General features: G+C 39.8%; 55 protein-coding genes (2 of these 55 cut by a window edge). 43 read left to right on the top strand and 12 right to left on the bottom strand.

The features are described 5' to 3' along the window. Nucleotides 1-213, top strand: partial view of a sensor domain-containing diguanylate cyclase gene (locus G8761_RS08320; RefSeq protein ID WP_166025480.1) — the 3' end only. It extends 1,668 nt beyond the left edge of the window; 213 of the gene's 1,881 nt are visible here — the last part of the coding sequence; its start codon lies beyond the left edge, outside the window; its stop codon occupies nucleotides 211-213. A gap of 378 nt (nucleotides 214-591) precedes the next feature. Then, nucleotides 592-1,776, top strand: coding sequence for a methionine gamma-lyase (gene megL / locus G8761_RS08315; protein ID WP_166025478.1), 1,185 nt, complete (start codon nucleotides 592-594; stop codon nucleotides 1,774-1,776). A 56-nt stretch (nucleotides 1,777-1,832) separates the two neighbouring features. Here the strand turns inward: megL and G8761_RS08310 are convergent, their stop codons facing one another. Continuing rightward, a complete protein-coding gene (locus G8761_RS08310; protein WP_166025476.1) occupies nucleotides 1,833-2,315 on the bottom strand; it encodes a GAF domain-containing protein in 483 nt (160 codons plus the stop codon). A gap of 171 nt (nucleotides 2,316-2,486) precedes the next feature. Here G8761_RS08310 and refZ point away from each other — a divergent pair, with 171 nt between their 5' ends. Continuing rightward, nucleotides 2,487-3,119, top strand: coding sequence for a forespore capture DNA-binding protein RefZ (refZ, locus tag G8761_RS08305; protein WP_166025474.1), 633 nt, complete (start codon nucleotides 2,487-2,489; stop codon nucleotides 3,117-3,119). On the opposite strand, the gene hisJ is transcribed toward refZ, so the two are convergent. Then, nucleotides 3,114-3,917, bottom strand: coding sequence for a histidinol-phosphatase HisJ (gene hisJ, locus G8761_RS08300; RefSeq protein ID WP_166025472.1), 804 nt, complete (start codon nucleotides 3,915-3,917; stop codon nucleotides 3,114-3,116). The two genes, refZ and hisJ, sit on opposite strands and share 6 nt — an antisense overlap. 410 nt (nucleotides 3,918-4,327) lie before the next feature. Here hisJ and ezrA point away from each other — a divergent pair, with 410 nt between their 5' ends. The 7 genes from ezrA (at nucleotide 4,328) to rarD (ending at nucleotide 13,659) form a co-directional block, all read left to right on the top strand. Next, nucleotides 4,328-6,016 (top strand): septation ring formation regulator EzrA, encoded by a 1,689-nt coding sequence (gene ezrA / locus G8761_RS08295; protein WP_166025470.1) that lies wholly within the window; start codon nucleotides 4,328-4,330, stop codon nucleotides 6,014-6,016. 278 nt (nucleotides 6,017-6,294) lie between these two features. After that, entirely contained in the window at nucleotides 6,295-7,440 is a 1,146-nt protein-coding gene (locus tag G8761_RS08290) for a cysteine desulfurase family protein (RefSeq protein WP_166025468.1), read from the top strand. Next, a complete protein-coding gene (gene thiI / locus G8761_RS08285) occupies nucleotides 7,437-8,645 on the top strand; it encodes a tRNA uracil 4-sulfurtransferase ThiI (RefSeq protein ID WP_166025466.1) in 1,209 nt (402 codons plus the stop codon). The genes G8761_RS08290 and thiI overlap by 4 nt, the downstream gene beginning before the upstream one ends. Before the next feature lie 113 nt (nucleotides 8,646-8,758). Then, nucleotides 8,759-8,959: an alpha/beta-type small acid-soluble spore protein gene (locus tag G8761_RS08280; RefSeq protein WP_166025464.1), complete on the top strand. Its 201-nt coding sequence runs from the start codon at nucleotides 8,759-8,761 to the stop codon at nucleotides 8,957-8,959. Between the two features lie 446 nt (nucleotides 8,960-9,405). Continuing rightward, complete coding sequence (gene mbcS / locus G8761_RS08275) at nucleotides 9,406-10,989, top strand: acyl-CoA synthetase MbcS (RefSeq protein ID WP_166025462.1); 1,584 nt, start codon at nucleotides 9,406-9,408, stop codon at nucleotides 10,987-10,989. Between the two features lie 77 nt (nucleotides 10,990-11,066). Next, complete coding sequence (locus G8761_RS08270) at nucleotides 11,067-12,680, top strand: amidohydrolase (RefSeq protein ID WP_166025460.1); 1,614 nt, start codon at nucleotides 11,067-11,069, stop codon at nucleotides 12,678-12,680. 58 nt (nucleotides 12,681-12,738) lie between these two features. Next, entirely contained in the window at nucleotides 12,739-13,659 is a 921-nt protein-coding gene (rarD, locus tag G8761_RS08265; RefSeq protein ID WP_166025458.1) for an EamA family transporter RarD, read from the top strand. A gap of 55 nt (nucleotides 13,660-13,714) precedes the next feature. On the opposite strand, the gene G8761_RS08260 is transcribed toward rarD, so the two are convergent. Continuing rightward, the gene (locus G8761_RS08260; RefSeq protein WP_166025456.1) at nucleotides 13,715-14,527 is read right to left on the bottom strand and encodes an NAD kinase; all 813 of its coding nucleotides are present in this window, start codon (nucleotides 14,525-14,527) and stop codon (nucleotides 13,715-13,717) included. Between the two features lie 344 nt (nucleotides 14,528-14,871). Here G8761_RS08260 and sppA point away from each other — a divergent pair, with 344 nt between their 5' ends. The 9 genes from sppA to G8761_RS08215 all read left to right on the top strand — a co-directional run bounded on the left by sppA (nucleotide 14,872) and on the right by G8761_RS08215 (nucleotide 23,262). Next, a complete protein-coding gene (gene sppA, locus G8761_RS08255) occupies nucleotides 14,872-15,882 on the top strand; it encodes a signal peptide peptidase SppA (protein WP_166025454.1) in 1,011 nt (336 codons plus the stop codon). 12 nt (nucleotides 15,883-15,894) lie between these two features. Further along, nucleotides 15,895-16,416 (top strand): RDD family protein, encoded by a 522-nt coding sequence (locus tag G8761_RS08250; RefSeq protein WP_166025451.1) that lies wholly within the window; start codon nucleotides 15,895-15,897, stop codon nucleotides 16,414-16,416. 292 nt (nucleotides 16,417-16,708) lie between these two features. Then, nucleotides 16,709-17,404 (top strand): DUF2953 domain-containing protein, encoded by a 696-nt coding sequence (locus G8761_RS08245; protein WP_166025449.1) that lies wholly within the window; start codon nucleotides 16,709-16,711, stop codon nucleotides 17,402-17,404. A 17-nt stretch (nucleotides 17,405-17,421) separates the two neighbouring features. Then, the gene (ytfJ, locus tag G8761_RS08240; protein WP_166025447.1) at nucleotides 17,422-17,901 is read left to right on the top strand and encodes a GerW family sporulation protein; all 480 of its coding nucleotides are present in this window, start codon (nucleotides 17,422-17,424) and stop codon (nucleotides 17,899-17,901) included. 162 nt (nucleotides 17,902-18,063) lie between these two features. Further along, a complete protein-coding gene (gene tpx / locus G8761_RS08235) occupies nucleotides 18,064-18,564 on the top strand; it encodes a thiol peroxidase (RefSeq protein WP_166025446.1) in 501 nt (166 codons plus the stop codon). Between the two features lie 483 nt (nucleotides 18,565-19,047). Continuing rightward, nucleotides 19,048-20,034, top strand: a complete 987-nt coding sequence (locus G8761_RS08230; protein WP_166025444.1) for a class I SAM-dependent methyltransferase — start codon at nucleotides 19,048-19,050, stop codon at nucleotides 20,032-20,034. A 466-nt stretch (nucleotides 20,035-20,500) separates the two neighbouring features. Further along, entirely contained in the window at nucleotides 20,501-21,694 is a 1,194-nt protein-coding gene (locus tag G8761_RS08225; protein ID WP_166025442.1) for an acetate kinase, read from the top strand. Between the two features lie 216 nt (nucleotides 21,695-21,910). After that, nucleotides 21,911-22,753 (top strand): EcsC family protein, encoded by an 843-nt coding sequence (locus G8761_RS08220; RefSeq protein WP_166025440.1) that lies wholly within the window; start codon nucleotides 21,911-21,913, stop codon nucleotides 22,751-22,753. After that, nucleotides 22,750-23,262 carry a MogA/MoaB family molybdenum cofactor biosynthesis protein gene (locus G8761_RS08215; protein WP_166025439.1) on the top strand — a complete coding sequence of 171 codons (513 nt, stop codon included), beginning with the start codon at nucleotides 22,750-22,752 and terminating at the stop codon, nucleotides 23,260-23,262. Before G8761_RS08220 ends, G8761_RS08215 begins: the two co-directional genes overlap by 4 nt. A gap of 359 nt (nucleotides 23,263-23,621) precedes the next feature. On the opposite strand, the gene G8761_RS08210 is transcribed toward G8761_RS08215, so the two are convergent. Further along, complete coding sequence (locus G8761_RS08210; RefSeq protein ID WP_166025438.1) at nucleotides 23,622-23,936, bottom strand: hypothetical protein; 315 nt, start codon at nucleotides 23,934-23,936, stop codon at nucleotides 23,622-23,624. 128 nt (nucleotides 23,937-24,064) lie between these two features. Then, entirely contained in the window at nucleotides 24,065-24,514 is a 450-nt protein-coding gene (locus tag G8761_RS08205) for a universal stress protein (RefSeq protein ID WP_166025437.1), read from the bottom strand. Nucleotides 24,515-24,615: 101 nt separating this feature from the next. Between G8761_RS08205 and G8761_RS08200 the strand changes: the two genes are divergently transcribed. Next, nucleotides 24,616-24,783, top strand: coding sequence for a hypothetical protein (locus G8761_RS08200; protein WP_166025436.1), 168 nt, complete (start codon nucleotides 24,616-24,618; stop codon nucleotides 24,781-24,783). A 183-nt stretch (nucleotides 24,784-24,966) separates the two neighbouring features. Next, nucleotides 24,967-25,377 carry a hypothetical protein gene (locus G8761_RS08195; RefSeq protein ID WP_207789161.1) on the top strand — a complete coding sequence of 137 codons (411 nt, stop codon included), beginning with the start codon at nucleotides 24,967-24,969 and terminating at the stop codon, nucleotides 25,375-25,377. 26 nt (nucleotides 25,378-25,403) lie between these two features. Here G8761_RS08195 and G8761_RS27070 read toward each other — a convergent pair whose 3' ends face one another. Continuing rightward, a complete protein-coding gene (locus G8761_RS27070) occupies nucleotides 25,404-25,793 on the bottom strand; it encodes a cytosine permease (protein ID WP_243449936.1) in 390 nt (129 codons plus the stop codon). Nucleotides 25,794-25,910: 117 nt separating this feature from the next. On the opposite strand from G8761_RS27070, the gene G8761_RS27065 reads away from it, so the two are divergent. Continuing rightward, a complete protein-coding gene (locus tag G8761_RS27065) occupies nucleotides 25,911-26,075 on the top strand; it encodes a hypothetical protein (RefSeq protein ID WP_243449935.1) in 165 nt (54 codons plus the stop codon). Here G8761_RS27065 and G8761_RS27060 read toward each other — a convergent pair. Then, complete coding sequence (locus tag G8761_RS27060; protein WP_338000927.1) at nucleotides 26,062-26,613, bottom strand: cytosine permease; 552 nt, start codon at nucleotides 26,611-26,613, stop codon at nucleotides 26,062-26,064. The two genes, G8761_RS27065 and G8761_RS27060, sit on opposite strands and share 14 nt — an antisense overlap. A 342-nt stretch (nucleotides 26,614-26,955) precedes the next feature. On the opposite strand from G8761_RS27060, the gene ald reads away from it, so the two are divergent. Then, entirely contained in the window at nucleotides 26,956-28,077 is a 1,122-nt protein-coding gene (gene ald / locus G8761_RS08185; protein WP_166025435.1) for an alanine dehydrogenase, read from the top strand. Nucleotides 28,078-28,124: 47 nt separating this feature from the next. Here ald and G8761_RS08180 read toward each other — a convergent pair whose 3' ends face one another. After that, complete coding sequence (locus G8761_RS08180) at nucleotides 28,125-29,222, bottom strand: M24 family metallopeptidase (RefSeq protein ID WP_166025434.1); 1,098 nt, start codon at nucleotides 29,220-29,222, stop codon at nucleotides 28,125-28,127. 682 nt (nucleotides 29,223-29,904) lie between these two features. Here G8761_RS08180 and G8761_RS08175 point away from each other — a divergent pair. The 3 genes from G8761_RS08175 (at nucleotide 29,905) to G8761_RS08165 (ending at nucleotide 32,418) form a co-directional block, all read left to right on the top strand. Beyond that, nucleotides 29,905-30,585: a metal-dependent hydrolase gene (locus G8761_RS08175; protein ID WP_166025433.1), complete on the top strand. Its 681-nt coding sequence runs from the start codon at nucleotides 29,905-29,907 to the stop codon at nucleotides 30,583-30,585. A 129-nt stretch (nucleotides 30,586-30,714) separates the two neighbouring features. Next, entirely contained in the window at nucleotides 30,715-30,960 is a 246-nt protein-coding gene (locus tag G8761_RS08170) for a hypothetical protein (RefSeq protein ID WP_166025432.1), read from the top strand. Between the two features lie 138 nt (nucleotides 30,961-31,098). After that, entirely contained in the window at nucleotides 31,099-32,418 is a 1,320-nt protein-coding gene (locus tag G8761_RS08165) for a DRTGG domain-containing protein (protein WP_166025431.1), read from the top strand. Nucleotides 32,419-32,498: 80 nt separating this feature from the next. Here the strand turns inward: G8761_RS08165 and G8761_RS08160 are convergent, their stop codons facing one another. Beyond that, complete coding sequence (locus G8761_RS08160; RefSeq protein WP_166025430.1) at nucleotides 32,499-32,798, bottom strand: YtpI family protein; 300 nt, start codon at nucleotides 32,796-32,798, stop codon at nucleotides 32,499-32,501. 386 nt (nucleotides 32,799-33,184) lie between these two features. Here G8761_RS08160 and G8761_RS08155 point away from each other — a divergent pair, with 386 nt between their 5' ends. After that, nucleotides 33,185-34,126 (top strand): DHH family phosphoesterase, encoded by a 942-nt coding sequence (locus tag G8761_RS08155; protein WP_166025428.1) that lies wholly within the window; start codon nucleotides 33,185-33,187, stop codon nucleotides 34,124-34,126. A 118-nt stretch (nucleotides 34,127-34,244) separates the two neighbouring features. Here the strand turns inward: G8761_RS08155 and ytrI are convergent, their stop codons facing one another. After that, a complete protein-coding gene (gene ytrI / locus G8761_RS08150; RefSeq protein ID WP_166025426.1) occupies nucleotides 34,245-34,754 on the bottom strand; it encodes a sporulation membrane protein YtrI in 510 nt (169 codons plus the stop codon). Then, nucleotides 34,751-35,089: a sporulation membrane protein YtrH gene (ytrH, locus tag G8761_RS08145; RefSeq protein ID WP_166025424.1), complete on the bottom strand. Its 339-nt coding sequence runs from the start codon at nucleotides 35,087-35,089 to the stop codon at nucleotides 34,751-34,753. Before ytrH ends, ytrI begins: the two co-directional genes overlap by 4 nt. 189 nt (nucleotides 35,090-35,278) lie before the next feature. On the opposite strand from ytrH, the gene dnaE reads away from it, so the two are divergent. The 8 genes from dnaE to G8761_RS08105 all read left to right on the top strand — a co-directional run bounded on the left by dnaE (nucleotide 35,279) and on the right by G8761_RS08105 (nucleotide 46,137). Continuing rightward, complete coding sequence (gene dnaE, locus G8761_RS08140; protein WP_166025422.1) at nucleotides 35,279-38,638, top strand: DNA polymerase III subunit alpha; 3,360 nt, start codon at nucleotides 35,279-35,281, stop codon at nucleotides 38,636-38,638. Nucleotides 38,639-38,766: 128 nt separating this feature from the next. Then, nucleotides 38,767-40,005, top strand: coding sequence for an NADP-dependent malic enzyme (gene ystJ, locus G8761_RS08135; protein ID WP_166025420.1), 1,239 nt, complete (start codon nucleotides 38,767-38,769; stop codon nucleotides 40,003-40,005). Then, nucleotides 39,980-40,654, top strand: coding sequence for a FadR/GntR family transcriptional regulator (locus tag G8761_RS08130; RefSeq protein ID WP_166025418.1), 675 nt, complete (start codon nucleotides 39,980-39,982; stop codon nucleotides 40,652-40,654). The genes ystJ and G8761_RS08130 overlap by 26 nt, the downstream gene beginning before the upstream one ends. 158 nt (nucleotides 40,655-40,812) lie before the next feature. Further along, the gene (gene accD, locus G8761_RS08125) at nucleotides 40,813-41,682 is read left to right on the top strand and encodes an acetyl-CoA carboxylase, carboxyltransferase subunit beta (RefSeq protein WP_166025416.1); all 870 of its coding nucleotides are present in this window, start codon (nucleotides 40,813-40,815) and stop codon (nucleotides 41,680-41,682) included. Next, complete coding sequence (gene accA / locus G8761_RS08120; protein ID WP_166025414.1) at nucleotides 41,676-42,653, top strand: acetyl-CoA carboxylase carboxyl transferase subunit alpha; 978 nt, start codon at nucleotides 41,676-41,678, stop codon at nucleotides 42,651-42,653. Before accD ends, accA begins: the two co-directional genes overlap by 7 nt. Nucleotides 42,654-42,931: 278 nt before the next feature. After that, on the top strand, nucleotides 42,932-43,891 hold the full coding sequence (gene pfkA / locus G8761_RS08115) for a 6-phosphofructokinase (RefSeq protein WP_166025412.1): 960 nt from the start codon (nucleotides 42,932-42,934) through the stop codon (nucleotides 43,889-43,891). 29 nt (nucleotides 43,892-43,920) lie between these two features. Further along, nucleotides 43,921-45,684: a pyruvate kinase gene (gene pyk / locus G8761_RS08110; RefSeq protein ID WP_166025409.1), complete on the top strand. Its 1,764-nt coding sequence runs from the start codon at nucleotides 43,921-43,923 to the stop codon at nucleotides 45,682-45,684. Between the two features lie 66 nt (nucleotides 45,685-45,750). Then, nucleotides 45,751-46,137, top strand: a complete 387-nt coding sequence (locus tag G8761_RS08105) for an FxsA family protein (protein WP_166025407.1) — start codon at nucleotides 45,751-45,753, stop codon at nucleotides 46,135-46,137. A gap of 490 nt (nucleotides 46,138-46,627) precedes the next feature. Here G8761_RS08105 and ytvI read toward each other — a convergent pair whose 3' ends face one another. Then, complete coding sequence (gene ytvI, locus G8761_RS08100) at nucleotides 46,628-47,743, bottom strand: sporulation integral membrane protein YtvI (RefSeq protein ID WP_166025405.1); 1,116 nt, start codon at nucleotides 47,741-47,743, stop codon at nucleotides 46,628-46,630. Nucleotides 47,744-47,956: 213 nt separating this feature from the next. On the opposite strand from ytvI, the gene G8761_RS08095 reads away from it, so the two are divergent. The 8 genes from G8761_RS08095 to polA form a co-directional block, all read left to right on the top strand. Beyond that, entirely contained in the window at nucleotides 47,957-48,415 is a 459-nt protein-coding gene (locus tag G8761_RS08095; RefSeq protein ID WP_207789149.1) for a DUF441 domain-containing protein, read from the top strand. A gap of 519 nt (nucleotides 48,416-48,934) precedes the next feature. After that, a complete protein-coding gene (gene citZ / locus G8761_RS08090) occupies nucleotides 48,935-50,056 on the top strand; it encodes a citrate synthase (protein WP_166025404.1) in 1,122 nt (373 codons plus the stop codon). Between the two features lie 210 nt (nucleotides 50,057-50,266). Next, nucleotides 50,267-51,535: an NADP-dependent isocitrate dehydrogenase gene (gene icd, locus G8761_RS08085; protein ID WP_166025402.1), complete on the top strand. Its 1,269-nt coding sequence runs from the start codon at nucleotides 50,267-50,269 to the stop codon at nucleotides 51,533-51,535. 128 nt (nucleotides 51,536-51,663) lie between these two features. Then, complete coding sequence (gene mdh / locus G8761_RS08080) at nucleotides 51,664-52,602, top strand: malate dehydrogenase (protein ID WP_166025400.1); 939 nt, start codon at nucleotides 51,664-51,666, stop codon at nucleotides 52,600-52,602. A gap of 120 nt (nucleotides 52,603-52,722) precedes the next feature. Then, nucleotides 52,723-53,199 (top strand): MaoC/PaaZ C-terminal domain-containing protein, encoded by a 477-nt coding sequence (locus G8761_RS08075; protein ID WP_166025398.1) that lies wholly within the window; start codon nucleotides 52,723-52,725, stop codon nucleotides 53,197-53,199. Between the two features lie 217 nt (nucleotides 53,200-53,416). Next, nucleotides 53,417-54,133, top strand: a complete 717-nt coding sequence (locus G8761_RS08070; RefSeq protein ID WP_166025396.1) for a response regulator transcription factor — start codon at nucleotides 53,417-53,419, stop codon at nucleotides 54,131-54,133. Then, nucleotides 54,130-55,905, top strand: coding sequence for a two-component system histidine kinase PnpS (gene pnpS / locus G8761_RS08065; protein WP_166025394.1), 1,776 nt, complete (start codon nucleotides 54,130-54,132; stop codon nucleotides 55,903-55,905). The genes G8761_RS08070 and pnpS overlap by 4 nt, the downstream gene beginning before the upstream one ends. A 338-nt stretch (nucleotides 55,906-56,243) precedes the next feature. Continuing rightward, on the top strand, nucleotides 56,244-57,671 hold the 5' portion of the coding sequence (gene polA, locus G8761_RS08060; RefSeq protein ID WP_338000926.1) for a DNA polymerase I. The gene runs 1,218 nt beyond the window's last position; only the first 1,428 of its 2,646 coding nucleotides appear in the window; it begins with the start codon at nucleotides 56,244-56,246; its stop codon lies beyond the right edge, outside the window.

Below are 57,671 nucleotides of genomic sequence, written 5' to 3'. Positions count from 1 at the left end.
TCCGGATTTGCTATTGCTGAAAGGCTGGTTGAGAAGGTCGCGGAAAATTCCAGTCCGCATATTACCATATCCTGCGGGGTTTCATATTGGAACCGTGACAGGGTGGACTCCTTTAAGTTTTTGTTTAAGCGCGCTGACGAAGCACTTTATTTTGCAAAAAACTCAGGAAAAAATAAAGTAATATCTCAAGGCAATCCCATAAACATATTTTAGGCATTCTCAATTTGGGAATGCCTTTTGTTTAGCAAAACAGAAAGTATATCTATACATTCTGAACGCACAACGGACATGACAAGGAAAGCCTTGTCAGCTCTGCTGTACACCTAGGAAAAACGCTAGCCTTTACGAGGAAGTTCTAGTCAGGCGAAAGCCACATGACAAGGAAAGCTCTTTCAGCATTGCCACGCACGAAGAAAAAGCATAGCATTTTGAGGAATGCTGTTTTGAGTGTGATAGGTAAATCCGCCAATGGGAATTAGCGATTGCCAAGTTTCTCTTATGTTCTTAATATAAATCTCTTCCCTTTATTCCAGGTTTATCATATTCTGAAAGAAAGGGTATTTGAAAACGCTTACAATAGGAGGACAGTTTATGAGCCAAAAACCGTTCCATTTTGAAACTGAAGTTATTCATTCGGGATATTCATCAGAAAAATATGAGGGCAGCCTGACACCCCCTTTGTTTCAAACAGCCACTTTCACCTTTGATAATGCTCTGCAAGGAGAAAAGAGATTTGCGGGACAAGAGGAAGGATTTATATATTCAAGGCTTGGCAATCCGACTGTAAAAATGCTTGAAGACCGAATGGCGGCACTTGAAAAAGGAGAAGCAGGGCTGGCTTTCTCATCTGGGATGGCGGCAGTTTCAGCTATTTTAGTAGCACTTACCAAGTCCGGTGATCATATTTTATGCTCTCAGGGAGTTTACGGCTGTACCTTTGGATTTCTGGAGTTATTGAAAGAAAAGTATGGAATCAGCCACCAATTTTCACTAATGGATTCAAGAGAAGAAATTGAAAAAAACATTCTGCCAAATACTGCGTGCATTTATATTGAAACCCCTATTAATCCTACTATGAAACTAGTAGACCTGGCACTTGTATCAAAAATTGCACGTGAAGAAGGAATCCCCGTAATTGTTGATAATACTTTTTCTTCTCCATATCTCCAGCAGCCACTTCTACTGGGCTGCGATGTAGTTATCCACAGTGCAACCAAATATATATGCGGACATGGAGATGTCATTGCTGGTATTGCAGTCGGTAAAAAGGATTTTATGAAAAAGGTAGCAATGACCACACAAAAAGACATTGGGGGGATTATGTCTCCTTTTGATGCCTGGCTCCTTCTGCGAGGATTAAAGACACTGGCTGTCAGGATGGACCGCCATTGCGAAAATACGAGTAAATTGTTTGGATTTTTAAAGAATCATCCTAAAGTAGAAACCATCTTTTATCCTGGAGATGAAGGGCATCCTGACTTCCCGATTATGAAAAAGCAAATGAAGCAGGCTGGCGGGCTAATTTCTTTTTCTATAAAAGGGACAAAGGAAACAGCCCAGGAGTTTATGGATAAGTTAAATTTAATTAAGATAGCTGTTAGTCTAGGAGACTCAGAAACCCTCATTCAGCATCCTGCAACCATGACGCATGCTGTAATTCCAGCAGAGGAAAGAGTGAAAATGGGAATTAGCGAAACCCTTCTCCGGCTTTCTGTTGGTCTGGAATCCTGGGAGGATTTGCAGGCGGATCTTGAGCAGGCGCTCAGTGCGATATAGTGATGAAATTACTGTAAAAAAGGGAGTCCCTCCAAATTGGGACTCCCTTTAGTTCCTTATAGGGCTTCGACTATAACGTTTACCATTTCCTCTAGTTTTTCCTGGTCAACTTCATCAAAACGATTTTTCTCAGGAGAATCAATATCCAAAACTCCTAATAGTTTTCCATCTTTTATCAACGGAATGACAATTTCTGATTGTGAAGCTGCATCACATGCAATATGGCCAGGGAATTGATGAACGTCCTCAACCCGAACTGTAACCCTTTCCTGTGCAGCTTTTCCGCAAACTCCTTTTCCCAAAGGGATACGGACGCAGGCAGGAAGACCCTGAAATGGACCAAGCACTAATTCACTTTCGCCATCCATAAGGTAAAAGCCTGCCCAATTGATACGGTCAAGCAATTGATTTAAAAGAGCAGAAGCATTGCTAAGATTTGCAATCAGGTTTTTCTCATCATGGAGAAGAGCCTTTAGCTGGGAAGTTGCTAATTTATAGTTTTCTTCACGGGTTCCCTTATATAATTCGACGTTAAACATTACTTTTCACCTGTCTCTCGGATTTTTTAACTCTTATTTTATCAAAAACAGGAGGAAATGAGGAGAAAATGTCTATAAAAAGATAAAGGAACCCACCTTCCTGACAAAGAATGTATTGTAAATGGGAGAGTATGTATTCCCAAGCCATTGGCATACAGGGGGAATTCGAAAATGGGAAAAAATTCGAAGGAAATGATTATCAATGCTGCCATTTCACTTTTTAATACTAGAGGATACTCAGGCACTTCTATTCGGGATATAGCCGGTATTGCCGATGTTAATCCGGCAAATATTGCGTATTACTTTCAAAATAAGCAAGGGCTGCTTGAGTATTGCTTTACATCATTCTTTGAGCAGTACATCTCTGAAATTGAAAAGGGATTTTCATTTCTCGAAGAGGGGGCAGAAGCCTGCCTAAAAAAGATTGCCTCCAACCTCCTTTTTTTTCAATGCAAAAATATTCATTTGACAAGGCTAATTCTAAGAGAAATGTCACTTGACTCCCAGGTTGTCAGGGAAATTATGTCTACCTATTACCTTAAAGAAAAATATCTAATCCAAACTGTTTTGGAAAAAGGCGAAGAGTGGGGAGAATTCCGCAGGCACTCGCATGATTATATGGTGATACAGCTAAAAGGAATGCTGACAATGCCTTTTTTGAATTCCCATTATATAACTGAAGTTCTTCATGTCTTTCCTCATGAACGTTATTTTGCAAATAAATATCTGAATGAAATTTATGCATGGATTGAAGGCTGTCTTTGTGTCATAGGGAAGGAGAATAAAATCCCGGCCCTTTTATGAAAAGGGGGCAATCATCTCTTCTAGCCCCTGTCCCAAATCCTTACTTTGATGGGCATCTGAGCCGTAAACGAGAGGAATATTTAAACGCAAGGCTTCTCTCACAATCCATTCAGGGGGATAGGGTTCACGGCATAAGGGCTTTGCTGTTCCAGCTCCATTATAATCAAGTTCGCAGTTATGTTTCTTCATGGCCAGCAGAATAGCAAATATTTCATTTCTATATTGCTCGCTCTGAGGGAATTTCTTATGAAACTTCCTGATAAGTGTTATATGGCCTAACCGTTTAGGTTTAAAGGGACCTATATCAGCCATCACAGAGGCTAATACTGTACGGAAATAATTTTTATAAAGCAGATCAATGGAACCGTGTTCACGTATCATACTTTCAAACAAAGCAGGACTGTAATCCAGGCATTGATAATCCTTTCCGTGTTTAAGAAAGTGTACGGAAAGCACTGCATCATCGATTCCGTTGCCTGCATAATTCAAAAGAGATTTTGTTTCTTCCTCAAAACCCTCAATAAAATCTACTTCAAGTCCACAGTTAATCCTTATTTTTCCGGAATATCGTTCCTTTAGCTTCTCAATGTCCTCAAAATATCCCTCTAAATCTTTTATGTCCATAGCACTGTCTTTTTCAGGAACGGTATCAATAAAACCATATGGAAGCGGAGCATGTTCCGTAAAAGAAATCTCCTCAAATCCCATAGATATAGCTTTTTCGATATATTCCTCGAACGAATCTTTTGTCCCGTGCGGGCAATAAGGAGTATGTATATGACCATCTTTCTTTACCATGGAATGACCTCCGCTTTCACATTTTTTAAAGCTGCCAAATCAACAATGAGGTTTAATATAGCCTTTTATAAAAAAAGCTTGCGATACTTAAGCTGCCGCAGCCTTCCTTCCCCCCGTGGAAACACCGTTCTGTCCTTTAACAAAATTAATGTATTAAAAGTATTACTTACCCCTTAGTAAGAAGAAAAAGACCAGACTGTTCCCACTTTGTTTGTCAGGTAATTTTGGTTAAAAATGATTACTCTCATTACTTTCAATAAAATCTTAAAAAAATTGAAAATAATAGTCAAAAAATGTCGTTTACATGTTATCATAAAAGCATTGAATTTAATATCTAACAGTATATTTACTATAATTATGACGACTTGATAATAAAATAAAGAATGTTGCCGGAAAACAGGGGGCTTACCATGGAATATATCATAGGGGTTATTATCCTTTTATTTGCTTTGTTTGTAACTGGATATCTGATAAAGAAAAAGTACTATAAAGAAATGGACAGGCTTGAATCCTGGAAAATAGACCTCAACGACCGCCCGGTCCAGGAAGAGATGTCCAAGGTAAAACTGCTCAATATGACCGGCCAGACTGAGGAACTTTTTGAACGCTGGCGGAATGAGTGGGATGAGATTGTTACAGTTAAGCTTCCCAACCTGGAAGAGCTCTTGTTTGATGCGGAAGAATATATAGACAAATACAAGTTCAAAAGAGCAAAAGAAGTTCAATTCGCCATTGAGGAAAAATTAAAGGGAATTGAAGAACGAATTAGTGCTATTCTGGAAGAATTGAACAGCCTTGTGGGCAGCGAAGAGAAGAATAGAATTGAAATTGAAGAATTAAAGGAATTATATCGGGAATCCAAAAAAACTCTTTTCGCTCACAGACTTAGTTTTGGAAAAGCGGAAAAGACTCTCGAATTGGGACTCAATGAAGTTTCTGAAAGGTTTCAGGAGTTTGAAGAGAAAACGGAGAATGGCAATTACCTTGAAGCTAGAGAAGTTGTTTTGACTATTAAGGATCAGCTGGAAAATATTAAAAAGAAAATGGATTTGATCCCTCAGCATTTAGTTGAATGTCAATCCATTTTACCAGGGCAGCTTGATGAATTAAACGGCGGTTATAGGGAAATGGTTCGCCAGGGTTACTACCTGGCACATCTTCAGTTCGAGTCAGAAATGGATAGGCTGAACAAAGAAATGGATTCCATGCTCGTGCTGCTTGAAGAAGCTGAAACTGATCAGCTTCAAAAAGGAATCGAGGAATTAAAAGAGTCTATCGATCAGCTTTTTGACCTGCTTGAAAATGAAGTTCATGCCAAACATCATATTGTACAGAATGAAAATCAAACTGCTTCTTTGCTTGAATCCATTTTTGAAGAGAGCAAAGGCCTTCAGGATGAGGCTCTTCATATTCAGCAGAGCTATCATCTTCCTGAGAATGAATTGGATATGCAGCGCCAGCTTGAAAAACAGCTGGGATCCCTATATAAAAGATTTGATATTCTAACTGAAAAAATAAAATCCAATGAAACTCCTCAATCTTCGATGAGCGAAGAGCTTAGGGAAATTAAGGATGAACTTGATGCGGTTCGTGAAGAACAGCAAGGGTTCGCTTCTAAACTTCAGGCGTTAAGAAAAGATGAAATTGATGCAAGAGAAAAGGTAAGTGACCTTATTAAACGCCTGAATGAAACAGCCAGACTGGTATCAAGGAGTAATATTCCTGGTTTACCTGAAGAGTATAAGTATTTATTCGAAGATGGACACGAAAGTATTAATAATGTGAAGCAGAAACTTCAAGAGACACCTCTTGATATTCCTTCTGTCCATCAGTACCTTGAAATTGCTGCATTGACAGTAGATAAATTAATTAATACAACAAACGAAATGATTGAAAATGTAGTCTTGGCGGAAAAAATCATTCAATATGGAAATCGCTACCGAAGCAGATACCCATCGATTGCCAAGGGCCTGCGGAATGCAGAAGAAGCATTCCGGAAGTATGATTATCGCGGGGCATTGGAGCAGGCTGCTACAACCATTGAAGAAATAGATCCAGGAGCTCTTAAGAAAATTGAGTCCAATCTTTCAAAAGAATAGTTAAAAGTAAGAAACCGGTTCGCCTTTAGGCGGGGCGGTTTGTTTTTTTAGCTAATCAGAATTTATCTCCATAAATTCTGACTGCATAAGGGCAACTACGACTCTGCTCTCATCTAAAGGCCTGGCAGTTGCCGAGTCTTCTTTAGAGGAAACCAATAGGGTTTAAAAAACTTTTATGGAAACCAATGTGATTATTAAGCTGCGGATGTTTATAATTAAATGGGTTTATGTTAACATTTATCTCGGAAAAAAGGTTTTCGGCATGAAAGGAGAAGACCATGATTTATTTTGATAATAGCGCGACTACGAAGCCTTATAAGGAAGTATTGGAATCATATATAAAAGTTTCAAATGACTTTTTTGGAAACCCTTCATCACTCCACGGTCTCGGGGGGCAGGCGGAAAAACTTTTGTCACAGGCAAGAATGCAAATAGCAAATTTGTTGAATATAAAGCCTGGAGAGTTATTTTTTACTTCTGGAGGAACGGAAAGCAATAATATGGCAGTTAAAGGTGCTGCTTTAATGTATAAAGGAAGAGGAAAACATTTAATAACAACGGAAATTGAACATCCTTCGGTTAATGGAGCTATGGAGCAGCTAAAGGATTTAGGGTTTGAGATTTCTTATTTGCCTGTTGACTCAACAGGCAGGGTCAAAGTTGAAGAATTAAAAAGTGCGATTCGAGATGATACCATTCTTGTTTCAGTTATGCATGTTAATAACGAAGTAGGTACGATACAGCCCATTAAAGAAATTGGCGAAGTGCTAAAGGAATACCCGAAAATTCTTTTTCATGTGGATCATGTTCAGGGAGTCGGTAAGGTACCACTTGATTTTCAAGAATGCGGTATTGACCTATGCTCTATTTCGGCTCATAAATTTCATGGTCTGAAAGGAACAGGGGCTCTATTTATTCGTGAGGGCCTTAAATTAGCTCCTTTACTTTCAGGGGGCAATCAGGAAAACCGGCTGAGGAGCGGTACCGAAAATGTTCCAGGATTGGTTGCAATGGCTAAAGCTTTACGTATGGAGTTCTCGAACAGAACTCACTATGTAGATCAAATGCTTTCATGGAATGCTCATATCAGAAAAACACTTGGAAAAATAGAGGGAGTTGCTATTCATACACCAGTTTCGGATTCAGCACCTCATATTTTAAATTTTTCTATTTCAGGGATTAAAGCTGAAGTGTTTGTCCATTCTCTTGAAGAAAAGGATATTTTTGTTTCTACAACAAGTGCATGTTCTTCAAAAAAGAAAACTCCTAGCAAAACATTGCTTGCAATGGGTGTTCCAAGGCCAATGGCTGAGAGCGCCATCCGAATCAGTCTTTCTTTTGATAATACAGAACAGGAAGCAATCCTTGCAGCAGCAGCCATCGAAGAGACAGCAAGAAAATTAGGAAGGATAATGCAAAAATGAATTATGATCGTATTTTAATCCGTTATGGTGAAATATCCACTAAAGGGAGAAACCGCAGTAAATTTGTTGAGAGACTGCGGAAAAGTATTGCAAGGGCACTTGTAGCTTTTCCTGAAATTAAAATTCAAGCAGACAGGGACAGAATGTATATCCTGTTAAATGGTGCCAGTGGAGAACAAGTTATTTCGATTTTGAAAAATATTTTTGGAATTCAATCCTTCAGTCCTGCCATTAAAGTGGAAAGGGATATTGAAAAAATAAAAGAGGCTGCACTCAGCCTCGTAAAAAGGTTATATAAAGAGGGAAATACATTCAAGGTTACAGGGAAAAGAGCAGATAAAACCTTTGAACTTAATACAGGTGAAATTAATCATGAATTTGGCGGTTACTTACTTAAAAATATTACGGGCCTAAAAGTGGATGTGAAAAATCCCGATATTAACCTTCAGATCGAGGTAAGAAGCGAAGCGGTTTATTTAACCTGCGAGAATTACCCTGGGGCGGGTGGATTGCCAGTTGGCTCTGCCGGAAGAGCAATGCTTATGCTTTCTGGCGGGATTGACAGTCCTGTAGCCGGTTATTTGTCTATGAAAAGAGGGGTGGAAATTGAAGCAGTCCATTTCTTTAGCCCTCCTTTTACTAGTGAAAGATCAAAACAAAAAGTAATCGATCTTGCAAAGGTACTATCAGGTATTAGTGGCCAGTTAATGCTTCATGTTGTTCCCTTTACAGAAATTCAACAGACGATCAGGAAGCAGGTACCGGAAAATTACTCCATGACAACTACCAGACGGATGATGCTGCGAATTACAGATGAAATCATGAAGCGGCGAAAAGGGCTTGCCATTATTACTGGTGAAAGTCTTGGCCAGGTTGCAAGCCAAACGCTTGAGAGCATGTATGCCATAAATGAAGTCACCAATACACCTGTATTAAGGCCATTAGTTGCTATGGACAAATCGGATATTATAAAAATAGCTCAAGAAATTGGTACGCACGATATTTCTATTCTTCCTTATGAAGATTGCTGCACTATTTTTGTGCCAGCATCGCCTAAAACAAAACCTCGTCGGGAAAAGGTCGAGAGGTTTGAAAGCTTTGTTGACTTTGAGCCCCTTATTCAAAAAGCGGTTGAGGACATAGAAACCATTCAAATTGGACCTGAAGCAAACAGTACAAAAAATGAAATGGATGACCTTTTTTAATAATTTTTTTTATACTATAAATATCCAATGTTTTTGTGAACAATTTCCAGTTGATTATTTGAATGATGCCATGTGATATTACACATTCTAAACTCACAAGGAGGTGAAATCACATGGCAAACAGATCAAACAACCTACTCGTTCCTGGTGTTGAACAAGCTCTTGACCAAATGAAATATGAAATTGCTCAAGAATTTGGTGTAAACCTTGGTGCTGAAACTACTTCTCGTGCTAACGGTTCTGTTGGAGGAGAAATCACTAAGCGCTTGGTTTCAATGGCTCAACAACAATTAAGCGGTGGATTTTCTCGATAATAAAATATAACATGGCTACAGGGAGCGGGTGAAAACCCGCTCTCTTATTTATGGACAAGAAATAAAGTTTTACCTTTTAAATTGTCTAGCTCCAGCGCCCAGCGAGTTTTTATCTCTGTAAAGCTTCCTTGAGTATCTTGCATCAAGTATGACCTTAGGTGATACTTGGTGCAGCTAGTGTCCATCCCGCTTCTCCCTACGATAAGTCAACATCGAACTCAAGTGCTCCTGGCCACAGCTTTTTCAAAGAAGCTTACGTTCAGCTCGTCGCAAAGCTGCATGTCGTCTATTCAGAGAAGCCTTTACAAGAAGTTTAATCAGGTAGTGGTAGTTTCTTCTCTGAACGTGCGCTTGCGCTTTGCCTAGTGCGTAGCATTCTATTTATATTTTAAATTTTAAAATAATTCCGTATAATAGATGTATCTACTAGTATATGGAGGGATAGGATGAAACGCGAAGATTTGATAGCTCCAAAAAAATATAATCTTGTATCTGAAGTAGAACATTTTTCTTTTGATCCAGTACGAATAGCACTTAAATGGCTAAATGATGCGGGGGAAAGGGAAGAAATTACATACAGCCAGTTAATCAAAAAAGTGAATCAAACTGCTAATGTTTTTAAAGAAAACGATCTTCAAAAAGGCGATGTTGTACTTGTAATGGTTCCAAGGCTAATTTCCGCCTATGTTGTATACTTAGCGGCCTTGAAATCAGGAATAGTGGTTATCCCGAGTTCTGAACTTTTAAGGGAGAAGGATATCCAATATCGTCTTTCACATGGTGATGTTAAAGGTGTAGTCAGCTATTATCCTTTTATCAGCCAGTTCGAAAACATATCCGAAATTAACTCGACTAAAGCCTTTTCCATAGGCGGCAGCCATGGAAGCTGGATCGATCTCGATGAAAAAACGAGCAGTGCATCAGAAGAATTCGCTTTCGCGGACACAAACAGAGATGATATCGCATTTTTATCCTATACCTCCGGAACAACGGGAAATCCCAAAGGCGTAGTCCACACACATGGGTGGGCATATGCACATTTGCGCACCGCTGCCTCCAACTGGCTTGGAATTGAAGATGGAGATACAGTTTGGGCTACTGCTGGACCTGGATGGCAAAAATGGATTTGGAGTCCTTTCCTATCTGTTATGGGAACGGGGGCAACCGGTTTTGTCTACAATGGAAAATTTGATCCAGTTTCCTATTTAAAGCTTCTTGAAGAATATCAAATAAATGTTCTCTGCTGCACACCAACAGAGTATAGAATGATGGCAAAAGCTGAGAACCTTGACCAATATAAACTTGATCATCTTCACAGCGCGGTTTCCGCAGGTGAGCCGTTAAACCGTGAAGTTATTGACACCTTTAAAAGGCATTTTAATGTTCAGGTGCGCGATGGGTATGGCCAGACAGAAAACACTCTCCTCGTTGGGGTTACCAAAGGAATGGAACTCCGTCCTGGTTCAATGGGTAAACCAACACCAGGGAATAGAGTAGATATTATTAATGAATACGGTGAAATCTGCAAACCTGGAGAAGTTGGAGATATTGCAGTCCATGTTGAAACTCCAGCCCTCTTTAAAAATTATTACAAGGATCCGGAGAGAACTGCAATGCAGTTCCGGGGAGAATATTATGTTACAGGAGACAAGGCAAAAAAAGACGAAGATGGGTACTTTTGGTTCGAGGGCCGTGGAGATGATATTATTATCAGCTCAGGTTACACCATTGGACCATTTGAAGTGGAAGATGCGCTTGTGAAACACCCTCAAGTAAAAGAATGTGCTGTAGTTGCCAGTCCGGATGAAATTAGAGGACATATTGTCAAAGCTTTTGTCGTACTAAGGGAAGGCGTAGATGCAAATGATTCCGGATTGGTAAAAAGGCTGCAGGACCATGTTAAAGAACTGACGGCACCTTATAAATATCCAAGGAATATTGAATTTTTAGAAGAATTGCCAAAAACAACATCCGGAAAAATACGCCGGATTGAACTTCGTCAGAAAGAAAACCAGTCATTAAAGAATTAGACTTTAGGTTATTAATGCAGGCGGTTCTCCGCCTGCTTTTTACATGAAAAGAAATATATCTCAAGGAGATTTGATAAATGGGGAAATTATGGTTTGGGACTATATATACGATGGAGAAGGAAGGACAAAAGGCTGAAGCCATTTACACTGAAGGAGATCGCATTATTAGGGTTGGAGACAAGGCAGCCCTCGAGGAAGAGTTTGCACACCTAATTGATGAGAAAATTAACTTAGGGGACAATATTTTGTTTCCAGGATTTATCGACAGTCATCTCCATTTAATAGGCCATGGAGAAAAACTTAATCGGCTTGATCTTTCGGGCTTAAGGTCAAAAGAGGCGGTTTTAGAAAAGGTAAAAAGCCATTTGGGGAATGTTCAGAGAGGGGAGTGGCTGATAGGGGAAGGCTGGAATGAGAATCTCTGGGAAGCTGGTGAAGTTATTCAACGATCAGAAATTGATTTTATTTCACCCGATAACCCGGTCATTTTGAAAAGGGTATGCCGCCATGCTCTAATTGCCAACTCTGCTGCTTTAATAAGGGCAGAAGTTAACGAAAATACGGAATGTCCACCAGGGGGAGTTATTGAGCTGGATGAACATGGTGCCTTAAATGGACTGTTAAAAGATAAAGCAATGGATTTAGTTTTGTCGGCAGTTCCTCAGGTTACAGAGGCCTATCTTGAAAGAGCAGTATCTTCCTCTATTCAGGATCTCCACCGGCTTGGCCTGACAGGTGGTCATACAGAGGATTTACACTATTATGGGGGCTATAGAAGAACCATAAATGCTTTTAAAAAGGTAATTGAACAGGAAGGTGTGAGATTCAGAGCGCATTTGCTTGTCCATCATGAAGCAGTCGATGAAATGGTTCAGGACGGGGGGGAATACCTTGGCGGTAATGAATGGATAGAACTAGGAGCAATGAAAATATTTGCGGATGGTTCTCTTGGAGGAAGAACCGCACTTTTAAGCCACCCTTATAATGATGCTCCGGAAACCAGCGGAGTTGCTATTTTTACACAGGAGGAACTAAACGGCCTGGTTAAAAAAGCCCGAGATAATAGTATGCCTGTTGCCGTTCATGCAATAGGGGATCAGGCGTTTGACATGATTTTAACTGCCATAGAAAATCATCCTTTAAAAGGAAATGGGAGAGATCGACTGATTCATGCTCAGGTACTCAGAAAGGATCTGATAAAGCGAGTAAAAAGGCTGCCTGTTGTATTGGATATACAACCAGTATTCCTGGCATCCGATTATCCCTGGGTTATGGACAGAATAGGCAAAGAAAATATGGAATATTGCTATGCGTGGAGGACCTTGCTGAAGGAAGAATTGCCATGTGCTGGAGGTTCGGATGCTCCTATTGAGGTTCCTGATCCGCTGCTTGGCATACATGCAGCTGTTACAAGAACTTCTATAGATGATCCGGAAGGCAGAGTCTATCAGCCGGAGCAATGCCTGTCTGTCTATGAAGCCGTTAGCCTTTATACATCCGGAAGTGCCTATGCAGCATGCCATGAGAATGACAGGGGGATGATTAAGGAAGGATATCTAGCCGACTTTACGATTTTGGATGCGGACTTGTTTAAAATTAAGGTATCTGAAATAACCAATGCTTCTGTCCAAATGACCATTATTGGCGGAGAAGTTGTTTTTAGAAGAAAAAAGACTGGCGAAGGAATCTAAACCGACTTATAATAATAACAATTATTATTTCGAAACTAGAAAGAATAGGGGCCCAAAAATGAAAAAGAATGATATACAGCTTGGAGCCACTTACGCCGGTTTCTCCTATTTTTTATGGGGACTTTTGCCGATATATTGGAAGTTGATTGATAATGTCCGTGCGGATGAAATCCTCGCCAACAGGATTTTTTGGTCATTTATCTTTATGGTTTTAGTACTGCTATTCACCAACAAGTGGAGAGCATTTACCCAAACTTTGATAGGGCTGGCCCAAAGGAAAAAGCAATTTTACGCCTTAGTCATTGCTTCCATTCTTATTAGCATTAACTGGTTTATTTATATCTGGGCAGTAAATAGCGACCAAATGATTCAGGCAAGTCTTGGATATTATATAAACCCTCTTGTCAGTGTACTGCTTGGAATGTTTGTTCTAAAGGAAAAACTAACTTTTATCCAGTACTTTTCCTTTTCGCTTGCCTTAATCGGGGTATTGATTATATCCATTTCTTATGGTCATATTCCGTGGATTTCCTTGGCCCTTGCTGTATCCTTCGGTTTATACGGTCTCGTGAAAAAACTAATTACAGTAGAATCCTCTATTGGTCTAACACTGGAAACACTGGTTATTACACCACTGGCAGCGATCTACATGGGTTATCTGTTTTACCAGGGAGACAACTCTTTTTTTTCATCAGATTTAAAAACGAACTTTTTACTTATAGGAGCCGGTGCTGCTACAGCTGTACCACTACTATACTTTGCAAAAGGGGCACAGAAAATTCCTTTATCTATGCTGGGATTTCTGCAGTATATTGCACCAACATTAACTTTAATCTTAGGTGTGTTTGTTTATGAAGAACACTTCTCAGGTCTTGAGCTGCTGGCATTTATATTTATCTGGTCAGCTTTGACTGTATACTCTCTTTCAAAAACAAAGCTATTTACAGCAAAAGGGAAAAAAGCCCGAACAAATTCCTAACCAAAAAATCCTTATCCGTAAAAACCGGATAAGGATTTTTTTGGGGAGTAAGCTATTAAAGAAATGTTCTTTTGACTTTTTCCCAGAAAGAGTTGTCCTTCAATTTTATAGTTTTAATTCGTTTTTCACTGAGTTTAATGTCTACTCTTTCAACATGGCGAATGCTGAGTGCTTCGTTATCCATTCCCATTGTTGGATGGTCGTTGCCATCAGAAGCAACCTTTAAAGTAAGGTTGCGGTCATTGCTTAAAATAAAGGACGCACCCAATGTTCGGTAACGGTTATTATTGACAGACGCAATTTCACTTACCTGCATGCAAGGCAGCAAAGGGTCTACAATTGAACCGCTCACCGACTTATTGTATGCGGTACTTCCAGTAGGAGTGGCCACAATCAAGCCATCACCCCTAAAGGTTTCAAAGTGAAGTTCATCAATGAAAACATCAACTACTAATGTTTTAATGATAGCCGATCGAAGGCTGAATTCATTTAAACATTCAAACGTAGTTTGGCCATCCACCCTTACTTCAATAACCGGGTAACGGCGCACTTCGATTTGCTGTTGATCAGAAGTACTGGAAGCAGCCTCAATCATTTTTGAAGTATCTTCAATTTGAAAATCACAATACATGCTTAGGTTGCTGCCGGTAGATATTCCCGCATAGAGGCAGTCATCCCGAAAACCGGTTTTTCTTACTGCCTGAAGGAAGGTTCCGTCTCCGCCAATACTCGTAATTATGTTAGCATCACGCGGTTCCTTAACAATGGTAAAGCCATACCTTTCAGCTAGGTCGTATAAATTTTCTGCCTTACTAAGCATTTCAGGGTCTTTTTTATGGTATAAATACAAGTTACGGCGATTTGACATGCTGCTTTCCTCCAATCAATTCTTCCATTAAAGCGGCATTGCACTTATCAGAATCATTTTTTTCGCTCATCACCATATATCTAATGATGTAAAGTTTTCAATTTATACAGCTATATTGATTGAGTCCCATAGCAAGTCCATGAAGCGAAAATCAACAAGCAAGAATAACAATAAACCACTTTTTTGGTGAAGATCCCTTTTTACGGACTTTCCAAGTTTTTCTACTAAATTTACAAATATACAGTAAATTTTGTTAAAATATTGAATATCTATTATGAGTTTATCATTTTTTTAAAACATTTTGAAATTATGAATACAGCCAAGTTGATAAAGGGGGAGTTTATGTGAATGGAAAACGCTGGGCTGCACTTGGAATTGCAGCAGGCCTGTTCCTGTTTTCTATTTTAATTAATGTTTTATCAGTATTTGCTTTTAAGGGAGTTAAAGAGGATTTTGGCAGTATTTTTACTGCGAAAAAAGAGCCATTTTCTGAAGAGGTTGTTAAAGATGGAAATGAGACGAAAAAAATTGCTATTCTCGATGTGAATGGAGTGATCCAGGATACCGGAGAGGCAGAGTCCTTTTTTCAAAACTCTGGTTATAATCATCAATCTTTTTTAAAAAGGCTCGATTATATAAAGGAAGATAATTCAGTAAAAGGAATTATTATACGGGTTAACTCACCTGGTGGCGGTGTCATCGAAAGTGCAGAGATTCATAAAAAGATAAAGGATATTGAAAAGAGCACCAAGAAACCTGTGTACGTATCCATGGGTTCAATGGCAGCGTCTGGCGGCTACTATATTTCAACTGCTGCAGATAAAATTTATGCCAGTCCTGAAACACTGACAGGTTCCTTAGGAGTTATTATGGAAGGCGTAAATTATGGAGAACTTGCTAAGAAGTATGGTGTTGATTTTGTAACCATTAAAAGCGGGCAATATAAAGATATAATGAGTCCAACAAGGAAAATTACTGAGGATGAACGTCAAATATTACAAAGGATGATTAATAATTCGTACGAAGGATTTGTAAAAGTTATTTCAGACGGGCGGCACATCCCCGCTGACCAGGTCAAAAAGATTGCCGATGGGCGTGTCTATGACGGCCGACAGGCAAAAGACTTAAAATTAATAGATGACTTTGCCTATCTTGATGATGTTATTAAAAAAATGAAAAAGAACGAAAATCTTCAGGGTGCCAAAGTTATTCGCTATACAGATAATCTGGGCCTTGGATCTTTATTTAATATGGGTGCCCAAAAAATGATGGGAGAGAACCTGCAAATGTCCGGACTCATTAAAGTGCTGTCAAAGCCAGACTCTCCGCGCCTTATGTACTTATATGCTCAATAGGAGGGAAGCCGGATGGAAACAAATAACCTAATCAATGAGCCTGGTAAGGACTCTGCGGCTTTTGCAGAAAAGAGCGGCATTTGGATTCCTGAAAATAGTGTCCCGCCTCCTGCCGCCCCTTTGCGGTATGCGGGATTTTGGATGCGGTTTTGGGCTTATCTTCTTGATTTAATAGTCATAGGCAGTGTTGAAAGGATTTTGATTAATCCTCTGTTTCGTGCTCTTCATCTTTCTCTGTCAGAATCAAAAATATTTGCTCCAGCTGCCATAGCTTCTGCTGTCATTTTTTATTTGTATTTTGTCCTAATGACAAAGTTTTTTGGCCAGACGCTTGGAAAAATGGTATTCGGTCTAAAGGTTATTGAACGGGATAAAACGAATTTATCCTGGAACACCGTTCTGTTTCGTGAATGGATCGGCCGGTTCATCTCCATTACATTAATAATTGGATACGCCATAGTGGCCTTTTTGCCTAAAAAACAAGGACTCCATGACCTTTTTGTAGATACCACGGTTATTCATGTAGATAAATAATAATAGTTTACGCACCCTGCGAATTTTAAAGGTATAAATATAAGGAATGCACACTGAGACTTCAAATCTCGTGTGCATTTTTTTCTATACAAATCAGGGATGGGAAGGACAAACCTGATAGAGCATTAAGAAAGTGTCCTTCATTAAGGTACAAAAAATAAAGACTGTTACTGGCTGTAAAAACTTTGAACGGTTTATTAATTTTTTTCCTTAAATCATTAGTAACTAGTGTCCGCACGAATATTTTTGTCCTTTTTGCCAATACTATTAGGCTGAAAGGTTGTGAGCGAAATTGAAATGGCTGCTTCTTGCCCTGTTGGTAATTTTGTTCCTTCTCGTTATCATTCTAATTACTAAAATCTCGATTTATTTTACTTACTGCCATTATAAAGATAATGATGATTTAAAAATTGAGGTAAGGTTTTGGTTTGGTTTAATAAAGTTTAAGGTTAAGGTGCCTATGGTCAAAGTTGACAATGACTCTCCTTCACTGGTTGTGAAAGGGAGCGCACAGGCTGGAGACCAGGACCAAAAGGGTGGAGAAAAAACCAAACAGTTTACTCCCGATGATATACAGGATAGTCTGGAGGACTGGAAAAACCTACTGGGTCATATCTTTGGGCTCCATAAAATCATAAGAAACTTTCTAAAAAAAGTCACGATAAAAAATTGGGAATGGCAAACAGTGGTCGGGATAGGTGATGCGGCACATACCGGAATGCTGACAGGGGCAATATGGGCTTTAAAAGGAAGCATAATTGGGCTGGTCAGCCATTATGTGAAAATGAAAGAAATCCCAGTTGTCCAGGTAATTCCCTACTTTCAGCTGACTGTGGCCCAGACAAAAATCTCATGTATTTTTCAATTCCGAATCGGGCATGCTATTTTGGCAGGAATAAAACTGATTAAATTCTGGAAAGGCGGACGGCCCAAATTTAAATCAAAGCCGTTATCTGCTTTGTCCGGCGATAAATCAAAATCTGTTTAACAGAGGAGGAAGCAGTAATGTCTGACCATCCAATACAGGGATTAATGACAACAGCAATGGAAAGCTTAAAGGAAATGATTGACGTTAATACAATTATTGGCGATCCCGTTGAGACTCCCGATGGCAGTGTGATTCTAACGGTCTCGAAGGTAGGCTTCGGGTTTGCAGCAGGAGGCAGTGAATTTAAGCTTCAGGGATCTGAAGATGGACAGGGCCAGGGATCGGGCCAAAAGGGGCATCCGTTTGGCGGCGGAAGCGGCGGCGGTGTTTCTATTACTCCAATAGCCTTTTTAATTGTCAATTCACAGGGTGTCAAAATGCTTCACCTGGATGAAAGTACACACCTATATGAAAAGATTTTGGATCTGGCCCCTCAGGCTGTTGAAAAAATCCAAAACATGCTTTCTAAGAAAGACCAGCAAAGCGGCGGTCAAAAGCAACAGCAATCGGATCACCAGCAGCAATCCAATTATCCAAAACAAGATCTTGAATTTTAATGAATAAAGTTAATCTTCCGTGTATGGGGGGTTAACTTTTTTCCTGTAAAGGTAGGAAATACAACAAAAAAACAGTGTTTTTTATAAATCCTATTAATTGCAAAAAAGATTCTGAAAAGATATAGTTATTTCGTGTACATAGAACAAAGGAGGAAGATTCAAATGGCAAATGTAACATTTAAGGGAAATCAAGTAACACTATTGGGTAATGAAGTAAAAGTAGGGGATAAAGCTCCAGATTTTAAGGTTCTTGCAAATGACCTTTCTGAGGTTTCTCTTGAAAATACAAAAGGGCAAGTACGTTTAATTACTTCTGTTCCTTCTCTTGATACAGGTGTTTGTGATGCAGAAGTTCGCCGTTTTAACCAGGAAGCTTCTCAGATTGACAATGTTAAAATTTTAACTGTCAGTGTAGACCTTCCATTTGCACAAAAACGATGGTGCGCAGCAGCAGGCATTGAAAATGTCCAGACTTTGTCAGATCACCGTGATCTTTCTTTTGGTGAAGCTTATGGTGTAGCTATACAGGAACTTCGTCTATTGGCACGTGCTGTATTTGTTGTAGATTCAAGCGATACAGTTACTTATGTTGAATATGTAAGCGAAGCTACTGAACATCCAAATTACGAAGCAGCAATCGAAGCAGCTAAACAAGCAAAATAATATCGTTCTACGAGGAAAAGGCTCTCTGCAAAGAGGGTCTTTTTTTGTCGTTTAGGAAATTACTGATTTTTACCTTGTGGATAACTCCGAACTAGGTTATTGTAATCTAGCTCCAGCGCCCAGCCAGTTTTTTTCCTTGAGAATATGCTTCTTTGAATATCTTGTGATGATCATGACCGATAGGTGATGATTCGAACAGCTCGGGGTCATAAGCCAAATCACTTCAGAAATCAGGACAAGGAAAGCTTCGGCAGCATAATCATCGCACGAAGAAAAGCGCAGCTTTTCGAGGACGTGGCGATTTTAGTCTTTCATCATCTAACCAGGGCGCTTCCGCCTTTTGTTCCTGTTAGACTGAGTGTCTAGGCAATCATGTGGCTAATGTGTTGCTTGTAAACTTAATGCTGAGGTGAATCCTGATTACTTGTTAAAGCAGATAATCATGGCTAAAATAGGTAAGAGAAATAAACGGGAGGAAACAGGATGAATATCTCTCCGGTAGAAAAATTATTTACCGCATTTAATGAAACAGCCCTTCTATTACAGGAAGAGCTTTCTTGTACTTTTCTGGAGGCGGTTGCTGAAACAGGAGAAAATTTATTTCAGCAGGCCATACTTCAGGAGGAAATCAGTGAGCTTTCCGTCAGAAGGCTAAAAAAGATTTATGAAGAAATTAACCTGGACAAGTTTTCAAATGAGGAAATAAGAAAAGCCTACCAATTAGTTATCTTAAAAGGAATGAAAGAAAGTGTACAGCCAAATCATCAAATGACCCCTGATTCGGTTGGGATGCTTGTAGGTTACCTGGTAGAGAAGTTTATTAGGGCGGCTTCTTATCGGATTCTTGATCCAGCTGTCGGAACAGGAAATCTTTTAACAACGGTATTGAACCAGCAATCAAATAAAAAAATCGAATCTGTTGGGATTGAGATAGATGATATTTTAATCAGGCTTGCCTACGCAAACTCCAATTTACAGGAGCATCCGGTCGAACTTTTTAATCAGGATAGCCTTGAGCCTTTATTTATTGATCCTGTTGACACAGTTATCAGTGACCTTCCTGTCGGGTATTATCCTAACGATTTGCGAGCTCAGGACTATCAGCTAAAGGCTGAAGAAGGGCATTCCTATTCTCATCATTTATTTATCGAACAAAGCTTTAAGCATGTAAAGCCAGGAGGATATTTATTTTTTATTATTCCAAATGGCCTTTTTGAAAGCCCGCAGGCTCCTCAGCTCCGCGAATATTTGAAAGAAAATGCGGTTGTTCAGGGAATTGTCCAGCTTCCCCTTACTATGTTTAAGAATAAGAACTCCGCGAAGAGTATCTTTATTCTTCAAAAAAAGGGAGAGAACATTAAGGTACCCAAACAAGCTATGCTTGTAAATATGCCGAGTTTCTCAAAGGCAGCAGAAATGGATAATGTTCTCAGGAAAATTGATAAATGGTTCTTGGAAAATAAAATGTGAATAAACGCTGGCTTTCTGCCAGTTTTTTTTGCTTATCAGATAACCATAAATTTGAACACATGAAGGATTGAACAATGAAGGCCTCGGCAGCTATATCATCGCACGAAGAAAAAGCTTTGCTTTATCGAGAAGTGCCGTTTTGAGCCGGATAAGACAACTAAGGCATTCGCCAAGGGACTTGGCGAATGCCTTAATTTTTTTTATGATATAGGCTGGGAAATTGTAGTTCCATTAGCTTCTGTTTTTTTAAAATACATCGAAAGATTTTTAATTGTGGCAAGTATCAGAAAAGAATTATATTTAAATGCAACCGTTAAAAATTTGTGAACAACCTTGAATTGTACTCGTGACCGTGTTTAAATGATATTTTGAGAGAGACAATTGATGCTTGTTTTACAAAATTACGTTGTACTAGATTATAACATCGTCTAATCGATGTTGTTATATAAAAGGAGCGGTTGTTTAAATGGCAAAAGTTATTGCAATTAATGCCGGCAGTTCTTCATTAAAGTTTCAACTATTTGAAATGCCGAGTGAAGAAGTTATTACAAAAGGTTTAATTGAAAGAATCGGCTTAAATGATTCCATTTTTAATATTACGGTTAATGGGGAAAAAATTCAGGAGATTTCTGACATTCCGAATCATGCGGTTGCTGTTAAAATGCTGCTTGAAAAGTTAACCAAACTGGAAATTATTAAATCTCTTAATGAAATTGAAGGGATTGGCCACAGGGTTGTTCACGGTGGTGAAGCCTTCAATGATTCTATACTGATTACAGACGAGGTATTGAGCAAAATTACAGAATTATCAGAGCTTGCTCCTCTGCATAATCCAGCAAACTTAACTGGAATCCAAGCTTTCCAAGAGGTTCTCCCAAATGTACCAGCAGTTGCTGTATTCGATACAGCTTTCCACCAAACAATGCCGGAAAGTTCTTACCTATACAGCTTGCCATATGAATACTATGAGAAATATGGTATTCGTAAATACGGATTCCATGGAACTTCCCATAAGTACGTTTCACAGCGTGCAGCTGAGCTTCTGGGACGTCCTGTCGAACAGCTTCGCCTTATTTCCTGCCACCTTGGAAATGGAGCAAGTATTGCTGCGATTGAAGGCGGAAAATCCATTGATACATCCATGGGCTTTACACCGCTTGCTGGTGTTACTATGGGAACTCGTTCAGGAAATATTGATCCAGCATTAATTCCTTTCATAATGGAAAAAACCAATAAAACGGCTGAAGAAGTGCTTGATGTTCTAAACAAAGAGAGCGGTATGCTTGGGGTATCGGGATTCTCAAGTGACTTAAGGGATATTGAAGTGCAGGCCAAGCAGGGAAATAACCGGGCAAAGCTGGCACTTGAAGTTTTTGCAAATCGTATCCATAAATATATCGGTTCCTATGCATCGCGCATGTATGGAGTAGATGCAATTATTTTTACTGCTGGAATTGGTGAAAATAGCGATGTAATCAGGGAGAATGTTTTAAAAGGCCTTGAATTCATGGGCGTATATTGGGATCCTGCTCTTAACAAGGTAAGAGGGGAAGAAGCATTTATCAACTATCCTCATTCTCCCGTTAAGGTATTAATTATTCCTACAAACGAGGAAGTTATGATTGCAAGAGACGTAGTCCAATTTGGTAACATTAAGTAAAAAAAGCAAAAATCCGATTAGGATTTTTGCTTTTTTTAGCTAATCAGAATTTATATCCATAAATTCTGAACGCATAAGAAAAACTAGGGCATCCGCCAAAAGGACTTGGCGAATGCCATGTTTTTCTAATAAAACGGGTGCAGCATTTTGAATGGGTGGAATCATTTGCTATACTGAAAGAAAATATAATGCCGATGGATTGGGAGGATACCAGCCATGCAATTAACCAGTCGGGAACAATTAATACTTAGTGAAATTAAAGACTGGGAACAAAGGCTTCTAACCTATGAGCCAAATGATTTCCAGCTAACATATGAAAAATATCTTGAGCGAGGCTTTGCACTCTTGCCCGAAAATGTTCAGCAGCAGTTTTTTTCAGTAATTGACACTTGGCTGTTTCATCTCCATGCTCTTATACAAGGTTCACAGCTTCAAATGGATGCCAAAGAAAGAATTCTTTCGGCAGGGAGAGTCTTTAATAGCAGTCTTGAAAAAGTAGAGGATTTAAAATCTCTGGACATTGATCAGCTCCAATATATTGCGCAGCAGCAAATAGCCAGACACCGTTTATATTCTTTTGCTCAGGGTGGAATAGCTGGAACAGGAGGAACTTTGCTTCTTGGAACGGATATTCCTGCTATAGCAATTATTAATCTTAGAGCTGTCCAGTTAATTGCGATGACATACGGGATAGAAGTGAATACCCCTTTTGAGATGATGACTTCATTAAAAGTATTCCATACTGCAACACTTCCAATAAGAATGCAGGGCGATGGATGGAGAAGTTTGGTGGAAGACTCCACCCAAAGACACGAACGGTATTTTTATGTAGGCAACGAGGAATTAACGGATACAAGCTGGCTGGAACAGCCAATCCGGCAAATTCTTAAAGCTATGGTAATTGCCATTTTTAAAAAGAAAATGATTCAGGGCATCCCGCTTATTAGCATGGCAATTGGTGCTGGCGCGAATTATCAGCTTACCCGGAGGGTGACTGAATTCGCCCAAAAATATTACCAGCTCCGCTATTTAAGTGAAAAAGGAGATGATTTGGCTTGAGTCTTGAAGAACACAAAAGAAAAGCTCCCCACCTGGTTAATTGCAAGATAATTACAGTCAGTGATACAAGGGATAAGCAAACCGATAAAAGCGGCCAGCTAATGATTGAACTGCTTGAAGCGGAAGGACACAGCATTATCGACTATGCTATCGTGAAAGATGATACGGTAGAAATTCAAGATGAAATATTAAAAGGGTGCGAGACTCCAGAAATTGACGTAATCCTGACAAATGGCGGGACAGGTGTAGCCAAGCGAGATGTTACTATAGAAACAGTACAAAACCTTTTGGAAAAAGAAATGCCGGGATTCGGAGAAATATTTAGAATGCTAAGCTATCAGGAGGATATTGGTTCTGCAGCTATTTTATCAAGAGCAATAGCAGGGGTTATCAAAAATAAAGCCATATTTTCTACGCCAGGATCAAGCGGTGCAGTTAAGCTTGCTATGAAAAAGCTGATTTTACCGGAAATGGGCCACGTTGTTAGAGAATTAAAAAAGGACTTATAAAAAAAGGAAAAAGGAGGAGTGTCCACGAAAATGGGACAACCCTCCCTTCCTTTTTCAAACTTTAAAATCAGAGACTGATAAAATAGGCCATTATTGTTTTGAGTGAACTTAAACGGGCTTTTTTTATGCCAAAGGGGTAACTAAAGCCCCTCTTAGTGACCCCAAATGGGTTCTGAGGTGGAAAAGGGGTAACTAAAGCCCCTTTTAGTGACCCTAAATGGGTTCTGAGATGGAAAAGTGCTAACTAAAGCCCTCATATAGTGACCCCAAATGGGTTCTGAGAAGGAAAAGTACTAACTAAAGCCCACATTTAGTAACCTCATACTGGTTCCCAAAACAATGGTTACTAGCTTTTCTGATTACTGGTGCATTTTAGCGGATAATCCCTGATCAGCACGGTACCAGAGCCAAAGATCATTAATTACCGAGGCAAGTTCGGCTATTTCTGAATTAAGTGCGCAGGAACGCGGGAAATCACTTTCGTTTGAAAGGTCGGCTTGTTTTTGGTTAATAACCTCTTCAATGTCAGCAATTCGATCAGGAATTGCTCCGCGAATTTTCTCCCACTGAAACAATATCTCCTGCTGTTTTCGTTTGTTAAATTCTTCCCATTCCTTTTCTAAATCTGGAATTGGGATACCAAGCCTTTGATCAAAAATAAAGTAATCTTCCATTTTATCTTTTATCCCCCAGGGTGTTAGTGGTTTTATTTTACTATAAAATACCTATGCATAAATAGAAAAGGTTTTCGGACTAAATTAAAAGCACGCGTCCCGAACAGAACACGTGCTAAAACGTTCATCTATTCATCTTTTTCAGTTCTGACAACAAGTACATCACAAGGAGCATAACGAGTTATATGTTCTGAGACACTTCCAATTAAAAAGCGTTCTACCGCGTTAAGCCCAGTTGCCCCGCAAATAATCAGGTCAACCTTATATTTTCTGGCTAAATCCTTAGGAATCCTGACTTTAGGTGAACCAAACTCGAGTATATAGTCAATACTGCTTATTCCCGCCTCAATCGCGTGCTTTTTATATTTTTCCAGCAGCTCCACGGCATATTTATCTGCCTTTTCCGCAATTGTACGATCATAAGCCTCTACAGAAGCAAAAGTACGAGTGTCGATAACATGTGCCAAGAAAATCTTTGCATTATTTCTTTTTGCAATCTCTATTGACTTTTTAAAAGCCCACTCCGCTTCCTTGGAACCGTCCACGGCAACTAAAATATTTTGATATTTAAGTCCCATCGTCAATCCCTCCTTACCTAAATTATACATTAATTCGTCACACATAAATGTAACAATATATCGAAAAATAATAAGGTGATTTATCGAAGGGAGACAGGAAAATGAGTAAAAATGAACCTAAGAAACAAACGAATTACTTTGAAATGGATGAGCAGGGATTAAATGAGGTAAGCGAGCAGATTACGGGTGCTTATAATAGTGGTTTTATGGGAGAAGAAGAGGCGAAGCAAAAGGCTCAGCAAACTATAACTTCAGAAGACCTATCTTAACTTGGAAAAGCTGCGTAATTGGCAGCTTTTTTTTTATGGAAAAAAAAGATATAGAAGGCATATAACCATAATTTTTTAAAAAGTCGGGTTGTTTACCCATACGGTGTTTTTGAACTCTGCATATTCTTTAAGTGTAAATAAAAAATATGAGGAGGAAGAACATTGAATCCAGAAATTCAGGCAATGCCTACTGAGGTTTATTATGATCATTCTTCAATAGACCCTAATGATGAAAGAATTCGTCCATTTGGATTTGGCGGGTTTGGCCGCCCAGGTTTTGGTTTCGGAGGTTTTGGCCGTCCAGGTTTCGGATTTGGCGGTTTCGGCCGTCCATTCGGATTTGGCGGTTTCGGCCGTCCATTCGGTTTTGGCTTCGGCCGTCCATTCGGTTTCGGCTTTGGACGTCCGTGGGGATGGGGGGGCTGGGGCTTTGGAGGTCCATGGGGCTGGGGATTTGGAGGTCCATGGGGCTGGGGCCTAGGCGGGCTTGGCTTGGGACTGCTTGCTGGAGCAGCTTTATCCCCGGCATTATATGGCGGCTACGGATATGGCTATGGTTACCCTTACTATCCTTACGGAGGTTTTTATTATTAAAACTAGGAAAACAAAAGCTTCGCGTTTTACCGCGGAGCTTTTTTGGTTTTTATGAAATGGAACATGGCAAAATAAAAGCCGGATGTTAAAAGAAAGGAAAGAAATCCAGGTGACAAATTTTTGGGAATCAGAATAAAGAAACATGCACCTAAAATTATTGCAGAAAGGGCATTCTTGTTTATATGAAAACTGCTTGATGTAATGGCAATTAAATCATTATCTGTTAAAGCTGCTTTTTTTATAGCCAGATAATCGACAACAATGACAGCAGAAAGTGGGATAATAAAAGTCCCTAAGTACGAAATATATTTCTGGGCTCCATTTACAAGTTCTGGGAATCCACTCAGGATAATCGCCGCAACGCCAAAGATAAGGGAACTTTTGACTCTACCCAATCGATGAAAGGTGTTTAACAAGCTAAATCCCCCGGTATATGCGTTATTCATATTAATCGATATCATCTCATTAAGATTATAAGTATCCATTTAGATTCAATTAAAGAGGATGCACCGGCAAAGGGGTTCCAAGTCCTAATGAGTGCTGCTGAAAAGGCTGCCAGCAGGGAAGTTATTAGAAAACCTATCCCATTTCCTGCAAGCAGGCCCCAAAAAGCCCCTTTCGGTGTTCTGCTATATCGTGCCATATCTGAAGAGGCGCTTACACCAGATATGTATTGGACAAAGGCTAAGCTAGAATAAAGGATGAAACCTTCCATTGGTGGTTAAAAAGTGTTCCTGTTTCATGATGGACAGCTGCATAATGAACAAACAAATAAATCAAAATGAGTTGGCCGATAATTTGGACAGGCATAAATAATCTGGAAGCTTTTTTAACAGCCTCAAATCCAATTAGAGCTAGTAATGCCATTATCAGTGCCAAAGAAAGAGAAATAGGTAAAAAGGAAAGTTTTGTGCCTGTTAGCCTTTTAACAATTTCAATGAGTGCTATTGTTCCTCCGATCGTTTGGACTGCAAACCAATATAAAGAAGTAATTACCCTGATAGGGGAGGCGATAAATCTGGCGAATCGCGTTCCGAGAAATCCGCGAATAGCATATTGTGCAGGAAGGCCATACATAGCTCCAGGCATTGACAGTGTTGAAACAAATATAAATGCAGCAATGGCCCCAGCCAAGGTTGCAGCAACTGCAGAAAAGAACGAAAGGTTACCGTTTAGTACTGCAAGGGCTGGGACAAGAAAATTGCCTGAGTTCACCGAAAAGGAAAGCTGAAGTATAAAGTAATCGAACCAGCTGGTTTTTCTTAGTTCATTGGGAACAGTCTCAAGTCCCTATTTTTTCAATTCTTGCAGATTTGGCTATTTGTGGGGTCACGATTCCAACCCTTTCATGATGGATTTTTTATTATTCATTCATTATATTACAGACTTTTTTATAATATGGAGTAGATATAATATTAAAAATGATAGGAATAACAGCCTTGTTTTGTTAAAATGTAAGTGTTTTCATTTTTGTGCTTTAATATTAACATTTTTCACTTTATTCTCATGAATGAAGGTGTTATATTTAAAGCGGTTTATTCCATATAGATAGAATCATATTAATTGGAGGCATGCGTAATGCGGATCGGGGTACCTAGAGAAATAAAAAACAATGAAAACCGTGTAGCTATGACACCTGCTGGGGTTGTGAACCTTTTAAAGTTTGGCCATGAGGTTTATATTGAGAAAAGTGCCGGACTCGGCTCAGGATTTACGGATGAGGATTATGCAGCTGCTGGAGCGGTTATTGTGGAGACAGCGGAAGAAGCATGGTCCAAGGAAATGGTTATGAAAGTAAAAGAGCCTCTTCCAGAAGAATATACTTATTTCCGTGAAGGATTAATATTATTTACATATCTACATTTAGCACCAGAACCAGAGCTTACAAAGGCTTTGATCGAAAATAAAGTTGTAGGTATTGCCTATGAAACTGTTCAGCTTCAAAATGGTTCACTGCCATTGCTGACTCCAATGAGTGAAGTCGCAGGAAGAATGGCTCCACAAATTGGCGCGCAATTCCTTGAAAAGGTAAATGGCGGAAAAGGTATCCTTCTTTCAGGTGTACCTGGTGTTCAAAGAGGAACAGTAACTATCGTCGGTGGCGGCGTAGCTGGAACAAATGCAGCTAAGATGGCCATTGGTCTTGGTGCAAAGGTTACTATAATCGACTTGAATCCTGACCGGTTGCGTCAGCTTGATGATATTTTTGGTGCAGATGTAACTACGCTTATGTCTAACCCTTATAATATTGCAGAGGCGGTAAAGGAGTCTGATTTGGTTATCGGGGCTGTTTTAATTCCTGGTGCAAAAGCTCCAAAATTAGTTACAGAAGAAATGATTCAATCAATGTCTCCAGGCGGCGTTGTCGTTGATATTGCCATTGACCAGGGCGGGATTTTTGAAACAACAGACCGGATTACGACTCATGATAATCCGACTTATGTTAAACATGGTGTTGTCCACTATGCTGTTGCTAATATGCCAGGTGCAGTTCCTCGTACTTCTACTATGGCGCTGACTAATGTAACGGTGCCATATGCAATACAAATTGCAAATAAAGGCTACAAACAAGCGTGCCTTGACAATCCTGCTTTATTAAAAGGAATTAACACTTTGAATGGCTTTGTAACCTATGAAGCAGTTGCTGAAGCTCATGGTGTTGAATTTTCCGATACAAGATCACTTCTAGAAAATATGTAATAGAAAAAAATCCGGGATGATTTATCCCGGATTTTTCTTCTTTCAATCTATCTATAAACTTGTAATTCTTTTGGAAATTTAGTTAGAATCTCAGCTCCATTTGCTGTAATGACAATATCATCTTCAATTCGGACCCCTGCAACATCTGGAACATATATGCCTGGCTCAATGGTATAGACCATTCCTTCCCGAAGAACAAGTGTGTTTGTTTCCATCATTGATGGATATTCATGCACACTAATTCCAAGCCCATGCCCAAGCCTGTGAGGGAAATATTCTCCATATCCGGCTTCCGAAATTATTCTTCGCGCCGTTAAATCAACTTCAGCACAGGTTGCACCAGGTTTGCTTGCTTCAACGGCAGCAAGCTGAGCTTTAAGAACTGTATCGTAAATTTCCTTTTGCTTTTCGTTTACGTCTCCGTAAGCTACTGTTCGGGTAATATCAGAGCAGTAACGATCAATAACTACCCCTAGATCAAAAAGAACTAGATCTCCTTTTTGAATTTTAGTCAGCCCTGGTGTTCCATGTGGAGATGCTGCGTTTGCACCGGTTAGTACCATAGTGGCAAATGACATCTCTGTGACTCCTTTTTTCTTTAACGCAAACTCAACTGCGGAAAGAATTTCAAGCTCCGTTTTTCCTTCTTTAATTTCCGATGCACCGAATTCAACAGCATAGTCGGCAAGAGCACAAGCTTCTTTGATAATTTTTAGTTCCTTTTCATCTTTGATCATTCGAAGCACTCTTAATTTTTCTTCTGCTGAAACAAATTCTGCCTTTGGAAAAAGAGATGAGATTTTTTCATAGCGTTCTACATTCATATGCTCTTTTTCTATTGCAACCTTTGAAGCCCCCGAAACTCTTCCTGCAATGGACTTGTTAATTAGTTCCCATGGGTCTTCAATATCACTGTAGGCGATAATTTCCTGGCTCCAGCCAGTACGTCTTACACTGTGCTTTTCCATTCCAGGACAAACAAGGAATGGCTCGCCTTCCTGAAATACAGCAAGCCCCAGCAAGCGCTCATGCGGATCACTATAAAAACCGCTTAAGTAAAAAACATTTTCAGAAGATGTCAGGAAAGTTACCTGAACATCGCTTTCCTTCATCCATGCTATTAAATTTTCTAATCGCTTGTTCATTTTCATGCCCCCCACTGCTTTAATATAAAAAGCTTAGCAAGTTAAAAAGAAATGCGCAAGCTCCCGTTAAGCGATGTATGGGCTAGATAAAAGCTAACATTGCCACTTCCCTCGAAAAAGCTGCGTTTTTCCTTCGTTACATGCCGGAGCTTTCCTTATTCTTTGGCAGCACCTATCTGACCTTCTTCCTCGAAAAAGCTTAAAGGCTATTCCTTTGTGTGATGCGAAGGCTATTAAAGCTTGTCCTGCAGGCCTCCGATTTGGCTAAGATACAGGAAAATGAAATGCGAACGCGCCTTGTACAGGGGTGACGAGCAAAAAACGAGCAGTAAGAAGGTAATTTTTAAACATTCCGACGGAGATTGGCTTAGGAACTGGAGCCATAGGCATTGCAGCTGGACAACCCGAAGAGCAAAGCAATGCCCAATTGCATGTACAAGGCGGGTCTTTAAGAGACCAGCTCCGCCGTAAAAAAACAATGTTTGAAACTTGCCTTATTGCAGGGAGGAGAGGAATGGACACTAGTCGCTGGAGCTAGATAACTAACCAAATCTAAGATTTAATTTTAAAATCTCATTTTTTGCTAATATAAAATGAACATGATAGTCTAAAACTATTCCGGGTATTAAAAGAAGACTCCCTGATTTAAAATTCCAATTGTTAATTTGAAAGGAGAAAAAGTATGAGAGTTTCCTATCATGGCCATTCAGTTGTGAAAATCGAAAGCAATGGAAAAACAATTTTTATCGATCCGTTTATCACAGGGAACGGGCAAACTGATTTACAGGCAGATGAAGTAAAACCCGACGTAATCCTGCTTACACATGCTCACGGAGACCATGTGGGTGATACTGTTGAATTGGCAAAGAAGCATGGATCCCTTGTGGTTGGCAACGCGGAAATTGCTGACTATCTCGGCAGTAAAGGGCTTAATACACATGCCATGCATATAGGGGGTTCCTATCAATTTGACTTTGGAAAGGTAAAATTAACCCAGGCTTTCCACGGATCCAGCTTTTCTACTGAAGATGGACAAATTATCTATGGCGGTATGCCAGCTGGAATTTTATTTATGAATGAAGGGAAAACAGTTTATCATGCCGGGGATACTGCGTTATTTTCCGATATGAAATTAATAGGGGAACGTCACCCGATTGATTTGGCTCTTCTTCCAATTGGTGATAATTTCACCATGGGTCCAGAGGATGCCGCATATGCCGCAAAACTTCTTAATGCAAAACTAGTTGTTCCGATCCACTATAATACCTTTCCTCCAATTAAGCAGGATCCTCAAAGATTCATTGAAATGCTTGATGGACAGGAAGGAAGAGTGCTTAAAGCTGGGGAATCAATTGAACTTTAAATTTTAAAAAATCATGTAAAAAGCCAAATTCATTTTGGCTTTTTTTTATTTTCTTCAGATCACCCAGAGACGACTTTTTTCCCTTACTAAAGCATAAAAATGAAACAAGCTTGTTTTAAGGAGGTTTATATGAAGAAAAATCGTTATTTACTTTGCCTTTTGGCGGCTGGCTTTATGCTTTATTTTGCAATTCCAAGGATGGATTTTTCAGGTGGAAGCTCCCAGGCGTGGTTTGCCTATTCATGGATTTTACTCGCTTTGTGTGTGGTGGCCGGTAACCTTTCCGGACTGCTTTATACTCCTCACAGCCGGAAAAATATCGAGGGCATGAACCGAAAACCCCAGAAAAAAAGAAGCCGATCATTTTTGGATTAAAGGATAAGATGCCATCTTATCCTTTTTCCTTATACAGGCTTAGTTTACTCGGGACTTTTAACACCTTATAATGATAGATAGGAAGAATCCCCGTTGCCGGGGGTTTGGTAAATCGCGGATAAAAAAAGGGTGAGGGTCTTGGCTACAAAGCATGAACAAATTCTGCACTATATTGATGAACTCCCCATTGGAGAAAAAATTTCAGTCAGGCAAATTGCCAAGGCGATGAGTGTGAGTGAGGGTACAGCTTACAGAGCGATTAAAGATGCCGAAAATAAAGGGTATGTAAGTACGATTGAAAGGGTCGGCACTATCCGGATTGAACGAAAGAAAAAGGAAAATATAGAAAAGCTAACTTATGCAGAGGTCGTCAATATTGTGGATGGACAAGTTCTTGGCGGCAGGGCGGGATTGCATAAAACACTTAATAAATTCGTAATTGGTGCTATGAAGCTTGAAGCTATGATGAGATATACAGGAGCAGACAATTTGCTAATTGTCGGAAATCGGACTAAAGCACATGAACACGCACTGAAAGCTGGGGCAGCAGTTTTGGTAACAGGAGGATTTGATACAGAAGACCATGTTAAAAAGCTTGCGGATAAATTGCAGCTCCCTGTTATTTCAACCAGCTATGATACGTTTACAGTAGCAACTATGATCAATCGCGCTATCTATGACCAGTTAATAAAAAAGGAAATTATTTTAGTAGAGGACGTTCTCACTCCAATATCCTCCACCGTCTATTTAAAAACAACGGAAAAAATAGAACAATGGCATCTGCATAATAGGGAAACACTTCACAGCCGATATCCAGTTGTAGATGATAATATGAAAATCCAGGGAATGATTACTTCTAAAGATATTATTGGACAAGCTTTGGATACACCTGTTGATAAAGTCATGACCAAAAATCCAATGGCTGTAAGCGGAAAAACAAGTATTGCATCCGCTGCCCACATGATGGTCTGGGAAGGAATTGAGGTTATTCCTGTTGTTGACGATTCGAATCGGCTTGAAGGTATTATCAGCCGTCAGGACGTATTAAAGGCGCTGCAAATGAACCAAAGGCAGCCACAGGTTGGAGAGACAATCGATGACATTGTAACGAATCAGATGGTACTGACAAAAGGAAAACTAAAGGGTGAAGATATTTACCGATGCGTGGTAACTCCGCAAATGACAAATCATCTCGGTACTATATCTTACGGGGTTTTTACAACTATAGTCTCAGATGCAGCAAACCGGATACTGCGCAGCTATAAGAAGGGTGACCTTGTAGTAGAGAACATGACTATTTATTTCATTAAACCTGTTCAGATTGATAGTGTTCTTGAAGTGTTTCCGAAAGTCCTTGAGGTAGGGCGAAAGTTTGGTAAAGTTGATGTAGAAGTTTTCAATGAAGGAACACTTGTCGGGAAAGCTATGATGATGTGCCAGTTAATTGACCGCCATTGAGATTCCGGATATGGTTTTTATACAATAAAAGAATAATAAAGCCGCTCTCAAGGAGTGAAAGCGGCTTAATACTGCATAAATTATTTTAAATTTTTTGCTTCCTCAATAGCATGTGGCTGATAAAATTTATAAGCCTTTACTCCGTTCCAAATGCTTAAGCAGCCCATAATTACAAAAACAGCGGCAATAATAAAGGTCAGAGCCGTTTGATAGAGGTAGATCTGGTTAAGGCCGAACAGTGTGACAAAAAGACCGAGTGCGATTGAAGATTTTGCAGACAGCCATTTTTTCTCAACAGGACGGTGGCTTCTTACGAATTTTATCTTATAAAATAAATAGAAAACAAAAGAGAGAATAATAAAGAAAACAAGCACTGGCATTTTAGTTCCTCCATATTTGGGCAATCTTCTTACATTTTACAACTTCATATAATAAAATACCATATATACCTTTTACCAGGTTTGTTCAGTGAAATGATATTGCTCTTTTCTTAGAGATTGTTGCAATTGGAAGAAACTGTGAGCGAAAATAGGCGAGACTCCTCGGAAATGCATTCGCATTTCCTTCGTGCATGGGTTAACTCAAAGATGCCAATTCAAAGTCCTGCCGGAAAAGCAAGCCAGGTGAGACCCCGCAGGTCGTTAGCGACCGAGGAGGCTCGCGGATTGCCAGCGGAAAGTGAGTCTATTTTTGCTTTTATAAACAACAAAGTTTACGAAAAGAGCCAATGATACAGATGAAAATTCAAACAATCGAAGGAGAAAATATGAAAGAGAAAATACTGGAAGCAATAAAGAAGTATGAAACAATTATAATCCACCGCCATGTCCGTCCCGACCCGGATGCTTATGGCTCCCAGGGTGGACTTGCCGAGGTCTTAAAAACGTCATTTCCGGAAAAAAATATCTACACGGTTGGTAAAGAAGAGCCCACGCTTAATTTTCTGAGAAGGCTTGACCAAATTGAAGATGTGGTCTACGAGGGAGCGCTTGTCATTGTATGTGATACAGCTAATCAGGCAAGAATTGATGACAATCGGTATTCAACCGGAGATATGCTAATCAAGATCGACCATCATCCAAACGAAGATCCCTATGGAGACTTGCTATGGGTTGATACCGATGCAAGCTCTGTAAGCGAAATGATTTACGAATTTTATTTATCTGGAAAAGATAAAGGCCTTAAAATGTCTGATGAGGCTGCAAGGCTTATGTATGCGGGGATTGTCGGTGATACAGGCAGATTTCTTTTTCCAAGTACTACGGAAAGAACTTTTGCCTGCGCTGGCGAGTTAATTCATTACAATTTTTCAAGAACTGATATTTATAATAATTTGTACGAAATGGATCATAATCTTGTAAAGCTAAACGGATATGTGCTGCAAAACTTTAAGCTTCACGAGAATGGTGCTGCATCGGTTTCCCTGCCAAAAGAACTCCTTAAGCAATTTGAAGCTGTGCCTTCCCAGGCATCCTTATTGGTAAGTGTATTGGGCGAGGTAAAGGGTATTAAGGCTTGGGTGTTCTTTATAGAAGAAGAAGACCAGATTAGAGTGCGCCTCCGTTCAAAGGGGCCAGTTATCAATGGTCTTGCCCGCAAGTTTAATGGGGGAGGGCACCCGCTTGCCTCAGGCGCATCCATCTATTCATGGGAAGAGGCTGACTCAGTGATAGAGGAATTGGAAAGAGTCTGCCAAAGAGTAGATTAATAAAGCTGTTAGAACATTTGGCTTCTTACATAGAAGTTGTTGATGTAAAGAATAAAAGGGGCGGATTAAACCCTCCGCCCCGATAATTAGGTATAAAACAAAAAATGCATTCTCTTTTTCATTCAAGATGAAGATGGATTTGAATAGATAGCGTGGTATAAATGACAATTTCTTTAACCTCGAGACGATACCGCTTATCATTAAACTTAACTCCCCGGTTTTCAATTACCTTCTTCAAAAGATCCCTGCTTTTAAAAACCGTATCAAGATCTTTGGCTTTCATCATGCCGATATCTTCTTTAATAGCGTCTTCCAGCTCAAAAACACTAAAAGAATCAATTCCATATTTCTTATAATTTTCCCAATTGGTAATCCTTACACTGATATCCTGAATTTTTAATAGGTCAATATTCTTCTTGTTTAAAGCTTTATATTCATCCTGCCAAATCTTAATATCTCCTGTTAAATCCCTAATGGTTTCTTCCTGCATTTCAAGCTTCTTCTTACTATCTTCCTGCAGTACACCAAAAATATATAAAAAAATAACCCAGCTGATTAAACCGCCGATCACCATTCCTGCGAGCAATCTCTGCCAGGCAGGACTTCTGTATAAGGGAGGAATTCTCATGACGAGATGTGCTCCTGTGTCAGCCAGTTAATAATCAAAGCCCCAGTCTGTGCGCCTCCAGTTGCTGACATAATTAATAAAAATTGCTTAAAAAGGTCTTTAGTGTCCCCGTTAAACAATCCCCTTTCAAAGCTATAAAAGGTATCAAAAGTTCCGCCAATGGCTGCAACTATTGCCCAAATCCGCAATGAAGCGGACATTCGATAAATAGATGTGAATGGGGGCTGTCCTGTTAAAAAAGAGGCAAGACCTCCAACTAAAGAACCTCCCAGGAGAACACCCAGCGCCATAAAATAACTTTCAATAAAAGACGGAAAAAATCCTATTTCCCGCATCACACCAACCGCCTCATTCTGATTTTATACCTCATACTTCATCATATGGACGGTCCCCTGTATTTATGTTTTTAGAATGTTTCTTTAAAGCCTTTTCTTAACTTTGTTTAAAAATGAGAACATATTTTCTTTTTCTTATCCTGGGCTCTATAATAGAGTAAAGAGAAACAAAAGTAGGGGTGAGCACAAGTGTCATTTATTCACCTGCAAGTATATAGTGCTTATAGTCTGTTAACCAGCACTGCCCGAGTGGAAGAGCTGGCGAGAGCAGCAAAAGATAGAGGTTTTTCAGCGATAGCCCTGACAGACAGGAATGTGATGTACGGCACCGTCGCTTTTTATAAAGAATGTATGAAGAATAATATAAAACCTATTTTGGGGCTTACTGTTGATGTAGCTAACGCTGAAAATGGCAGTTCTCCGCTTGTTTTGCTGGCTAAAAACCTTGAGGGATTTCATAATCTTATAAAAATCTCAAGTGTTGTCCAAACAAAGTCCCCTGAAGGGATTCCATTAAAGTGGTTAAGACACTATACAAATGGATTGATAGCCCTAACTCCGGGAAAGGATGGGGAAATTGAAAGGCTGCTTCTTCAAGGCGAAAAAGACAAAGCCAGAGAGCAGGCAGAGCAATGGGGAAGTCTTTTTGGCAGGGAAAACTTTTATCTATCCATTCAAGACCATTCCTTAGGGTTCGAAAAGGCACTTAACGAAAAAATATTTGCCATTGGGAAGGAATTGGGAATTGGCATTGTAGCATCTAACCAGGTTCATTATCTAAACAAAGAGGATGCTTTTGCCCAGGAGTGCCTGCTGGCAATTAAAAATGGAGACAAGCTTCAGGATGACCACAGAGATAGATTGGCCAGTGACCAATATTACTTAAAAACTGAAGCAGAAATGGTAAATTATTTATCAGAATACCCTGACGCCATTAAAAATTCTGTTCACATTGCTGATAGCTGTAATGTGGTATTGGAACTTGGAAAAAAACAGCTTCCTAAATACCCTGTTCCTAACGGCAGGAATGCAGAGGACTTTCTCAATGAATTATGCTTAGAAGGTATGAAAACACGTTTTTCAGCCCCAGGAAAGGAATACATCGACAGACTGACATTTGAGCTGGATATTATTAAAAAAATGAAGTTCAGCGATTATTTTCTAATCGTTTGGGACTTTATGAAATACGCCCGGGAAAATAATATCCTAACAGGACCGGGGCGTGGTTCAGCAGCTGGCTCGCTTGTTGCTTATGTTTTGCAGATAACTGATGTAGATCCCATTGCCCACAATCTCTTATTTGAACGATTTCTAAATCCCGAACGGATTTCAATGCCTGATATTGATATTGATTTCCCTGATCACCGCCGCGATGAGGTTATTCAGTATGTTGCCCATAAATATGGAGAACTGCATGTTGCCCAAATTACTACGTTTGGAACAATGGCAGCTAAAGCTGCTTTAAGGGATACCGGAAGGGCATTTGGGTTAAACCCCAAGGAATTGGATCAGTTGTCCAGGCTTGTTCCATCACGTCTTGGAATCAATCTTAAAAATGCGTTTTCAGAGTCTGAAGCATTACGAAGCTTTGTAAATGAAAGTCCTATCAATCAAAAACTTTTTAAAACTGCCAGTATGCTTGAAGGACTGCCAAGGCATACATCTACCCATGCAGCAGGTGTTATTATCAGCGAGCTTCCCCTTGTCGATATGGTTCCCATTCAGCAGGGTCATGGACAGGTCTATCTTACACAATATACAATGGAACATCTTGATGAAGTAGGCTTGCTTAAGATGGACTTTCTTGGTTTAAGAAATCTATCCCTCATCGAGTCCATTTTATTGTCAATCCAGCGTAAGGAAGGTAAAAAAATTGATATTAGAAGTCTCCCCTTAGAAGACGAGGACACGTATGAACTGCTTGCCAGGGGAGAAACAACAGGGATTTTTCAGCTTGAATCCGAAGGAATGAGGAAGGTTTTAATGAGGCTGAAGCCTACAAGGTTTGAAGATATTGTAGCTGTCAATGCCCTTTATCGGCCAGGGCCCATGGAAAATATTCCTGTGTTTATTGGACGGAAACACGGCACAGAACAGGTGGAATATCCGCACCCTCATCTCAAGTCAATTCTATCCAATACATATGGAGTCATTGTATACCAGGAACAGATTATGCAAATTGCATCCATCATGGCCGGATTTTCTCTTGGAGAAGCCGACTTATTAAGAAGAGCAGTTTCTAAAAAACAAAAGGAAACACTCGACAGAGAAAGAGAACATTTTGTTCAGGGGGCGCTTCAAAAGGGATATGACAAACTGCTTGCAAATGATATTTACGATTTAATTGTTAAATTCGCCAACTATGGATTTAACAGGAGCCATGCAGTGGCTTACAGTTTGATTGCTTACCAGCTCGCTTATTTAAAAACTCATTATCCAGTGCATTTTATGGCTGGCCTGTTGAGTACAGCCATGGGAAATGAGACTAAGACTGCCCAGTATGTCCGGGAAGCCAGGCAGAAGGAGATTACGGTCCTTCCTCCTTCTGTTAATAACAGTCCTTTTTCTTTTGGTGCTGAAAACTCTGCGATCCGTTTTGGACTTGGGGGAATCAAAGGAGTTGGAGCAACAGCACTCAAAGAAATTTTTCAGGTTAGAAAAAAGAAAAAATTTGAGGATTTATTTGATCTTTGCCTTCGCGTTTCTCAAAAGGTCTTAAATCGAAAAACGCTTGAAGCATTAGTTTACTCAGGATGTCTTGATGAATTTGGGGAAGATCGTGCCGTACTTCTGGCCAGTATAGATGTTGCAATTGAACATGCCCAGCTAGTTAATCCGGATGATGCCAGCCAATTACAGCTTTTTGCAGAAGAAGCCATGATGCTTAAGCCAAAATATGTTGAGGTGGATCCAATTCGGCTTGAGGATAAGCTTAACTTAGAAAAAGAAGTTCTGGGATTTTATCTTTCAGACCATCCTGTTTCTATTTACGAAAAGGAACTTAAGGATAAAGGAGCAGTTGCCTTATTTGGTGAAATAAATAAGGGAAAACGCTGTTCAGCAGGTGTTTATATTACAGCTTCCAAAAAAATCCGAACTAAAAAAGGCGATTCAATGGCTTTTTTAACAATAAGCGATTCAAGCGGTGAAATGGAAGCCGTTGCTTTTCCTGATGTGTACCGAAAATTTTCCGCAGTCCTTGGACAGGGGAATTTGGCGGTAATAGAAGGAAAGGCTGAAGAGCGCGGAGGAGAATGGCAATTTATTATCCAACGTGCCGATCTGCTTTCCGAGTGGCTTAAATCACATGCTTCCCCGCAAACTGTATTATACTTAAAAATTATTAAAGAGATGGAAAAACCGGCGTTTCTTCAGGAGCTTAAACAACTTTTTGGCAAGTATAAAGGCAATACTCCTGTTGTTCTTTATTACGGGGGTTCCAAAACAACCGTCAGGCTGACTAAAGAAAGCTTTGTTGCTCCAGGGCCGGTTTTCATTACTCTTCTCAAGGATTTGCTGGGCGAGGAGAACGTTATTTTAAGAGATTAATTCTTTACATCTATACAGGATATGTTATATTGGTTAATAGACATTCGTGGTCTGACCACTAGAAATTCATTTAATAATTTAATATTTTGCCTATAACCTTTTTTGATAATCAAAGGAGTGACATTGCTTTGACTTTACGTGAAGAAGCTTTGCATATGCACCGCATTCATAGAGGAAAACTGGAATCAAAATCAAAAGTTTCTGTCCAGAATGCAAAGGATTTAAGTCTTGCTTACTCTCCAGGAGTTGCAGAACCTTGTAAAGAGATATATGAAAAACCTGAAACAGTATATGATTATACTATGAAGGGCAATATGGTTGCTGTTGTATCAGATGGAACTGCCGTACTCGGTCTAGGTAATATTGGCCCTGCAGCTGCACTCCCTGTTATGGAAGGTAAAGCTGTATTGTTCAAGAGCTTTGCAGGCGTTGACGCTTTTCCAATTTGCCTTAATACAACAGATGTGGAAAAGATTATTGAAACAGTAAAATTGCTAGAGCCTACTTTTGGCGGTGTAAACCTTGAGGATATTGCAGCACCGAACTGTTTTGTCATAGAGGAAAGGCTGAAAAAAGAAACAAATATTCCAGTTTTCCATGACGATCAGCATGGGACAGCTATTGTAACAGTTGCAGGTCTAGTCAATGCTCTTAAAATTACGGGCAAGAAGATGACTGAGATTAAGGTTATTGCCAATGGCGCAGGTGCAGCTGGCATAGCCATTATAAAGCTTCTTTACAGCTATGGTGTCCGGGATATCATTATGTGTGATACAAAGGGTGCTATTTATGAAGGCCGTCCACAAGGCATGAACGCAGTTAAGGACGAAGTCGCTAAATTTACAAACCGTGAGAATACACATGGAAATCTCGAGGATGTCATAAAGGGTGCAGATGTCTTTATCGGAGTTTCTGTTGAAGGTGCATTAACTAGCGAAATGGTTCAATCCATGAACAAAGATGCCATTATTTTTGCAATGGCAAATCCGGTTCCTGAAATTATGCCGCATATAGCAAGGGAAGCGGGTGCTAGAGTTATCGGAACGGGGCGTTCCGATTTCCCTAACCAAGTGAATAATGTCCTTGCTTTTCCTGGTATCTTCCGTGGGGCTCTTGATGTGCGTGCTACCCATATTAATGAAAAAATGAAAGTAGCTGCTGTTGAAGCTATTGCCAGTTTAATTCGTGAAGATGAACTTAGTGAAGATTACGTAATTCCTGGACCATTTGATCCTCGGGTTGCCCCTGAAGTAGCTTCCGCTGTAGCTAAAGCGGCAATGGAGACAGGTGTCGCCCGCTTAAAGGTAGATCCTGCGGAAGTAAAAGAAAAAACGATGAGGCTTGCAATTATCGGAAAAGGCGAGTGATAAAGCCATCGTGAAAGATACAAACCAAAGCTCCAAAGTATATATTGAAATTGTTAAGCAGTTAAGGGAATTGATCACTACGAACCGTTTGAGTTCCGGTGACAAAATTCCTTCCGAACGCGAATTATCAGAGCGCCTAAATGTTGGGCGTTCTTCAGTTCGGGAAGCGCTCAGAGCATTGGAATTGCTTGGACTGATTGAAACCAGAAGGGGAGAAGGTACATTTTTAAGAGATTTTCGCGGACACCATCTTGTCCAGCTCCTTAGTACCTTTATTCTGGAAGATGAAAAAGCAAAAAGAGATGTTATTGAAACTAAATATTATATCGAGATGGATTGCCTTCAGCTTGCATTAAAAAGGCAAAATGCGGATAGTCTTCAGCTTTTAAGGGACAAGGTTGAACATAGTTATGCTGTGAACGATGATGAATTTTTTTATCGGATCATTGAAATGGCGGACAACCATTTATTCCTCAGAATGTGGATCATATTAAAGGATTATTATAATTCTTTAATGTTTAAAGAAGAGCAGCATTCAAAAGACGGATATATAAGGCTCATAGAAGCAATCGAAGCAATGGACGTAGCTGAATTACTGTCTGCCTATCGTCAGCTTAGAAATTTGTCGATTTCCGCCGACAAAATCTAACAGTTTTTTAGAGAGGTTTACTTTATAGTAAACAAGACGAGCCTACTAACAAGCAGGGTAGGCGCTTTTTATACAAAGAGTGGTCTGACCACTCGGGGATAGACGAATGGGAGAAATTTAGCCATTATCTTGGCTTTACGAATGAGGGAGGTTTCACCTTGCTGAAAGAACTTTTCACAAAGACTAAGAAGAAAAAATATGCAACGATTCCTTCAGAAACAGCCAAGCAGGATTTACCTGAAGGAATAATGACGAAATGTCCTGATTGCAAGAAAATAATGTATACAAAAGAATTATTGAAAAATCAAAAGGTATGTCTGCATTGCGGACATCATCATCAAATGGATTCGGCCGAGCGCCTCGAAAGTTTCTTGGATGAGGGCACTTTTATTGAAATTCATGAAGATATGATCTCCAGGAATCCGCTTAATTTCCCTGATTATTTGGAAAAACTTGAGAAAGACAGGCAAAAAACAGGTATTAATGAAGCTGTAGTTACAGGAATGGGAAATGTGAACGGCTTGCCTGTAGTGGTGGCTGTTATGGATGCTACCTTCCGTATGGGAAGCATGGGTTCAGTAGTAGGAGAGAAAATCACACTGGCTATTGAAAAAGCAGATGAATTATCTGTTCCTTTTATTATCTTTACAGCCTCTGGCGGTGCACGTATGCAGGAGGGTGTTATCAGTCTAATGCAAATGGCCAAAACCAGTGTAGCGCTGAAAAGATTCAGCGATAATGGCGGATTGATTATTTCCATTATGACCCATCCTACGACTGGAGGGGTTTCTGCTAGCTTTGCTTCACTGGGGGATTATAATTTTGCTGAACCAGGTGCATTAATCGGTTTTGCTGGAAGAAGAATCATTGAACAAACCATTAGAGAGGATCTGCCTGAAGATTTCCAAACGGCGGAATTCCTGTTAAAGCATGGCCAATTAGATGCCGTAATTTCACGGCTTGAATTAAAAGAAAAAATTGGTTCGCTGCTTTCAATCCATCAGCCTGGGGGTGAACTAAATTGGTAGGGGAATTGGAATTTGAAAAGCCGATTATTGAGTTAAGAAAAAAAATAATCGAACTTAGAGAGTTCACTAAAACAGCTGATGTGGACTTTACAGCTGAAATAGAAAAGCTTGAGGTACGCCTTGAAAAGCTGGAAAAAGATATTTATGAGCATTTAAAGCCATGGGACCGTGTTCAAATTGCCAGACATCCTAACAGGCCAACCACTTTGGATTATATTGACTTTTTGTTTGAAGACTTCTTCGAATGTCATGGAGACAGGACCTTCGCTGATGATGAAGCAATTGTTGGAGGTGTAGCAACCTTCCAAGGCCTCCCTGTAACTGTTATTGGACATCAAAGGGGTAAGGATACAAAAGAGAATATACGCAGGAATTTCGGTATGCCTCATCCTGAAGGCTATAGGAAGGCTTTAAGGCTGATGAAACAAGCTGAAAAGTTTAAACGACCAATTATTTGCTTTATTGATACAAAAGGGGCCTATCCAGGAAAAGCTGCCGAGGAACGGGGACAAAGTGAAGCAATTGCCCGTAATCTATTTGAAATGGCTGGTTTAAAAGTACCAGTGATTTCAATAGTAATTGGGGAAGGCGGAAGTGGAGGAGCTTTAGCTCTTGGTGTAGGAAATTATATTCATATGCTTGAAAACTCTACTTACTCTGTTATATCTCCTGAAGGAGCAGCCGCAATACTTTGGAAGGATGCTTCTCAAGCAAAGCGTGCAGCCGAATCAATGAGAATTACTGCTCCTGATTTAAAAGAACTTGGTATAGTTGATGAAATAATTCCAGAAATAAAGGGCGGAGCCCAGAAGGATGTTAAACAACAAGCATCTGAAATTGAAGCAGTTCTTAAGGACTCATTAAAAAAGCTGCTGCAGCTCAATGAAAGTGAATTAATTTCCGGCCGATATGAAAAATACAGAAAAATTGGGGACTTTTCGTTTTCGGAAGAGGCCATCGGGGTAAATTAACAGCGTGCTCTTAGGAGCACGTTTCTTTTTGATATTCACAAAAAGTTAACACATTAACAGAGTGAATTCGCTTACACCCACTTATTAAACGCTTTCATTTAACGAATAATTCCGTCTATTGGTTTTAGCACCATGATAAGGTTGTTATAGGCTTTTCTTCATGTTATTTTAGAAATATTCCCGGTTATTATGTTTATAATAAGAAGATAGAAGGTCAAAGAGAAAGATTATATTTATTAATATTTACATATTTTAAATCGACCTATGGGGTGATATGTATGAAAAAAATAGGCGTACTTACTAGCGGAGGAGATTCACCAGGCATGAATGCAGCTATCCGTGCAGTTGTCCGGAAAGCTATTTATCATGATTTGGAGGTATATGGAATCTACGGAGGATATTCCGGCCTTATCACCGGAAACATAAAGAAACTTGAATTAGGATCAGTTGGAGATATTATTCATCGTGGCGGAACCATGCTTCAATCTGCACGCTGCCTTGAATTTAAAACCAGAGAAGGCCAGCAAAAAGGAATTGAACAATTAAAAGCACATGGTATTGAGGGACTTGTAGTAATAGGCGGAGACGGTTCCTATCGGGGAGCAAAGGCGCTAACAGAACAAGGATATCCCTGTGTAGGGGTTCCAGGAACTATCGATAATGATATTCCTGGCACTGAATTTACGATCGGTTTTGATACTGCATTGAACACAGTTATTGATGCAATTGATAAAATTCGTGATACAGCAACTTCACATGAAAGAACTTTTATTATTGAAGTAATGGGCCGTGATGCAGGAGATATCGCTCTTTGGGCAGGTTTGGCAGGCGGAGCTGAAACGATTCTGATCCCGGAAGAAAATTATGATATGCAGGAGATTGCTGCAAGGCTTCGTAAAGGACATGAACGAGGCAAAAAACACAGTATTATTGTCATTGCTGAAGGCGTATACGGTGCAGTTGATTTCGCAAAAAACCTTGAGGAAGCAAGTGACTATGAAACACGGGTCTCTGTTTTGGGACACATCCAGCGCGGCGGTTCCCCAACTGTTCAGGATCGGGTGCTTGCCAGCCGTCTTGGTGCCAGAGCTGTTGAGCTGTTAATGGAAGGCAAAGGCGGACGTGCAGTAGGAATTGAGAAAAACCGTCTGGTTGATTATGACATTATTGAGGCTTTAGCAAAAAAGCATACACTTGACCTGAATATTTATAAGCTTTCACAGGAATTATCTATCTAAGCTGGTTAGAAGAACAAGGAGGAAACAAAATGTTACGCAAAACTAAAATCGTCTGTACGATAGGCCCGGCAAGTGAAACTGTTGAAAAGTTAACTGAGCTCATCAATGCGGGTATGAACGTTTCCCGTTTAAACTTTTCACACGGGGATTTTCAAGAGCATGGCCAGCGTATCCAAAATATTCGTATAGCTGCGGAAAACACAGGCAAAAAAGTAGCAATTCTGCTAGATACTAAAGGTCCGGAAATTCGTACAAATAATATGGTAAATGGTGCAATAGAACTGACAGCTGGAAATAATATTATTGTTTCCATGACTGAAGTTGAAGGTACTACAGATAAATTTTCTATTACTTATCCAGGTTTAATTGAAGATGTCCATGTTGGTTCAAAAATTCTTCTTGATGACGGATTAATAGGTCTTGAAGTTACAAAGATTGATAATGCTGCTGGGGAAATTCATACACGAATTTTAAACAGCGGTACATTAAAAAATAAAAAGGGTGTCAATGTACCTGGAGTATCTGTTAACCTTCCAGGAATCACAGAAAAGGACACACAAGATGTTCTTTTCGGTATTGAACAGGGCATTGATTTTATTGCAGCTTCTTTTGTCCGCAGAGCAAAAGACGTTCTCGAAATCAAACAGTTATTAGAAGAAAATAATGCTACTCACATCCACATTATTCCTAAGATTGAGAACCAGGAAGGCGTGGACAATATCGATGAAATTCTGGAAGTTTCCGATGGCTTAATGGTGGCCCGTGGTGATTTGGGTGTTGAGATTCCAGCAGAAGAAGTACCTTTGGTTCAAAAAATGCTTATCAAAAAATGTAATGCTCTTGGAAAGCCGGTTATAACAGCAACTCAAATGCTGGATTCCATGCAGCGTAATCCACGCCCAACCCGTGCAGAAGCTAGTGACGTAGCTAATGCCATTTTTGATGGTACAGATGCTATCATGCTATCTGGTGAGACTGCTGCCGGGTCGTATCCTGTGGAAGCTGTTCAAACCATGCATAATATTGCTTCCAGAGCTGAACAAGCACTAGACCACAAAGAAATTCTTTCAAACCGCAGTAAGGATACAGAGCATAATATGACAGATGCAATTGGTCAATCTGTTGCTCACACAGCATTAAATCTTGAGGTTAATGCAATTGTTACTCCGACTGAAAGCGGGCATACTGCGAGAATGATCTCTAAATACCGCCCTAAGGCACCTATAGTTGCTGTTACTGCAAATGAAGGGGTTTCAAGAAGATTAAATCTTGTTTGGGGTGTTTATCCGCAACTGGGTAAGGAAGCCTCCACTACTGATGAAATGCTTGATGTAGCAGTTGAGGAAAGTGTAAATAGCGGAATTGTTAAACATGGAGATGTAGTTGTCATTACAGCAGGGGTTCCTGTCGGTGAAGCAGGAACAACAAACCTGATGAAAATTCATGTTGTAGGGGATATCCTGGCTAAAGGACAAGGTATTGGCCGTAAATCGGCATACGGGCGTGTTGTCCTTGCGCAAAATGCCACTGAAGCCCTAGATAAAGTAAAAGTGGGCAGCATATTAGTAACCATCGGGTCTGACCGTGAAATGGTGCCTGCTATCGAAAAATGCAGTGCATTGATAACAGTTGAAGGCGGGCTTACCAGCCATGCAGCTGTGGTAGGATTAAACCTTGGTATTCCTGTCATTGTTGGTTTGGAAAATGCAATGGAATTATTCAGAGATGGCCAGGAAATTACAGTTGATGCTATGCGTGGAGTAATTTACAACGGGCACGCAAGCGTACTATAATTTAAAAAATGAAAGAAGGGGAACCCCCTTCTTTTTCTATATGCTTAAACTATAGGGGGGAAGATCATGCCATTATTAATTTTGCTAATTATTCTTATCCCTGCTGCAGATATTAGTATTTTACTTTTATCTGGTAAAGCCATAGGTGTTTTCCCAACTGTCTTCTTTATTTTATTCACCGGGGTATTAGGAGCCTATCTTGCTAAAAGCCAGGGGCTAAGAACGTTTCGGAGAGCCCAGGCTGAATTAAGATCCGGGCAAATACCTGGGGAAGCGGTTTTGGATGGAATCTGCATTTTGATCGGAGGAACCCTTCTTGTTACGCCTGGTTTTATTACTGATATCCTGGGATTCCTGCTTTTACTTCCCCCATCCAGGGTGTTATTCAAAAATCTTCTCAGAGGTTGGTTTAAAAACAAAATTAACAGAGGAAAAATAAAGATACTGAAATAAGAAAAGCGCAATTAGTCAACATACAGCTTTGTGACGAGCTGGAACATAAGCTTCTTTGAAAAAGCTTTGGCGCAGGAGCACTCGAGGTCGATGTTGACTTATCGTAGGGAGAAGCAGGATGGACACTAGCTGTACCAAGTATCATCTAACGGTCATACTTGATGCAAGATAAGCCCAGAAGCTGATCAAGGATGAAAACTCGCTGGGCGCTGGGGCTAGACAATTTAAAAGTAAAACTTTATACTTCTTATCATTTAAAAACAAAGGCCCTTCTGATCTATGATCAAATAGGGCCTTTTAATGGTTTGTTGGAATTTCCTGTTGATTTCCGCTCCAACGAAGGTAAGCTTCTTTGAAGGGTCATCAAAGGGACAGGCCGCCCTTTTGTCTGTCGCTAGCAGCTTGCTATCGGCGGGCAGTCAAGCTGTTGCCTGTAACTTCGTGAAAAGCAATTTGAATAGCTGCTTCGCTGACGAGCGATTGGGCTTACTCATATTTCACTTCCTTTGATATATATCCATAAATCCCGAAAAACATTGGCTCTCTTTAAGGCACTGAAAACAACAAGCACCACAGGCCCCAGAATCAGCCCCAAAAAGCCAATAGTTTTAAAACCGACAAACAAGGCGATTAATGTAGCCAACGGATCAAGACCAATGCTGGAGGAAAGAATTTTGGGCTCCATAATCTGCCTTTGGACAAGGACAATAATATACAGCACACCAAGCCCGATGGCCAGACCCATGTTTCCGCCTATAACCTCATAAATAATCCAGGGGACAAATACGGATCCCGTTCCCAGATAGGGAATAATATCAACAATTCCGCAAACAAGAGCAATGGTTACTGCATAATCTACACGAAGTACAAGGAGACCGACTAAAATAATAACGGTAGTAATTGAAATTAAGGTAAGCTGTGCCTTAAAAAAGCCAAAAAGCGCTTTTTTCAAATCAGCAAACACGGTTCGTGTACTCGCTATTGCTCTGTTGGGTAAAATTTTTCCACCGAATGCTGAAAACCTGTACCAGTCCTTGCTGATAAAAAAAGTAGCCAGCATCGAGAAAATGGTAATGGTTGCAGCGTTTGGAAACCAGGCAATAATAGTAGGGATACTTCCGAAAAAGTTTTTAATAAAGGAACCAATTGTTCCTCCAATTTGTTTTCCTACATTCTGGATATTCGCAACAATAGTTCCCTGCTGTCCTGCATCCAGTTTATTAAAGGCTCCTGCTATCTCGTTATAAAGGGGGATAATCTGTGCTGCTATTGTATCCTCAATGAAGGCTATGAGCGTATCAAGATGTTTTGGCACTACTGATGCAAGATAATTGGCCCCTGAAACAATTTCTGCAATCAAAAGGGTGACGAGTCCCGCAAAAACAGCGAAAAGAATGATCAGAGCTGCAAACACTGCAAGTGGCCGGGGCATCCTGCTTTTTTTCTCAAAGAAATTAACCAGCGGATTAATTAGGAAAGCCAAAATAAGTCCTATTAAAAATGGGTATGTTACCTTTGATAAAAAATAAAAGGCTAATGCTCCGCCAATTATGACCCCGATAACCAGAAGGAATCGCAAAATGCGGGCTATGTACACTGAATTCAAATCTAATCCTCCTAAATAATTTGTCTCTACTATAGATAGTTGTAGTTTATCATTTTTATGAAAAAATTGCATAATTTCCCACATGTGATATTCATTTGAGCCACAATTCTTTATAGCTTTTTTCATAAAGCGGAAGGCGGATTCTATATAGCTTTTACAAGCGGATAAATTATGGTGAAATAATTAGTTGTTGTATGAAAGGAGTAAAAAATCATGAGCCAGCCAATTGTTTTTCTGATTATGCTCTTGGTCATTGGATTAATTGCAAAAAATCAATCTTTAATGATAGCTGTTGGTGTTTTAATTTTATTAAAAATTATTGGATTGGAGGGGAAATCATTTTCTTTTTTGCAGTCTAAAGGAATAAACTGGGGTGTAACTATCATTACAATCGCTGTACTAGCTCCCATAGCAAGCGGGGAAATAGGCTTTCGGGATTTATCCAGTTCTTTTAGGTCACCTTTTGCTTGGATAGCACTTATTTCCGGAATTGTTGTTGCAATGCTTGCGAAGGGAGGAGTTTCTTTATTGTCAGAAGACCCTCAGATTACAACAGCTTTGGTTATGGGAACTATTCTTGCTGTTTCTGTGTTTAAAGGTGTAGCGGTTGGCCCCCTGATAGGTGCAGGGATAGCTTATACGGCCATGAGGATCATTGATTTTATAAAGTAGCCCATATTTCGGGGGCAAACCAATAAAAAAATTAAGGAAAGAGGCTGTTCCTGCAATGAAAAAATAGGTCTCTTTCCCTTTTATTTCCTAAAAAGAGTAACATTGCTTTTCTTGTAAAATAATAATTTTTTGTTTTTTTGGTGCTTTTCCATTCACAAAAATCAGATAATTGTTTATAATAGTTCTTGTAAGCGCATCCTTTTTTACATATACTTTATTTATTTGTTATATTACATGGGAATAGTATTTATTCCATGTAAACATTTAATCGTTTCCCGAGCGAACGCTCGACTAAGGTTACCAGATTAAAAGATTTTGAGAAGGGGTAAAAAGAAGTTATTCATCGGTCTGTGGATCGACAGGATCCAAACCTTCTTCATTTAATAAAGGTGCTCAGCTGGCCCGAAGATATGAAAAGGCATTCTGCAAGCAAATAAACGGCTTGGCTGCTTTTTAGCCGATAGATGTTTAAACAGACAAATGGGTAATGGGGAAATACGAATAAAAGGAGAGATTTTTATGACAGTAACAAGGGGTCTTGAAGGGGTAGTGGCAACAACTTCATCCATCAGTTCAATTATCGATGATACGCTTACCTATGTAGGCTATAATATCGATGATCTTGCGGACAATGCCAGTTTCGAAGAAGTTATTTACCTGCTATGGCACCGTAAACTTCCAACATTGACTGAACTAAAGGAATTAAAGCAGCAGCTTGCTGAAAATATGGAGCTTCCAAAAGAATTGCTGGAGCACTTTAAAATGTACCCAATCCAAAAAGTGCATCCGATGGCAGCGCTTAGATCTGCTGTTTCACTGCTTGGACTATATGATGAAGAGGCTGACGTAATGGAGGAAGATGCAAATCTAAGAAAAGCCATCCGCCTTCAGGCTAAAATGCCTGCGATCGTGGCAGCTTTTGCCAGGGTCCGAAAAGGCCTGGAGCCAGTTGCGCCAAGAAAAGATTTGGATTTTGCCGCTAACTTCCTGTATATGCTGTCTGGAAAAGAGCCTGAAGCTATCGCCGTTGAAGCATTAAATAAAGCATTAGTGCTTCATGCAGATCACGAATTGAATGCATCTACATTTACTGCTCGTGTCTGTGTTGCTACTTTATCGGATATTTATTCAGGTATTACAGCAGCTATAGGAGCGTTAAAAGGGCCTCTTCATGGCGGTGCTAATGAGGCTGTTATGAAAATGCTTAAGGAAATTGGAACGGTTGAAAATGTAGAGCCTGCTATCCGTGAAAAACTAAACAACAAAGAGAAAATTATGGGATTTGGCCACAGAGTATACCGTTTGGGTGATCCTCGTGCTAAGCATTTAAGGGAAATGTCCGAGAGGCTTACAAAGCTTACTGGCGAGCCACACTGGTTTGATATGTCTACAAAAATTGAGGCAATTGTGACAAGCGAAAAGAATCTTCCGCCAAATGTGGACTTCTATTCTGCATCCATGTACCACAGTCTTGGTATTGACCATGATCTGTTCACGCCAATTTTTGCTGTAAGCCGTGTATCAGGATGGCTTGCTCATATTCTTGAGCAATATGAAAACAACCGCCTGATTCGTCCGCGTGCAGAATATACAGGTCCAGGAATGCAGAAATACGTGCCTGTTGAAGACAGAGGGCTTTAATATTTTACTTTTTTCGAAAAAATTGATGTAATTAGAATGTACGGTAAAAGGTTAGGGGCTTTTGCCTCCTAACCTTTGATTAAGTATAAGATAACAGCAGTGGTGAATCTTGAGGCAGAAAGGAATAAACTATTCCGGGTTTGGCCTTTACTGGACAAGCTATGAGCCGGAGATCCACTTTTTTACTGACATTGGAGGGAGAAATAAACTATGCAAGGTGAAAAAATTACGGTAACAAACGGTGTATTAAACGTACCAAACAATCCAGTTATTCCATTCATCGAGGGAGACGGAACTGGTCCTGATATCTGGGCAGCTTCTGTACGTGTACTTGATGCAGCGGTTGAAAAGGCATATAAGGGAGAACGCAAATTTGTCTGGAAAGAAGTTTTAGCAGGTGAAAAAGCGTTCAATCAAACAGGTGAATGGCTTCCAAAGGAAACACTTGATGTCATAAATGAGTATTTGATTGCTATCAAGGGTCCTTTAACAACTCCTGTAGGCGGAGGAATCCGTTCCCTAAACGTTGCTCTGCGCCAGGAATTAGATCTATTCGTATGCTTACGTCCTGTAAGATGGTTTGAAGGAGTTCCTTCTCCTGTAAAACGTCCAGAGGATACTGATATGGTTATTTTCCGTGAGAACACTGAAGATATCTATGCTGGTATTGAGTATGAAAAAGGATCTGAAGCAGTTAAAAAAGTAATCAGCTTCCTTCAAAATGAAATGGGAGTTAATAAAATAAGATTCCCAGAGACGTCTGGTATTGGTATTAAGCCGGTTTCTGAGGAAGGAACTACCCGCCTTGTACGTGCTGCCATTAACTATGCTCTTAAAGAAGGCCGCAAATCTTTAACTTTAGTACATAAAGGGAATATCATGAAATTTACAGAAGGCGCATTTAAAAACTGGGGTTACGAGCTCGCTGAAAAGGAATTTGGGGACAAGGTATTTACTTGGGCTCAATATGACCGCATTAAAGAAGAGCAGGGTTCAGAAGCTGCCAACAAAGCACAGTCTGAGGCTGAAGCAGCAGGAAAACTTATCGTTAAAGATGCAATCGCTGATATTTTCCTACAGCAAATCCTTACACGTCCAAAAGAGTTTGACGTGGTTGCTACAATGAATCTGAATGGAGATTATATTTCTGATGCTCTTGCAGCACAGGTTGGCGGAATTGGTATTGCTCCTGGAGCAAATATCAATTATGAAACTGGCCATGCTATTTTTGAAGCAACGCACGGTACAGCTCCAAAATATGCAGGATTGGACAAAGTTAATCCATCTTCAGTTATACTTTCAGGAGTTCTTATGTTAGAACACCTTGGCTGGAACGAAGCTGCAAACCTTATCGTGAAGTCCATGGAAAAAACAATAGCTTCTAAAGTTGTAACTTATGACTTTGCAAGATTGATGGATGGAGCGACTGAGGTTAAAGCTTCTGAGTTCGGCGACGAACTTATCAAGAACATGGAATAAGAAGTTATCCCGCTTAATACCATAAAATAAATGTTTCTATTTAAAAGGGGCCTTTTTCGCAGAGGCCCCTTTACATAAGATGCTTTTTATACCTGCCATATTTACTTTCATTCAAGGAGGAGAATAAGATGACGAATACACGTAAAAAGGTATCAGTTATTGGTGGAGGATTCACTGGAGCAACAACTGCATTTTTACTTGCCCAGAAAGAGCTTGGCGATGTGGTTTTAGTTGATATCCCACAGGCTGAAAACCCTACAAAAGGGAAAGCATTAGATATGCTTGAGGCTAGTCCAGTCCAAGGATTTGATGCAAATATCACTGGTACTGCCAATTACGAAGATACTCGTGATTCCGATATTGTTGTCATTACTGCTGGTATCGCCCGCAAACCTGGAATGAGTCGTGATGATTTAGTTCAAACAAATCAAAAGGTAATGAAAAGTGTAACACAGGAGATTGTGAAGTATTCTCCTAACTGTACGATTGTGGTATTAACAAATCCTGTTGATGCTATGACTTATACAGTATTTAAAGAATCTGGTTTCCCTAAGAATCGTGTAATTGGTCAATCAGGAGTGCTGGATACTGCGCGTTTCCGAACATTTGTTGCTCAAGAATTAAACCTATCGGTAAAAGACGTTACAGGATTTGTTCTTGGCGGACATGGAGACGATATGGTTCCTCTTGTACGATACTCCTATGCTGGAGGCATTCCTTTAGAAACTTTAATTCCAAAAGAGCGTCTTGATGCTATAGTTGAACGTACACGCAAAGGCGGCGGTGAAATTGTTAACCTTCTGGGTAACGGAAGTGCCTATTATGCACCTGCAGCTTCCCTTGTTGAAATGTGCGAAGCAATTCTAAAAGACCAGCGCCGCGTTCTTCCTACCATTGCTTATCTTAAAGGTGAATATGGATATGATGGAATTTACCTTGGTGTGCCAACAATCCTTGGCGGAAATGGTATTGAAAAGGTAATTGAGCTTGAACTCAAGGAAGATGAAAAAGCAGCATTAGACAAATCGGCGGATGCGGTACGTAATGTAATGGCTGTTTTAGCATAATAAAAGTTTACAAACTGCCATCGGCGAAAGATACAACGAAAAAATTCGGGGAGAAATACAGCCCCGAATTTTTACTTCTGTTAAGTTGTAAACGTTTACGAAATATGAGGTGAGACTGATATGGTATTGGGAAAGAAAAGAAAGATTGGCAGAAGAATAGAGGAAATGTCTGTTGGCGAGAAACTATCCTTTACGGAAAAAATAGAAGATAAAGATCTTCTTTTATACCTTGGATTAACAGATGATGCCAACCCTTTATATATCCAGCATGATTATGCATCACAGACACCTTATCTAAAGCCAATTGTCCCCAGTATAATGCTTACAGGTATGATAACCTCAGCTGTTTCAAGGTATTTGCCAGGACCGGGAAGCCATATTTTAAGCCAGCAACTCGAGTTTCCGAAACCTGTTTTCCACTATGGAACGGTAGAGTTTCTTTTTGAAGTAACCGAAGTTGACAAGAAGAACCATTCGGTTGTCATTAAAGTTTCGGCTGAAAATGATAAAAATGAAAAGGTAATAGAAGGCCATATAAAAGTGTGCCCACCATTTAAGCTGCGGACAATGGATGGCGGAGCACTTGATAACTTTTAATTCTTCGCTTGCTAAGGCAGGGCTCCAGGATGGGGTGTCCTGCCTTTTTGCGTCCTTACAGCTTATTCCTAAATGGCTTTTTATGGTTTAGCTGTAACAGTATTAAACTGCATCAAGTTCAAACCATGCTTCTCCACGTTGCCCTATTTCTTTTATTTATTATATTATAGTTGTGAAGGGGTACAAAAAGGGGTTAATTCTTTTAGTGGAGGCTTTTATGAAAAACAAAGTGCTTGTTGTTGATGATGAGCAATCAATTGTTACCTTGCTACAGTATAATTTGGAGCAGGCAGGTTTTGATGTGATTACAGCGATGGATGGCGAGGAAGGAAAAGAACTTGCTCTGAAAGAAAAGCCAAACATTATTGTCCTTGATTTAATGCTTCCTAAGATGGATGGAATGGAAGTCTGCAAGGAACTGCGGCAGCAAAGAGTCATGACTCCTATTTTAATGCTTACAGCAAAAGACGATGAATTAGATAAAATTCTTGGCCTTGAACTGGGTGCAGACGATTATATGATAAAACCGTTCAGTCCGAGAGAGGTAATTGCAAGGGTAAAAGCAATTCTTAGGAGAACACAGAATCCGTCTGAAACGAACGAGGCAGAAACAGTAAGTGAAGGTACAATTATTATCGGAGATCTTCATTTATTCCCAGACCAATACGTTGCCGTGTTTAAAGGAGAGACCCTGGAACTGACCTTAAAAGAGTTTGAGCTTCTTTTATTCCTGGCTCAGAATAAAAACCGTGTATTAACAAGGGACCAGCTGTTAAGTGCTGTCTGGAATTACGATTTTGCAGGGGATACAAGAATTGTGGATGTCCATGTTTCTCATCTTAGGGAAAAAATTGAGGTTGACACCAAAAGGCCAGCCTATATCAAAACAATCCGTGGACTTGGATATAAGCTGGAGGAGCCCAAAGGGGAATGACCAGATTTCGCACAAAGCTTCTTATAGCTATTATTACATTAATCGCAGGTGTATTTTTAGGGCTTGGCATCCTGCTGGGACAATTGTTCAAAAATTATTATGTTCACTCTTTTAATGAGAGGCTGAAAAAGGAAACAGCCCTGTTAGAAAAGGAGATTATTGATAAAGGCGGTATTTCTTCTTTTAGTAGGAAGGACATTAATGAAATCAGCAACATGCTGGAGACAAGGATTACTCTTACAGACCGTCAGGGAAAAATTTTAATAGATACAGGAAAAACAGAGGGGGCCCAGGAAGGTCTTCATGAGGATATAATAAAAAAATCCATCCCCAAAAAGTCCTCGCGGCAAATCAGGCTTGACGTTCAGGATGGAACGGACCTTCATTATTACTGGAAACCAATCATAGAAAACCACAAAACTACTGGCTATTTGTTTATCAGTACGGAAACAGGTGAACTCAAAAAGGCTTACAGAGGTATATGGTGGCTTATCTCGGCTAGCCTTGGAATTGCCCTGGCTGTCATTTTCCTGCTGGGATCGAGGGTTGCTGCGAGATATGCGAAACCAATTGAATCCGCTACCCAGGTTGCGATCGAATTGGCAAAAGGAAATTATAGAGCAAGGACATATGAGGATAGTATAGATGAAACCGGAATGCTTAGTTCATCTATAAATGTGCTTGCCCGAAATCTTGAGGAAATGGTTAGAGCGCAGGAAATGCAGCAGGACAGGCTTAGCGCCCTGATAGAAAATATGGGAAGCGGACTTATTCTTATAGATAGCCGGGGGTATATAAATCTAATTAACAAGGGTTACAAGGAAATTTTTCATATCAATCCGTCAGATTATTTATATCAGCTTTATTATGAAGTTATTGAACATAAAGAAATATGCAGACTAATAGAAGAAATCTTTATGACCGAGCAAAAAGCCAGCAGGCAGATGTATCTTAACATTGGAATTGAAAGAAGATCCTTTCAGGTATATGGTGTTCCAATAATCGGTTCAAATCATGTATGGAAAGGTGTATTGCTGGTTTTCCATGATATTACCGAACTGAAAAAATTGGAACAGATGAGAAAAGATTTCGTAGCGAATGTATCTCATGAATTAAAAACGCCTGTAACTTCTATTAAAGGATTTTCGGAGACTCTTCTTGAAGGGGCCATGGATAACAAAGAAACCTTGGAGGCTTTTTTGTCGATAATTTTAAAAGAAAGCGACAGGCTTCAATCGTTAATACAGGACTTGCTTGATCTTTCAAAGATAGAACAGCATGGCTTCGCACTTAATATCACCCAGTTTAATCTGCTGGCTATTATTGAGGAAGTCATGACTATGTTAAGAAACAAAGCTGATTCTAAAGAAATAGAGCTGCAATTAGAGTGTTCGGAAGAGGAGCTATTTATAGAAGGCGATGTATACCGGCTGAAACAAGTGTTTATAAACCTTATAACCAATGCCATTGCTTATACTCCAACCAACGGAAATGTAAAAGTGAAAATCCAGGGAGTCAAAGAAAAAGTTTATGTAAGCGTAAAAGACACTGGAATTGGGATAGAAAAAGAGGAAATACCGAGGATATTTGAAAGGTTTTATAGAATAGACAGGGCGAGAAGCCGAAACTCCGGCGGAACAGGCCTCGGACTGGCAATCGTAAAGCACATTGTTGAAGCCCATCAAGGTAATATAACTGTTAAAAGCAAGGTTGGGACTGGAAGTCAATTTACGATCGAATTATTTAGGGATTGTCCGAGGAAATTGAAGTAATGGCTTTAGTGGAGGAAGGGAAAATTTACAGAATCTTTACAGAGAATTCATTTTCTATTAATACTTCTTCTGTAAGATAATAGCTGTAAGCCCCTTCATCCTAGGAGCCAAACAAGAAAGAGCGAAAGCAGACCCCGCTTTCGCTCTTTCATTTTATTGAAACTCACTAACCTTATAGGCGTAGCAATCCATACGTCGTTAAACTATCCCTTTGGAATTTCCTTAAACCCTCAATTTTCCTTTCCCTTTCCTATCATGATAAAATATTAAGGAAACTGCATCAAAGAATAATTCCTTTTAAATAGATGGCTTAATAAACGATTATATCAGGAGGAAACATTATGGAAAAAAAGAAATTGGTTCTTATAGACGGAAACAGTATAGCTTACCGTGCTTTTTTTGCCCTGCCGCTGCTTAATAACGATAAGGGAATACATACAAATGCAGTATACGGTTTTGCAATGATGTTAATGAAAATTCTGGAGGACGAAAAACCAACCCATATCCTGGTTGCTTTTGATGCTGGTAAAACAACATTCCGACATAAGACCTTTAGCGAGTATAAAGGCGGAAGGCAAAAAACTCCTTCTGAATTATCCGAACAATTTCCATTTATTCAGGAGCTCCTTGATTCGTACGGGATTTCACGATATCAGCTCGAAAACTATGAAGCTGATGATATTATTGGTACATTGTCCCTTCTTGGAGAAAAAGAGGGCTTCGAAGTTCGGGTAATTTCCGGTGACAAGGACTTAACACAGCTGGCCTCGGATAAGACCAGGGTTGGAATTACCCGAAAAGGGATTACAGATATTGAAGAATATACTCCGGAGCATATTAAAGAGAAATATGGGTTAACCCCTGATCAAATTATTGATATGAAAGGTCTGATGGGAGACCCCTCCGATAACATTCCTGGTGTTCCGGGTGTTGGAGAAAAAACAGCAATTAAGCTATTAAAGGAATTTTCAACGGTAGAAAATCTTTTAAATTCAATTGAGAGCGTAAGCGGCAATAAACTTAAAGAAAAGCTCTCAGAATTTAAAGAACAGGCTATCATGAGCAAGGAACTCGCTACAATCACAAGAGAAGCACCTGTAGAGGTTAATTTGAGCGAGCTGGAGTATGAGGGAATGATACGTGAAAAGCTGATTCCGCTGTTTAAAGAACTCGGCTTTAATTCGTTGCTGGACAAGCTTGGCGATGAGCCAGTTGAGCTTCAAAAGGAAGATATGGAAGAGATTGAGTTTGTCATTGTAAATGAAAATGATATTAATGCCGGCATGTTTACTGATGACAATTACTTTTATGTAGAAATGCTGGAGGATAATTATCAAACTGCAGATATAATTGGCTTTTCGCTTGTCAATGAAACGGGTCATTATTTCCTGCCTGCAGAAGCAGCGTTAAAATCCCCTGTATTTAAGGAATGGGCTGAGGACGAAAGCAAAACTAAAACAGTTTATGATGCGAAAAGGTCTGAGGTTTCACTCAGAAAGCGAGGAATCCATTTAAAAGGAAGTACCTTTGATGTATTTATTGCTCCATATATTCTTAACCCTTCTGAAGGCATAGAGGATATCGCATCCATTACAAAAAGATATGGAATAAATCTTGTGGATTCAGATGAAAGTTTTTATGGAAAAGGTGCAAAGCGAAGAATTCCGGAAGAGGAGAAGCTTGCAGAGCATCTTGTCAGAAAAAGCCTGGCAATGCAAGAATTGAGGGAAAAGCTTGAAAAAGAATTAATTGAGAATCAGCAGGAA

This window comes from Neobacillus terrae, from assembly GCF_011393025.1.
GTDB classification, from domain to species: Bacteria; Bacillota; Bacilli; order Bacillales; family Cytobacillaceae; genus Neobacillus_A; species Neobacillus_A terrae.
Note: the sequence above shows the minus strand (reverse complement) of the source record. Positions and strands in the feature narration are given on the sequence as shown.

Coding starts and splice junctions, on each gene's coding strand:
- G8761_RS08210 (WP_166025438.1), bottom strand. CDS start 23,936: ATGGAAGATTACTTTATTTTTGATCAAAGGCTTGGTATCCCAATTCCA.
- G8761_RS08270 (WP_166025460.1), top strand. CDS start 11,067: ATGGGGAAATTATGGTTTGGGACTATATATACGATGGAGAAGGAAGGA.
- G8761_RS08180 (WP_166025434.1), bottom strand. CDS start 29,222: ATGAACAAGCGATTAGAAAATTTAATAGCATGGATGAAGGAAAGCGAT.
- G8761_RS08260 (WP_166025456.1), bottom strand. CDS start 14,527: ATGTCAAATCGCCGTAACTTGTATTTATACCATAAAAAAGACCCTGAA.
- pfkA (WP_166025412.1), top strand. CDS start 42,932: ATGAAAAAAATAGGCGTACTTACTAGCGGAGGAGATTCACCAGGCATG.
- mbcS (WP_166025462.1), top strand. CDS start 9,406: ATGAAACGCGAAGATTTGATAGCTCCAAAAAAATATAATCTTGTATCT.
- G8761_RS08280 (WP_166025464.1), top strand. CDS start 8,759: ATGGCAAACAGATCAAACAACCTACTCGTTCCTGGTGTTGAACAAGCT.
- megL (WP_166025478.1), top strand. CDS start 592: ATGAGCCAAAAACCGTTCCATTTTGAAACTGAAGTTATTCATTCGGGA.
- mdh (WP_166025400.1), top strand. CDS start 51,664: ATGACGAATACACGTAAAAAGGTATCAGTTATTGGTGGAGGATTCACT.
- icd (WP_166025402.1), top strand. CDS start 50,267: ATGCAAGGTGAAAAAATTACGGTAACAAACGGTGTATTAAACGTACCA.
- pnpS (WP_166025394.1), top strand. CDS start 54,130: ATGACCAGATTTCGCACAAAGCTTCTTATAGCTATTATTACATTAATC.
- G8761_RS08160 (WP_166025430.1), bottom strand. CDS start 32,798: ATGCCAGTGCTTGTTTTCTTTATTATTCTCTCTTTTGTTTTCTATTTA.
- G8761_RS08230 (WP_166025444.1), top strand. CDS start 19,048: ATGAATATCTCTCCGGTAGAAAAATTATTTACCGCATTTAATGAAACA.
- G8761_RS08075 (WP_166025398.1), top strand. CDS start 52,723: ATGGTATTGGGAAAGAAAAGAAAGATTGGCAGAAGAATAGAGGAAATG.
- G8761_RS08070 (WP_166025396.1), top strand. CDS start 53,417: ATGAAAAACAAAGTGCTTGTTGTTGATGATGAGCAATCAATTGTTACC.
- G8761_RS08250 (WP_166025451.1), top strand. CDS start 15,895: ATGGAAACAAATAACCTAATCAATGAGCCTGGTAAGGACTCTGCGGCT.
- thiI (WP_166025466.1), top strand. CDS start 7,437: ATGAATTATGATCGTATTTTAATCCGTTATGGTGAAATATCCACTAAA.
- G8761_RS08200 (WP_166025436.1), top strand. CDS start 24,616: ATGAGTAAAAATGAACCTAAGAAACAAACGAATTACTTTGAAATGGAT.
- G8761_RS08195 (WP_207789161.1), top strand. CDS start 24,967: ATGCCTACTGAGGTTTATTATGATCATTCTTCAATAGACCCTAATGAT.
- G8761_RS08290 (WP_166025468.1), top strand. CDS start 6,295: ATGATTTATTTTGATAATAGCGCGACTACGAAGCCTTATAAGGAAGTA.
- G8761_RS08105 (WP_166025407.1), top strand. CDS start 45,751: ATGCCATTATTAATTTTGCTAATTATTCTTATCCCTGCTGCAGATATT.
- ezrA (WP_166025470.1), top strand. CDS start 4,328: ATGGAATATATCATAGGGGTTATTATCCTTTTATTTGCTTTGTTTGTA.
- tpx (WP_166025446.1), top strand. CDS start 18,064: ATGGCAAATGTAACATTTAAGGGAAATCAAGTAACACTATTGGGTAAT.
- ytfJ (WP_166025447.1), top strand. CDS start 17,422: ATGTCTGACCATCCAATACAGGGATTAATGACAACAGCAATGGAAAGC.
- G8761_RS27065 (WP_243449935.1), top strand. CDS start 25,911: ATGAGTGCTGCTGAAAAGGCTGCCAGCAGGGAAGTTATTAGAAAACCT.
- G8761_RS08095 (WP_207789149.1), top strand. CDS start 47,957: ATGAGCCAGCCAATTGTTTTTCTGATTATGCTCTTGGTCATTGGATTA.
- G8761_RS08170 (WP_166025432.1), top strand. CDS start 30,715: ATGAAGAAAAATCGTTATTTACTTTGCCTTTTGGCGGCTGGCTTTATG.
- G8761_RS08205 (WP_166025437.1), bottom strand. CDS start 24,514: ATGGGACTTAAATATCAAAATATTTTAGTTGCCGTGGACGGTTCCAAG.
- G8761_RS08310 (WP_166025476.1), bottom strand. CDS start 2,315: ATGTTTAACGTCGAATTATATAAGGGAACCCGTGAAGAAAACTATAAA.
- ytrH (WP_166025424.1), bottom strand. CDS start 35,089: ATGCGGGAAATAGGATTTTTTCCGTCTTTTATTGAAAGTTATTTTATG.
- ald (WP_166025435.1), top strand. CDS start 26,956: ATGCGGATCGGGGTACCTAGAGAAATAAAAAACAATGAAAACCGTGTA.
- citZ (WP_166025404.1), top strand. CDS start 48,935: ATGACAGTAACAAGGGGTCTTGAAGGGGTAGTGGCAACAACTTCATCC.
- hisJ (WP_166025472.1), bottom strand. CDS start 3,917: ATGGTAAAGAAAGATGGTCATATACATACTCCTTATTGCCCGCACGGG.
- G8761_RS08225 (WP_166025442.1), top strand. CDS start 20,501: ATGGCAAAAGTTATTGCAATTAATGCCGGCAGTTCTTCATTAAAGTTT.
- pyk (WP_166025409.1), top strand. CDS start 43,921: ATGTTACGCAAAACTAAAATCGTCTGTACGATAGGCCCGGCAAGTGAA.
- G8761_RS08220 (WP_166025440.1), top strand. CDS start 21,911: ATGCAATTAACCAGTCGGGAACAATTAATACTTAGTGAAATTAAAGAC.
- G8761_RS08175 (WP_166025433.1), top strand. CDS start 29,905: ATGAGAGTTTCCTATCATGGCCATTCAGTTGTGAAAATCGAAAGCAAT.
- rarD (WP_166025458.1), top strand. CDS start 12,739: ATGAAAAAGAATGATATACAGCTTGGAGCCACTTACGCCGGTTTCTCC.
- refZ (WP_166025474.1), top strand. CDS start 2,487: ATGGGAAAAAATTCGAAGGAAATGATTATCAATGCTGCCATTTCACTT.
- ytrI (WP_166025426.1), bottom strand. CDS start 34,754: ATGAGAATTCCTCCCTTATACAGAAGTCCTGCCTGGCAGAGATTGCTC.
- G8761_RS08155 (WP_166025428.1), top strand. CDS start 33,185: ATGAAAGAGAAAATACTGGAAGCAATAAAGAAGTATGAAACAATTATA.